General features: G+C 30.3%; 46 protein-coding genes, 1 tRNA gene and 1 riboswitch (1 of these 48 running past the window's edge). Of the genes, 14 read left to right on the forward strand and 33 right to left on the reverse strand.

The annotated features are described in order from the left end of the window. From N1F73_RS00005 to N1F73_RS00015, 3 genes are all read right to left on the reverse strand, one after another. The coding region (locus tag N1F73_RS00005) for a hypothetical protein (RefSeq protein ID WP_396888663.1) at positions 1 to 184 on the reverse strand (184 nt) is incomplete at its 3' end. A gap of 12 nt (positions 185 to 196) precedes the next feature. Next, a complete protein-coding gene (locus N1F73_RS00010) occupies positions 197 to 1,330 on the reverse strand; it encodes a restriction endonuclease subunit S (RefSeq protein ID WP_260359347.1) in 1,134 nt (377 codons plus the stop codon). A 12-nt stretch (positions 1,331 to 1,342) separates the two neighbouring features. Further along, a complete protein-coding gene (locus N1F73_RS00015) occupies positions 1,343 to 1,762 on the reverse strand; it encodes a hypothetical protein (protein ID WP_260359348.1) in 420 nt (139 codons plus the stop codon). Between the two features lie 317 nt (positions 1,763 to 2,079). Between N1F73_RS00015 and pyk the strand changes: the two genes are divergently transcribed. The 10 genes from pyk to N1F73_RS00065 all read left to right on the forward strand — a co-directional run bounded on the left by pyk (position 2,080) and on the right by N1F73_RS00065 (position 16,178). Continuing rightward, the gene (gene pyk / locus N1F73_RS00020; protein WP_260359349.1) at positions 2,080 to 3,516 is read left to right on the forward strand and encodes a pyruvate kinase; all 1,437 of its coding nucleotides are present in this window, start codon (positions 2,080 to 2,082) and stop codon (positions 3,514 to 3,516) included. Beyond that, positions 3,516 to 4,256 carry a thermonuclease family protein gene (locus N1F73_RS00025; protein ID WP_260359350.1) on the forward strand — a complete coding sequence of 247 codons (741 nt, stop codon included), beginning with the start codon at positions 3,516 to 3,518 and terminating at the stop codon, positions 4,254 to 4,256. The genes pyk and N1F73_RS00025 overlap by 1 nt, the downstream gene beginning before the upstream one ends. Beyond that, positions 4,249 to 5,082 carry a DNA-binding protein WhiA gene (whiA, locus tag N1F73_RS00030; protein WP_259290290.1) on the forward strand — a complete coding sequence of 278 codons (834 nt, stop codon included), beginning with the start codon at positions 4,249 to 4,251 and terminating at the stop codon, positions 5,080 to 5,082. The genes N1F73_RS00025 and whiA overlap by 8 nt, the downstream gene beginning before the upstream one ends. A gap of 94 nt (positions 5,083 to 5,176) precedes the next feature. Then, positions 5,177 to 6,091, forward strand: a complete 915-nt coding sequence (locus N1F73_RS00035; protein ID WP_259290291.1) for an ABC transporter permease subunit — start codon at positions 5,177 to 5,179, stop codon at positions 6,089 to 6,091. Beyond that, positions 6,079 to 7,170 (forward strand): ABC transporter permease subunit, encoded by a 1,092-nt coding sequence (locus tag N1F73_RS00040; RefSeq protein WP_260359351.1) that lies wholly within the window; start codon positions 6,079 to 6,081, stop codon positions 7,168 to 7,170. The genes N1F73_RS00035 and N1F73_RS00040 overlap by 13 nt, the downstream gene beginning before the upstream one ends. Next, entirely contained in the window at positions 7,163 to 9,298 is a 2,136-nt protein-coding gene (locus N1F73_RS00045; protein ID WP_260359352.1) for an OppA family ABC transporter substrate-binding lipoprotein, read from the forward strand. Before N1F73_RS00040 ends, N1F73_RS00045 begins: the two co-directional genes overlap by 8 nt. Next, complete coding sequence (locus N1F73_RS00050; RefSeq protein ID WP_260359353.1) at positions 9,298 to 11,187, forward strand: MAG3240 family lipoprotein; 1,890 nt, start codon at positions 9,298 to 9,300, stop codon at positions 11,185 to 11,187. The genes N1F73_RS00045 and N1F73_RS00050 overlap by 1 nt, the downstream gene beginning before the upstream one ends. A 1-nt stretch (position 11,188) precedes the next feature. Further along, positions 11,189 to 11,755 (forward strand): hypothetical protein, encoded by a 567-nt coding sequence (locus tag N1F73_RS00055; RefSeq protein ID WP_260359354.1) that lies wholly within the window; start codon positions 11,189 to 11,191, stop codon positions 11,753 to 11,755. Then, the gene (locus N1F73_RS00060; protein WP_260359355.1) at positions 11,755 to 12,774 is read left to right on the forward strand and encodes a ZIP family metal transporter; all 1,020 of its coding nucleotides are present in this window, start codon (positions 11,755 to 11,757) and stop codon (positions 12,772 to 12,774) included. Before N1F73_RS00055 ends, N1F73_RS00060 begins: the two co-directional genes overlap by 1 nt. Before the next feature lie 110 nt (positions 12,775 to 12,884). Continuing rightward, on the forward strand, positions 12,885 to 16,178 hold the full coding sequence (locus N1F73_RS00065) for an HsdR family type I site-specific deoxyribonuclease (protein ID WP_260359356.1): 3,294 nt from the start codon (positions 12,885 to 12,887) through the stop codon (positions 16,176 to 16,178). Positions 16,179 to 16,204: 26 nt separating this feature from the next. On the opposite strand, the gene N1F73_RS00070 is transcribed toward N1F73_RS00065, so the two are convergent. From N1F73_RS00070 to N1F73_RS00115, 10 genes are all read right to left on the reverse strand, one after another. Beyond that, on the reverse strand, positions 16,205 to 17,128 hold the full coding sequence (locus tag N1F73_RS00070; protein WP_259290298.1) for a site-specific integrase: 924 nt from the start codon (positions 17,126 to 17,128) through the stop codon (positions 16,205 to 16,207). Between the two features lie 139 nt (positions 17,129 to 17,267). Continuing rightward, the gene (locus N1F73_RS00075; RefSeq protein WP_259290299.1) at positions 17,268 to 18,227 is read right to left on the reverse strand and encodes an ABC transporter permease; all 960 of its coding nucleotides are present in this window, start codon (positions 18,225 to 18,227) and stop codon (positions 17,268 to 17,270) included. After that, on the reverse strand, positions 18,227 to 20,158 hold the full coding sequence (locus N1F73_RS00080) for an ABC transporter permease (protein ID WP_259290300.1): 1,932 nt from the start codon (positions 20,156 to 20,158) through the stop codon (positions 18,227 to 18,229). The genes N1F73_RS00075 and N1F73_RS00080 overlap by 1 nt, the downstream gene beginning before the upstream one ends. Then, complete coding sequence (locus N1F73_RS00085) at positions 20,100 to 22,010, reverse strand: ABC transporter ATP-binding protein (protein ID WP_260359358.1); 1,911 nt, start codon at positions 22,008 to 22,010, stop codon at positions 20,100 to 20,102. Before N1F73_RS00085 ends, N1F73_RS00080 begins: the two co-directional genes overlap by 59 nt. Before the next feature lie 2 nt (positions 22,011 to 22,012). Then, a complete protein-coding gene (locus N1F73_RS00090; protein WP_260359359.1) occupies positions 22,013 to 23,308 on the reverse strand; it encodes a BMP family ABC transporter substrate-binding protein in 1,296 nt (431 codons plus the stop codon). Positions 23,309 to 23,580: 272 nt separating this feature from the next. After that, on the reverse strand, positions 23,581 to 23,931 hold the full coding sequence (gene rplT / locus N1F73_RS00095; RefSeq protein ID WP_259290303.1) for a 50S ribosomal protein L20: 351 nt from the start codon (positions 23,929 to 23,931) through the stop codon (positions 23,581 to 23,583). A gap of 32 nt (positions 23,932 to 23,963) precedes the next feature. Beyond that, positions 23,964 to 24,152, reverse strand: coding sequence for a 50S ribosomal protein L35 (gene rpmI / locus N1F73_RS00100; RefSeq protein ID WP_038561632.1), 189 nt, complete (start codon positions 24,150 to 24,152; stop codon positions 23,964 to 23,966). A gap of 15 nt (positions 24,153 to 24,167) precedes the next feature. Then, the gene (gene infC / locus N1F73_RS00105) at positions 24,168 to 24,758 is read right to left on the reverse strand and encodes a translation initiation factor IF-3 (protein WP_260359360.1); all 591 of its coding nucleotides are present in this window, start codon (positions 24,756 to 24,758) and stop codon (positions 24,168 to 24,170) included. A gap of 268 nt (positions 24,759 to 25,026) precedes the next feature. Further along, complete coding sequence (locus N1F73_RS00110; RefSeq protein WP_259290305.1) at positions 25,027 to 25,263, reverse strand: hypothetical protein; 237 nt, start codon at positions 25,261 to 25,263, stop codon at positions 25,027 to 25,029. 11 nt (positions 25,264 to 25,274) lie between these two features. Continuing rightward, positions 25,275 to 26,168, reverse strand: coding sequence for a nucleotidyltransferase (locus N1F73_RS00115; protein ID WP_260359361.1), 894 nt, complete (start codon positions 26,166 to 26,168; stop codon positions 25,275 to 25,277). Between the two features lie 66 nt (positions 26,169 to 26,234). On the opposite strand from N1F73_RS00115, the gene N1F73_RS00120 reads away from it, so the two are divergent. Further along, a tRNA-Leu gene (locus N1F73_RS00120) sits at positions 26,235 to 26,318 on the forward strand. Positions 26,319 to 27,167: 849 nt separating this feature from the next. On the opposite strand, the gene N1F73_RS00125 is transcribed toward N1F73_RS00120, so the two are convergent. The 11 genes from N1F73_RS00125 to hisS all read right to left on the reverse strand — a co-directional run bounded on the left by N1F73_RS00125 (position 27,168) and on the right by hisS (position 44,893). Beyond that, positions 27,168 to 27,875: a DUF3800 domain-containing protein gene (locus N1F73_RS00125; RefSeq protein WP_260359362.1), complete on the reverse strand. Its 708-nt coding sequence runs from the start codon at positions 27,873 to 27,875 to the stop codon at positions 27,168 to 27,170. A 653-nt stretch (positions 27,876 to 28,528) separates the two neighbouring features. Beyond that, positions 28,529 to 31,351, reverse strand: coding sequence for an excinuclease ABC subunit UvrA (uvrA, locus tag N1F73_RS00130; RefSeq protein ID WP_260359363.1), 2,823 nt, complete (start codon positions 31,349 to 31,351; stop codon positions 28,529 to 28,531). 14 nt (positions 31,352 to 31,365) lie between these two features. Continuing rightward, complete coding sequence (gene uvrB / locus N1F73_RS00135) at positions 31,366 to 33,342, reverse strand: excinuclease ABC subunit UvrB (RefSeq protein ID WP_260359364.1); 1,977 nt, start codon at positions 33,340 to 33,342, stop codon at positions 31,366 to 31,368. A gap of 53 nt (positions 33,343 to 33,395) precedes the next feature. Further along, positions 33,396 to 33,629 (reverse strand): DUF2188 domain-containing protein, encoded by a 234-nt coding sequence (locus tag N1F73_RS00140; RefSeq protein ID WP_259290309.1) that lies wholly within the window; start codon positions 33,627 to 33,629, stop codon positions 33,396 to 33,398. 152 nt (positions 33,630 to 33,781) lie between these two features. Beyond that, positions 33,782 to 34,270 (reverse strand): hypothetical protein, encoded by a 489-nt coding sequence (locus N1F73_RS00145; RefSeq protein WP_259290310.1) that lies wholly within the window; start codon positions 34,268 to 34,270, stop codon positions 33,782 to 33,784. After that, a complete protein-coding gene (locus N1F73_RS00150; RefSeq protein WP_260359365.1) occupies positions 34,263 to 36,752 on the reverse strand; it encodes an ATP-binding cassette domain-containing protein in 2,490 nt (829 codons plus the stop codon). The genes N1F73_RS00145 and N1F73_RS00150 overlap by 8 nt, the downstream gene beginning before the upstream one ends. Beyond that, positions 36,736 to 37,839: an ABC transporter ATP-binding protein gene (locus tag N1F73_RS00155; RefSeq protein WP_260359366.1), complete on the reverse strand. Its 1,104-nt coding sequence runs from the start codon at positions 37,837 to 37,839 to the stop codon at positions 36,736 to 36,738. Before N1F73_RS00155 ends, N1F73_RS00150 begins: the two co-directional genes overlap by 17 nt. A gap of 7 nt (positions 37,840 to 37,846) precedes the next feature. Further along, positions 37,847 to 39,109, reverse strand: a complete 1,263-nt coding sequence (locus N1F73_RS00160) for an ABC transporter permease (protein ID WP_260359367.1) — start codon at positions 39,107 to 39,109, stop codon at positions 37,847 to 37,849. Further along, entirely contained in the window at positions 39,102 to 40,154 is a 1,053-nt protein-coding gene (locus N1F73_RS00165; RefSeq protein WP_260359368.1) for an ABC transporter permease, read from the reverse strand. The genes N1F73_RS00160 and N1F73_RS00165 overlap by 8 nt, the downstream gene beginning before the upstream one ends. Next, on the reverse strand, positions 40,154 to 42,979 hold the full coding sequence (locus tag N1F73_RS00170; protein ID WP_260359369.1) for an OppA family ABC transporter substrate-binding lipoprotein: 2,826 nt from the start codon (positions 42,977 to 42,979) through the stop codon (positions 40,154 to 40,156). Before N1F73_RS00170 ends, N1F73_RS00165 begins: the two co-directional genes overlap by 1 nt. A gap of 134 nt (positions 42,980 to 43,113) precedes the next feature. Then, a riboswitch (Lysine riboswitch) is annotated at positions 43,114 to 43,281 on the reverse strand. Between the two features lie 301 nt (positions 43,282 to 43,582). Then, positions 43,583 to 44,893: a histidine--tRNA ligase gene (gene hisS, locus N1F73_RS00175; protein WP_260359370.1), complete on the reverse strand. Its 1,311-nt coding sequence runs from the start codon at positions 44,891 to 44,893 to the stop codon at positions 43,583 to 43,585. 186 nt (positions 44,894 to 45,079) lie between these two features. On the opposite strand from hisS, the gene N1F73_RS00180 reads away from it, so the two are divergent. Further along, positions 45,080 to 46,771, forward strand: coding sequence for an APC family permease (locus N1F73_RS00180; RefSeq protein WP_260359372.1), 1,692 nt, complete (start codon positions 45,080 to 45,082; stop codon positions 46,769 to 46,771). A 104-nt stretch (positions 46,772 to 46,875) separates the two neighbouring features. Next, on the forward strand, positions 46,876 to 47,202 hold the full coding sequence (locus tag N1F73_RS00185) for an HNH endonuclease domain-containing protein (RefSeq protein ID WP_259290319.1): 327 nt from the start codon (positions 46,876 to 46,878) through the stop codon (positions 47,200 to 47,202). A 28-nt stretch (positions 47,203 to 47,230) separates the two neighbouring features. Here N1F73_RS00185 and msrB read toward each other — a convergent pair whose 3' ends face one another. The 4 genes from msrB to N1F73_RS00205 form a co-directional block, all read right to left on the reverse strand. Continuing rightward, positions 47,231 to 48,160: a peptide-methionine (R)-S-oxide reductase MsrB gene (gene msrB, locus N1F73_RS00190; RefSeq protein WP_259290320.1), complete on the reverse strand. Its 930-nt coding sequence runs from the start codon at positions 48,158 to 48,160 to the stop codon at positions 47,231 to 47,233. A 99-nt stretch (positions 48,161 to 48,259) separates the two neighbouring features. After that, positions 48,260 to 49,450, reverse strand: a complete 1,191-nt coding sequence (locus N1F73_RS00195; RefSeq protein ID WP_260359373.1) for a phosphopentomutase — start codon at positions 49,448 to 49,450, stop codon at positions 48,260 to 48,262. 2 nt (positions 49,451 to 49,452) lie between these two features. Continuing rightward, on the reverse strand, positions 49,453 to 50,439 hold the full coding sequence (locus N1F73_RS00200; RefSeq protein ID WP_259290322.1) for a bifunctional oligoribonuclease/PAP phosphatase NrnA: 987 nt from the start codon (positions 50,437 to 50,439) through the stop codon (positions 49,453 to 49,455). Continuing rightward, a complete protein-coding gene (locus tag N1F73_RS00205; protein WP_260359374.1) occupies positions 50,439 to 51,413 on the reverse strand; it encodes a bifunctional oligoribonuclease/PAP phosphatase NrnA in 975 nt (324 codons plus the stop codon). Before N1F73_RS00205 ends, N1F73_RS00200 begins: the two co-directional genes overlap by 1 nt. Before the next feature lie 441 nt (positions 51,414 to 51,854). Between N1F73_RS00205 and N1F73_RS00210 the strand changes: the two genes are divergently transcribed. Then, positions 51,855 to 52,670 (forward strand): TIGR00282 family metallophosphoesterase, encoded by an 816-nt coding sequence (locus N1F73_RS00210; protein ID WP_260359375.1) that lies wholly within the window; start codon positions 51,855 to 51,857, stop codon positions 52,668 to 52,670. Positions 52,671 to 52,720: 50 nt separating this feature from the next. On the opposite strand, the gene N1F73_RS00215 is transcribed toward N1F73_RS00210, so the two are convergent. The 5 genes in view from N1F73_RS00215 to N1F73_RS00235 are tightly spaced (at most 56 nt apart) and all read right to left on the reverse strand, a layout consistent with a single transcriptional unit that may run on beyond the window. Further along, a complete protein-coding gene (locus tag N1F73_RS00215; RefSeq protein ID WP_259290325.1) occupies positions 52,721 to 53,212 on the reverse strand; it encodes a dUTP diphosphatase in 492 nt (163 codons plus the stop codon). 8 nt (positions 53,213 to 53,220) lie between these two features. Beyond that, positions 53,221 to 53,991 carry a Nif3-like dinuclear metal center hexameric protein gene (locus tag N1F73_RS00220; RefSeq protein ID WP_260359376.1) on the reverse strand — a complete coding sequence of 257 codons (771 nt, stop codon included), beginning with the start codon at positions 53,989 to 53,991 and terminating at the stop codon, positions 53,221 to 53,223. Beyond that, positions 53,991 to 55,484: an RNA polymerase sigma factor gene (locus N1F73_RS00225; RefSeq protein ID WP_260359377.1), complete on the reverse strand. Its 1,494-nt coding sequence runs from the start codon at positions 55,482 to 55,484 to the stop codon at positions 53,991 to 53,993. Before N1F73_RS00225 ends, N1F73_RS00220 begins: the two co-directional genes overlap by 1 nt. A gap of 56 nt (positions 55,485 to 55,540) precedes the next feature. After that, a complete protein-coding gene (dnaG, locus tag N1F73_RS00230) occupies positions 55,541 to 57,502 on the reverse strand; it encodes a DNA primase (RefSeq protein WP_260359378.1) in 1,962 nt (653 codons plus the stop codon). Between the two features lie 2 nt (positions 57,503 to 57,504). Continuing rightward, positions 57,505 to 57,671: the end of a glycine--tRNA ligase gene (locus tag N1F73_RS00235; protein ID WP_260359379.1), read on the reverse strand. The gene runs 1,192 nt beyond the window's last position; only the last 167 of its 1,359 coding nucleotides appear in the window; the start codon falls outside the window, past its right edge; the stop codon is at positions 57,505 to 57,507.

Consider the following 57,671-nt stretch of genomic DNA (forward strand, 5'->3'; position numbering starts at 1 on the left):
GATTTTTAAATACATCAATGTAAGAAATATAGTTTGAATTTCCTTTTATGAAGTCTTCTTTTCTTTTACTTTTTAAACCACCATATGTACTCCCCATATCACCTAACTTTTTTTGTTCTCAAGCGTTCGTTGTTTTTTGCGTAATTACAAAATTTTTGGCAGTTTTTTCAACAAATCTACTCACAAAATCAACAAATTAACAGGTTTTTGGCTTACACTGAAGAAGTGATACAACCAAATCAATTTTGTTAAATAGTAAAGAAATTTTATTTTGCTCCCTGATTGATGTTGTATTGTGTTTTAAATCTAAAATTAAATTTTTTGTTAAATTCGACTGAACTCCATTCAACGTTTCTTTTGTTCACTCGTTTTTAATAAATTTTCTGTAAAACTGAAAATAATAAAAGTCTATATTCCAGCCTGGCTTGAATTTTAATGCCATAATTGCTTGACTTATTGCCAAATTAGCCTTATTTATAGCTATTTTACCGACAGAAGCATACATCGCAATTAGTAAATGTTTATCATTTAATAATTTTGCGGATGAATTTTTTATAGCATCTAATGTTATTCTTTTCTTTATTTCAATTAAATATTTTCCATTATTATCCGTAATGTCGGAAATATTTAAAAATGGTATATCACCGTTATAATACTCTTTATTTTGTGTGTGAGGTGTACCACCACTTATTCCATACTCGATTACTTCATGTAACCTTTTTTGTTCTCAAGCGTTTGTTGTTTTTTGCGTAATTTCATAATTTTTTGCAGTTTTTTCAACAAATTTACTCACAAAATCAATTAATTGGTTGATTTTAGGCTTACACTGAAGAAGTGATATATATTGATTTTTAGTTTTTATTAGTTTGAAAACTTTACTCTGCTCATCATTATTAGGCAATAATATTTTGATAAATTGTATTTCTTGTATATAGTGTCTTTTATGTGAAATAGGTTCCATCATTTTTTTATTTAATATTTCTCTGATGAGATACAAATTATTATCTTTGTTTTTGTTTACTAAAATTTTTATAGCGCTTGATTTGAGAACAAAAGGGAAATTTATAAATTTATTAAGCAATGTAAAATCATCAAACAATATACACTCTCCTGCGTAGAAATTCAAAGAATTTGATCATCCTAAAACAGGTGTCTTATTCGCTGTTAAAATAGGTATTTTCCCATTTTCCGAAATATCAACATCTTTTACTATATATTTGTCCGGTCGTAAATAATCTATGATGTCAGCAACCCTTTTTTGTTCTCAAGCGTTCGTTGTTTTTTGCGTAATTACAAAATTTTTGGCAGTTTTTTCAACAAATCTACTCACAAAATCAACAAATTAACAGGTTTTTGGCTTACACTGAAGAAGTGATGAAGCCAATTTTAGTGAATTTAAAATTTTGTATATTTTTAGCATTTCTTCTCAGTTATCGGGACATCTTAAATCATTTTTGAGAAATGATTCATCAGAAACAATTAATGTGTTTTTAGCACCTTTGCTAGTAATTTTTTGCAAGAAATTATTGACCCTATCTTTCTTATTGAAATATCATCTTAAATACATTGAAATGTAGTCATTATTAGGTTTAAAAGTCATATAAAGCGTTGAAATTATGCCTTTTTTGAATTCATTTACTTCTATGATGCCGTAAGGGAATGATTTTAATGGAGATTTTGTATAGACTAATTCAAATACATCAAGTATTTTATACTTCAGCAAAGACTTTCTACTAGCAAACGATCTTCCTAACAATTCCATTTGGTTTGTCACTCCAAATTGTCTAGAAACAGACAAAACATCATTGTGAGTAAATAAATTTTGAATATTCCGTTTATCGCTCTTAATTACAAGTTCATCTAACCTTTTTTGTTCTCAAGCGTTCGTTGTTTTTTAAAAGATAAGCAATAAATTTGATTAAAAATTAAGCTGATAAAAATCAAAAAACAATAATATTCCAGTTTACAAACTAACTATAATAAGGAATATATTCCATTAATTTTAAAAACTATAAAAATATTAAATAGAGAAAAAAAATAAATATTTTAGAATTTGTATATTAAATATAAGGAGAAAATATGAAATTAGATAATCATAAAGAAAAATTAACAATAACATCTGGACCAGCAGTTTTTTCATTAGAAATGATGAAAAATGTAATCAATGCTGGTGCAACCGTAATTAGAGCAAACTTTAGCCACGGTAACATCGAAGAACAAAAGGCAAAATTTGATTTAGCAAGACAAGCCGCTAAGGAAATAGGTGTTAATGTATCATTACTATTAGACACCAAAGGTCCTGAGGTTAGAGTTGGTAAAATGAAAAATGGTGCAGTTGCTATTGCACAAGGTAAAGAATTAAAAATTCTTACAACTCCAGAGGCATACCAAAATTTAGAAGGCGATGACAATCAAGTTAGCGTTCCATACGACATGAGTGCTGACTTAAAAGTCGGAGATAAAGTTCTATTTGATGACGGAAAACTTACTTCAACCGTAACTAAAGTAGTTCCAGGTGAAGTAACAGTTGTGACTGCAAATGCGCATGTGTTAAAAACAAACAAAAGAATTAACTTACCTAATGTAGATTTCTCTCTACCATTTTTGAGCGAAAAAGACATTAATGATGTTAAGTTTGGTGCACAATATGGAGTTGATTATATTGCAGCTTCATTCGTTAATAGTGCTAAAAATGTTAATGACTTAAGACAATTATTAAACGATAATGGTGGTGAAAAAATCCAAATTATCTCTAAGATTGAGAGCCAAATCGGAATCAATAACATCGACGAAATAATCGAAGCGAGTGATGGGATAATGATTGCACGTGGAGATTTAGGTTTAGAAATTCCTTATTACGAAGTTCCTTATTGACAACAACAAATTATTGATAAATGTCGTTCAGTAGGTAAAGTGGTCATTGTCGCAACTCAAATGCTAGACTCTTTAGAAAATAATCCACAACCAACAAGAGCAGAGGTTAGTGACGTTTATTGAGCTACATCATATGGTGCCGACTCAACAATGCTTTCAAATGAAACCGCTGCTGGAAAATACCCAGTGCGTGCCGTTGAAGTTATGCGTACAATTAACCAAAGAGCAGAAAATGATTATTATGCTAGTTCCGCATACTCAAAATGAATCGACGAATTATTAAATAAACTTGATAAAGATAACGAACAAAATATTTTAATCTCAAAAATAGTTAAAGCAGTGCAAAATGGAGATTACAAATACACAGTTATAGTAACCAAAGATGAATCAATATTGAGCAAACTTTCTCAATTTAGATTAAACACTGTTTTTATCGGTGTAATTGCAGACGAAAAAGCACAAACAGCATTCGGAGCCACTTCAGGTGTAAAAATTCCATACGATGCTGCCGATTTATATAAACAAATTTCAAACGACGAATCTAAAATTACCGAAGTTGAGAAATTATTAGAATTTGATAAAGACGATAAATATGTTTTAGTTCTAGAAAATGAACTAAAGTACAAAAAATTTGCTAAATAATGAAATTCGGATATTTTTCTTCTTTATCATTAATTCCTATAATTACAACGCCTACTTTGGTCTCATGTAAAAAAATAGAAACGAATAAAAAAGAATCTGATAACAAAAATTCATCAGTTGTGGTAATGAATCATAAAATTAAATTGCAAGACAATTTACCTTATGAAATTACCGAAAATCAACTTGAAATCGATAAAGCAATAAAAATAGAAAATATCAACAAAATCAATGATGGCGATACTTTTCGCTTCCAAGTAAAACTTGCACACGGAATTACTTATTCATATACCAGTCGCTTTGCCGGTATAGATACTCCCGAAACACACAAATATCAAAACGGGACATTTGTTGATACCGACGGTATTCAATATGAATACGGTAAAAGAGCAGAGCAATTTACGACAAGTATTTTGCAAATGCCAAACATTGAAATATATATTGTGCCGCAAAAGACAAAAACAGGTGACGATCAGATCAGAGATATTTACGGACGAATTATCAGTATTAACTACATCAAAATCAATAATAAATGAATAAATTTGAATACTGAATTAGTGCGTTTAGGCTTTGCCCGAAAAGCATATATTTCTTTAAAACCAAGTAGTACATTTTTTACGACCAACCAAGCTTATTATTACGAATTAAGTTCTGCACAAGAATACGCAATGAATAATAAATTAGGCATATTTGCACAAGATGCAGACTTCGCAAAAATTTACCCGAAAGCAAAACATGAATAACGATAGCTTCACTCAATTAATTAAAAATGAAATTTTCAGTAAAAAGAAAAACAAAAATGAAATTATAGAGTTTTTGCGTGGTTTTATTTTTGCAAATGCAGTTATTGATAATAAGATAAAACTTAAAATAAGTAATCAGGACACACGTCAAAATATTATTAAAATGTTGCGTGTAGTTAAGATTAAAGCCGAATTAAACCAAACTGTTATTTATTTAGATGTCAATGATTTTGACTTAAGCTTTAACTTCCCTATTCCTAATTACTTTTTTGCTGGCGTTTTTGTTGGCGGTGGGACAATAAGTGGTTTAAAACGTTCATCTTATCACTTACAATTGAGTTCAAATTATGAAAAAATAATTGAAGGACTTCAAAAAAAATTGAACGAATATGATTTTGGTTTTCAAAAAATTAAACATAAAAGTAAATACCTAATTTATGTTAAAAAATACGAAAAAATTTCAGATTTTCTTAAAGCTATTGATGCTATTAAATCAATGTTTGCGTTTGAAGATTCACGCATTAAACGAGATTTTGATAACTCTATGAATCGGATAAATAATGTTGATGTTGCCAATATTAAAAAAATAGTGACTTCAAACCAAAAACACATTCAAAATATAAATTACTTAAAACAACACAATTTGGCACAATATTTCAATGAAAACCAGTTAAATTTATTCGAATTGCTCTTACAAAACCCCCAAGAGAGTTTAACTAATTTAGTGATTTTATTCACATCTAATTTTGATGTTAAAATTTCAAAAAGTGGAATTAATCATTGATTAAAAAAACTGGATAAAATTGTCAACGAACACCATCATTAAAATGGTGTTTTTTGTTTGCAATGATAAAAATTACAATAAGTGGTACAATAAATATATAAAACTTAAGATTTATATTAAATCGTAGAATGGGTTTATGAAAATTTTCAATTATTTTAAATATTTAACCAAAAACATATTAATCAATTTTGCAATAATAATAATTGTTGTCTTTTTACTTCATTTCACATTTGCTTCAATGCTAATAAACGACTATAATATTACACAAAGTTTCCAGTATATTGCAAATATTTTAATATTTAAATATGGCACAGTAAAAAGCCAATCCAATGTGGATGTTACTAAGCTTTATTCAACATATTTCGGCAACACAATTTATTTAGTTTCAACTAGTTTTATCATCAGCTTTGTGATTGGTTTTTATTTAGCTTACTTATTAGCCCGTAAAAATAAAGCAATATCGTTAAAATCAATTAATATTGCCATTTTCATTTTTAGTTCAGTACCAATTTTTATTCTTGGCCCGATCGCAATAATTTTCAATAAAACATTGAACTTACCGACTGTTTTTATTGATTTATATATAGGCAATTATTGAGAAACTTTTCTCTCAATAATTACACCTGTTGTTATTTTGTCTTTAGTTGTAATTCCGCTCGTGGTTGGATTTAACTATTCAAGTTTAAAAGAAATAATACAGAGCGAATATTATTCATGAGCAAAGGCTAACGGAGTATCAAATCACAAAATATTTTGGAATGTTGTCTTTAGAAATTGAATCTCTAGCGGCTTACAAAAAATTGTTTTTATATATATTTATCTAGTCACTTACTCAATGATTATTGAAAGATTTTTCTACATACCAGGTCAATCATTTATTTTTCAATATTTAAACAACCCAGACTATTTAAATTTGTTAATGTATTCAATTTTAATGAATATAACTTTAATTTTTTTGATTAAATCAATTACTGATTTAATTGTGTATATTTTAGACATCAAAAAAGTTTATACAATTGTAAGGATAGGAGGTTATAAATGAAAAAAATAAGCAGTTTTAGTTTTAAAAATATTAAACCTCCACGCAATGAAGTTTTAAATATTCAAAGTTCATTTAAGCGATTTTGAAAGAAATTTTTCAGCTCAAAAACCGCAATAATTTCTTTGATCGCTTTATGCTTAATTGTCTTATCGGCGATTATTTCGTTAATTTTTTATCAACAAAGTTATAATCAAGCGATTAATAATTCATACGCTTTAAACACTGAGTTGCCATCGAGCCTAACTGGTTTTAAACTATTAATTCTGCCCGAAAGTGAAGAATTAAATGTTTATCGTGAATTTGCTAAACAATACCCTAAATCAGTATTTATTGAGCGTATCTTTGATGATTCTGACGGATTGATAACATACCTTGTTAAATTTAATGCATATAATTTATTTAACGATAGATGTTTGCACCTATTAGGAACTAATTCGCAAGGTATTGATAACTATGCAAGACTGATATACTCGTTTGCAAATTTAATGTTAATTTCAACAATTTCAGTGTTGATATCAATATTTTTATCAATATTTATTGGCGGTTTTGTTGCTATTTACTTTAAAAAAGAAATTGCAAAAATCTATGACAAAATTTTTACCACATTCGCTCTAATTCCATATCTTTTGTTTGCTTTAATATTATTTTTAGTACTTAAAAACAATTTAATAAATTCGATAATAATTTTCAGTATTATTTCGACAATCGCACTTTCGCTTAACGCATACCAAAAAAGTGTTGAAATTTTACGCAATGAATTTATAAATGCCGAAAAAGCAATTGGCTTTACTCGTTGAAATTTATTTAGCAAAACTCTAATAAAACCTTTAATTTTCAATCAACTAACTCAGGCAATCGAACAAATTGTTTTAATTTTCATATCATACTCAGCCATATCAATTTTTGACATCAACAAAACAGTTTTAACGCTTGGAACAATTATTCTAGAAGCGCTAAATTTATCAGATATAAATCCCGCATACATTATAGTAACTTCACTGATGACAACTTTTTATGTATTCTCTTTAAAATTCATTGCTTTTGAGTTAAATAGTGCGTACATCAATCAAAGGAGTTATTATGAATAAAAAACTAATGTTATCACTAATAACTTGTTCAACCTTACCTGTTGTTGCGGTAGCGTGCTCAAAGACTCATATTGCTAAAAATATATATATTATCGAAAAAAACGAATCGAACCCTAATTACAATGGCTTTGAAAAAGTTAGCGGTGTTTACGGCAAAAGAAAAACTTTGCACGATTCATTAATTGGCAATTATTTACTGCGTTATAAATATATTGGTCAAGTAAATTTCGATTACTTAAATAACTACTTTTTTGCTAATGGTATTAGTGCTAGATTTTTAAAATTTGGTTTGATTAATAAAATTGAAATTACTGACAAAGACAACAATGTTTCAGTATTTGATAGCGACGATGATGACATTTTTAAAAATCCCAAAGATCATCTAAAACGTGATATAAACAGAGGTTATAAAAATTATATTTATACATTGCAATCACAAAATCCGCGCTCAATCAATTCAGCTAATTTTAAACAAAAACTTGGTAAGGCTAAAAATATTAAATTTTTCTTTAAAAATGAACAATATTGGTTTGATAATCTAGGCAAAAAAACAATTCAAAGCATTACCCCAAATGATTTACGCCAATCAATTATTAGTGCTAATTTAAATCAAGAACAGATTCATAATTTAAATTTGTTAGGTTTTGATAATGACTTAGACAATGAAAACAATTTTAATTCGAAATTTGCTCAATTCAATTTAACAAACATCACTAACAGCGATTTATTTTTAAACGAGATTATTGAAAATAAAATGTTTTCAGCCTATAAAGCAAATCATTATGCGGGTGCTTACTTTCTTCAATCAAACGATTTAAAACACACCAAGTATAAAAGTCTAAATAACGACCCTATTGAGTACGTAATTATCAAATACAATCCTGTTGGAAAAACAGATAATCAAACACACAGAATCCATATTTTAAATGAATATGAACAAGGTTTAGTATCAGCGCAGGACATTTCGATTTTTAACGATATTCAGCAAAACGAATTGATTAGAAAATTTAAAGCCAACGATCCTAATGTGAAATTAAACATCATTAGAACTAAAAATAATAGTGCTAATCAATATTTAACATTCAATTTAAATCCCAATCTAGAGGCAATGGATGATTTGTATAAGCTATTAATGTATGGCACGAGAGATAATAAAAAAATCGACTGGAGAAATTTTTATAGCGGTTTAGGTTTTGAGTTTCGAAATAACATTACTCAAATTATTGATAAATTTTCACTTAACTACACAGTCAATAAAACTCAATACTACGATAATTTCATTTCAGCAGAATCTCTAATTTCAAATGCCAAAAATACAAATTATGTACGCATCATAGACGCAATTGATCATCTGAATAAAAACATCTTGTTTTTGGGCGATAAAGTATATGAATATTACTCTGAAGAAAACAAAAATCACTATTATACAAAAGATAGTTATCTAGATATATACGAACAACTTAAAGCTCCTAAATTCGAGCAGATTAAAACTAATATTAAACAAATGCTTGATAAGTTTTATGCAACTTTAAACGCAGCACAAAAAAGCCGAAAAATTCAATTTATTATTCCCTTAGATTTAGAAAAAATAGAAACAAAATTATTGAGTGTATTGAAAAACCTATTCAATAGTATTGATGAGCGTTTAGAGATTAAAATTGTTGATTTAGACGATAATTTAGCCAAAGTATATTACTCAAATTTCAATGCAAATCAGGACAATACTATTGATTATTTAATTGATGTTGTTAAAACTCAAAATACTCTAAGAGCTCTTGACTATATTGACATCAATCGTTTTGTTTACCTAAATAAATTTAAACAATTTATGTTACAAAATTTAAACATAAATAATTTTGGTGATGATTTAGATAAATTAGCCCAAAATTCAGCCGATTTTGAAGCAAAAATTAAAAAAGCTATTTTCAATTTGCATTCACAATACAACTATTTTGATATTATTAAAATTATTAATGAGATTAAAATAGTTTACTCTGTGCCATACAATGTTGCTTTAAATGTTGATTTAGCAAATTTCAGATACGAATTAATTCAACATTGATTTATTAAACCGACACGTGATGATGAATTAATTTATTTCGAAGATATTAAAATAGGAGAGGATTAATGAAAAAACGCTTACTTTTACTTACCCCAGTAATTTCAATACAATTTGTTGCTGCTAGTTGCAGTAATAATTTTAGTATTGAGGTTAACAGTAAAATTGAGTATGGCGTATTTGACAATAATTTATTGAGTTCATATACAAAACAACAACTTGAAATCATTAATCAATATACACCGATTTTAACCTCAAAACAATTTAAAGTTAAATCAAGCGATATAAAATTCGAACAGGATGATATTGTTGTCAAAAACAACAATAAAAGCGAGAAAATAAGCAAATTTATTCCAAACTTTAAATATCTAGAACCGCTTAAACTACATTTTGTAACTAATGGTAATTTTAAATATATTCAAGGAGATCGAAGTGTTGATGATTTAACAAGTTATGATGTTTTATTTCAAAAATATGACTATGTCTTTGACAACGCACAAGCCAATTGACCTGATATATTCAGTATTGTTAAACAAATCGCATCATCAGAGTTGAATGATTCATTGAATATTCTAAATCCCAATTTTATTTCAACAAGATGAATGAGAGCTAAAGCTTGAATCAAAAACGATGAACAAATTAAATACTGAGAGGATTTAATTCTTTTGGAATTGAAGCGCTTTAGTTTTTCTAATTTAACACAGATAGCAAGAGTCAAAATTACACCCGTGAGTTTTATTGAGGGCATAAGAGATGATCAATTTGTCAATGCTCCTATAATTAAAATTGATTTTTTAGATCAAAATAATCAATCTTTATTGAGCAAACAAATACGCGATCAAGAATGAATAATTGGCCTAAAAAACAATCAATATTTATTGAAAAACACTGAACAAAACCGTAATACATACACATCATTGTTCAGAGATTATAATTCAAAAAGCAATTTCAATCATACACTCGATATTGATGATGACGAAATACTATTCAATGAGTATGTTAATGGTTATTTTGGTTCCGAAACATTATTAAAATATACAAACCCACTAGCTTTAACTGATAATCAATACGAGTATTATGTAAACCCTAGCTACAATTTCAATAAGGTTACAGCACGTTCATTTTTATGATTTCTAAATAACGATGAAAAATATTTTAAACTTGAAGTTCCATCTTGAAGACAACATATAGATGCCAAATACGAAATAGTTGATAAAAAAATAGATCATAAATATTTAAACGACACTAACTCATTAATTGAGTTAAAAATTAAAGTCACAACTCAAAAAGGCGAAGTTAAATATTTTAAATGATATTCAATCGACATCAACGCTCACTACCACACATTTGCTAAATACAAAATCAGTCCTGATTTGAACTTTAGAAATCCTTTAACTTACGGTTGAAAAGAAGGCCTGCCAAAAGAACAAAAAAATTCAGTCAATGAAATAATTGACCCAAATGTATTTTTTGAACAAATATTACTGAAATTAATGAGTATTCAAGTGTATCGCATTAGAAATAATTTAACAATTTTTGATAACGTTCCAATGTCCAAATTCGAAGCTCATCGTGTACAAGATCGCAAAGTGATTATTGAAACTTTAAAAAGTTTGTTAGGTTTAGATGTTTTTAAATATTTAATTGGTCAAAATAGCAGCGAAGAAACCTGAGTTGATGATATTAGCGTAGAGTTTGTTGGCTTAGACGATGAAGCAGGTTGTGTTTTGCTTAAAGTAGATTTATTAGATAAAAATAAAAAATCATTACTTAGTTCGCAAAATCAAGAAAAAATTATAAAATGATATGGGTTTAATGGTGTTGATAACACCAAGATTAACAATCAAATAAGTACTTATAATATTGAAGATTTATCTCTTGAATATTTATTAAAAAATAATAATGAAAAATTAGCAGACGTGAATAATATTATCAATTATTTTACGTGAAAGGAATAGTATGAAAAAATGATTAAAATCACTCATACCTGTTCTCTCTTTTACTCCGGTAATTTTAAGCGCCTCGTGTTTATTGGATGGTAGTTACGACAAAGTTCAAGGCCAAATAGATTTTGAACAACTTAACGAACAAAATTTTAAAAACATTAAAGAAGACAGTATACGTATTGAGTGGAAAAACAATAATAGTGAACAATTCATTAACAATATTGTTTTGCCTGAACTAAACGCAATCAAAACGCGAGAACAAGCAGTTAAATTTATAGAAAAATACTTCTTAATTAAGCTAATCGCCAAAAGACCACATCAAGGATGAGACGGCAACGGAAGTTATTCACATATACACGAAGAAGTGATTGGCAATGTGTTTAAAGATCACGAGAAAGTGTTGAAATTTGAAATGTTTGTTGTAAGCAATAATTCTCGCTTTTTAACTTACAATAGCGAGAAAAAACTTATTGAGTTCAAAGCTAAATTTGCATCGCAAAATGCCGAAAAAAACGACAATAAACGTCCATTGTATTATTTTGAATACAATTTTCAAATCAGCACAAAAGGAGCTAGATAATGGATAACTATTTATATAAAGTTTATAACTATTTATCAAATACTGCTCTTTCTGAAACTGGGACTAAGTTTATTTTTGGTTTAATTGTTTCAATATTGCTGCTTTCAATTCCGATTTTGGTAGCTCTATTTGTGCCTTTATTTATAAAGAAACCAAAAAAAGAATTTTCTATTTATTTGTACTCATTTATTACTGGAATGTTTATTATTTTGGGTTCTTTTGGCTATCTACGTGAAGCAATCGAAATAACTAGCCGCGGAAGTGGTTTAAAAGGCAATAATATACCCACAAGCAATATTTATCTATACAACATTTTAATTATTGTCGGTGGATCGCTGCTGGGAATTATTAGTGCTTTTACAATCAAATACATTGTTTATGCCACAATCAAAAGAAAATATAACTTAAAAAATTCAATATTTGTACACACACACGAAGCAGGACATCATCACGGGGAACTAGAACACCAACATACACACGGTGATCACATCTGAAACAACAACGATTTAGCCGAAGTAGAAACTAAGCAATATAAGAAAAAAAACAAATGGACTGCGCTAATTTTATTGTTAGGACACAGAATTCCTGAAGGTTTATTGATTGGAATTAGTTTATTTAACCTAATTCACAATCAAAATGTGAGTGCTGTTTCAATTGCTTTCTTTATTTCATTCGTGATGCACACAATACCTGAAGAAATTGTTTTTTACTACCGTCAAAGGGAAATGGGTATTAAGCCAATTTATGCCGTGTTAAATTCAATTGCAGGTTTGTCCCTAATTATTCCGTTTATATTCATTGGTGTTTTCGGGGCTGAATTTTTAGAAAAAATTCCAGCACTTAAGGCATTCATTATGGCCACAGTTGGTTCAGTAATGGTCTTTACAGCAATGGTTGAATTCTTGCCTGAGTTTTATCACAATAACTTAGAAAAGAAAAAATGATTTATCACACTATTGATGTTCTTTTTAGGAATAATTTTTACAATATTTGTTTTATCATTCCACACACACGGTTAATTCAAACTAGACACCTTAAGTGTCTTTTTTTATATCTCGTTCAATATTAACACTAATTTAATATAAATCAGTATAATTATTTATACATAAAGCAATAATAGGGGGAGAATATGGCAAAATCAAAGACTTTTTTTCAAAGTGAAAAAGAATTTCAAGAAGAATTAGTTAATAAACTTATAAACGAAGGAAAATGAAAAAATTTAAATGACTATGGTCTCGCAGATAAATTTAACAACATTGACGAAGAAGTTATCTGACAAAATTGACGTAAAATTTTAAATATTTTTAATGTTAAATGACTTGGCGATTACCCTTTAACAGACGAAGAGTTCAAAGAAGTTAAAAAACAAGTTTTTTTAGCAACAGCAAAAGTTTCAAAAGCCAACGAGGCTTTAAAAACCGGCTTAATTGCAATAAAACGTCTTGAAAAAAGAAGTAAATATTACGATGAAGTAATATATTTACGCTTCTTCCCAACAGGAGAAGTAAATCCGGCCGAAAATATATATCAAGTTGCAACCGAAGTTACAATACAGCGTGGTTCAGGTTTTAAATCAAAAAAACGCCTTGACCTAGTACTTTTAATTAACGGAATCCCGCTTTATCATATTGAATTAAAACAATATGCCGATAAATTCCAAGATGCTGTTATTCAGATAAAAAATTATCATACCGATAAAATATATGAAGGACTTTTCGGGTTTGTACAAGTGTTAGTTGCTATGGTACCTAATAAAATGTGATATTGACCAAACGCAACTAACTCAACCGAATTTGAGACAAATATCAAAAACGCCATGCATTGAGCAGATTTTGATAACAAAATAGTTAACGACTGAGAGACAATTGCTAGTCAATTTTTAAGCATACCAGCTTCACATAAACTGGTTCAAAATTACTCAATCGGAAATAATGAGGATGATGAGTTAATTTTGCTTCGTAGCTATCAATTTCATGCAGTTGAAAGAATATTATCAAAATTCAGCCGTTCAGGTGAAGGAATCTGAGACGATGTTAAAACTACTGACAGGTCAATAAAAGCAGGGTATGTATGACATACAACAGGTTCAGGTAAGACATTAACAAGTTTTATGACATCTAGATTATTATTAGACCATAAGCATGCCGATCGAGTAATTTTTGTTGTTGATAGAATTTCATTGAATAATCAAACCAAAAATGAATTTAATCGTTTCGAAAATAGAGGAAGTAACGAAGGGAGTTTAGTAAGCGTTCCCAAAAATTCCGCAGACTTATATAAACTACTCAAAAATGACGATAATAAAATTGTTATTACTACAATCAACAAATTAGACAAAATGATTTCCGAAAATAAAGTAAAAACCAATTTTGCAAAATTAAAAGATAAAAGATATGTCTTCATTTTTGATGAGGCACACCGTTCAACATCTGGTTCACAATTAGCGTCAATTACTGAATTTTTTTCTTCATCAGCAATTATAGGTTTTACAGGTACCCCGATATTCGAAAAAAACTCAAAAAACAATTTAACCACGGAAGATATTTTTGGCAAAGATAGAATACACCAATACACTATTTTAGATGGTATTAGGGACAGAAAAGTGCTTAAATTCAATATTGATTATGTAACAATGCCTGAAGTCATTACATTTTACACTTGAATAAAGCAAAATAATAGACTACTTAATTTGCAAAATGAAGATGAGCTGAATCAAAATATTAAGGAATTTGTAAAGAATTACGAAGAAATACGTGAAGGTTTTAACAATTCAACTGATAGCTTGTTTTCTAAAGAATGGCATGATATTGAAGCTATCATGAATATACAATCTAATGATCCAAATTTAATGCTTATCGAAGATAAAATCTTAGATGCGAAATATTATGATAATGTATTTTATAAAAATAGTGTTGCCAAATTTATTCTAAATGATTGATTTAACCGCAGTTCATCGTGCAACTTTAGTGCGTTATTTGCAACTTCAAGTATTGCGGATGCTATTCAATATTACAATATATTCCAAGAGTTAAATCGCACCAGTGATAAAAAATACAAAATCACTACTATTTTTGATGATAGTTTGGATGTTGTTGATGATTTTGAGAAAAATAGTTTCAAAATTGATGCTATTCAAAAAATTGTTAAAAATTATAACGAAGATTTTAAAACAAATTTTAGTCCTGAAACATATAAAGACGGGTTCAAAAATGATGTCTTACAAAGATTAGCACGCAAAGGGATATACAATAATTTAAGATCAAAACGTGGTGTAAATAAAGAGTTAGATGATAAAAAACTAGATATTGTTATTGTTGTATCTCAATTGTTGACTGGTTATGACTCAAAATACATAAACACGGTTTATTTTGACAAGATTGTAAAAATGGAAGGTTTGGTACAAGCCTTCTCGAGAACAAATCGTGTTTTAGACGATGTAAGTTATAAAATTAAAGACTTTGGAAATATTGTTTGTTTTAGAGCTCCGCACAGAATGAAACATAACGTCAAGGAAGCATTCGCCGAGTACGCACACGCAAACGACTGAAGACAATTCCAAACCATTACTGACTCAGAGTTAGTTTTAAGTCAAATAAACACATACAAAAAAATTAAAGCAACTCTTCAAAAAATTTCACGAACAGATGAAAATAACAATATTGAAATATTAATCAGTGATGAAGATGCTGAAAATTTTGAACTATTAAGCGAATTTAGTAATCTAGTTACAAATGTGACGCAGTTAATTTCAAACAAAAATAGCATTAGTATAAGAAATTCTTTATCGAAATTGAAGGACAAAGAAGAATACGAAGAATATCAAAGTTATATGGAGGAGATAAATGATTTAATCCCTAGATTAAAGAGTGCAATCCGAAGTGTTAACATAAATGATATCATTGATAATAACAACAATAAGAAAAATAAACCATTAATGGTAGTTATCGACCTTGACAAAGTTGATTTCATAACTAAAAGTGAAACCATTAACGAGATGTGATTGAAACAGTTAGAGCAACAAATTGCAGATGACGTTGATTTATCATTAATTATCCAGCATTTGAGCGAACATTTCACAAAAGAACAAATTGACGTGTTTATTGCTAATTGAGAAGACATTAGACGTGGTAAGAATTTTATTGATGTACTTAAAAATCACGAAGTCGAACGAGTGAAAGAATACACAAAAAACTTTGGTTTAGATTTTGAAAAAGTATGGAATCTATACACTAGAACTCAAGTTATTGATGAAAATAATGGTTGAGAAGACTTGACAAAAGATTATGTAGCTAGCGCAGAAACTAGAGCTTATTGTAATACTATCGTTAGAAATTATCGCGGGGCAATAAATACACTTAAAGTCAAATTATTAGCACGTGAAGAGTTAGAAAAATTACGTAATTCTAAAAATAACGACTTTTAGTCGCTATTTGTGGGTATTATAAATAATTAAAATAGATTAGATATCGACCGCATAACCAAGTCGATATCTTTATTTTCTAATTCGTTAATAATATGTAAATATATTCTTTCTGTAGTGTTCATGCTTGCGTGGCCTAGGCGTTTAGCGACTGAAGCTATTGACACGCCGGCATAGAGCAATATTGAAGCGTGTGTGTGTCTGAGACCGTGAATTGAAATTACAGGTACATTAGCTTTTTGACAACGTCTTTGTAAAATGTCGTTGATAGTTGAATTAAATATTTTTTTATCGTTAACAAAAATTGGCTTATCTTCTGGCAAATTTCTAATTAGCATTGCAAATTGTGAAGTCGTTAATCAGTCTAATTGTACCTTACGAATTGATGATTTATTTTTTGTGGGAGCAAAGCCGTCATTATCTTTGTAATTTCACGTTTTGGTGATATTTAATAATTGTTTGTTGAAATCAAAATCGTTGGGAGTTAGGGCTAAAGCTTCTGAAAATCTTAAACCTGTTTTTGCAATCAGTAAAATCAATCAATCAAAATTGATTTTTTCTTTAAGATTTAAAGATTTAATCAATAATTGCAATTCAAATTGACTTAAAAATTTTGGTTTTTTATTTTTTGACGGCATTCTCCCTTTTATCACTACTTTACGGGTAGGATCAACCCGCAATAGACCATCATCAAAGGCGTCTAAAAGACAACTTTTAAGATGATGGTGAAAATCCATTGTCGTTTGGCGCTCGTGATGTTCGGCGTACTCATTTAGTATTTTTTGGTATGAAATTCTATCTAATTCACTTAATTTTAATTGGGGACATATTTTAATTAGCCAGTCAAGTGTTGTTAAATATTTGTTAAAACTTATCTTTCTAATTGAACCTTTTTTATATATATCAATTCAATTTTGAAAGTATCTGTAAAATGTTATATCATTTTTTTTCATAATTTCCTTCCTCTACCCACGTAAAATATCATACATTATGCATTTAAATGGTTTAAGTTTACATTGCAAAGTGGCAATATAAAAATGAGCCCGTGTGAGCTCATTTAGATTTTAAATAATTATTAAATGCGTATTAGTTCTAACGAACTGATTTGTCATATGCGATACCTGATGCGGCAGGCGCATGTGATTTTTTTCCAGTGATCATAACAATCAATAACGATAGCATGTATGGAATAACTTGTAATAATGATTGATATGGTTTTAATTCTGGCACGAACGCACCTGAAGAAGATGAAATCGCATACAAGAATGAGAATAAGAATGAAGCACCACAAACGATGAAAATGTTTCATTGACCCATAATCATAATTGCTAGGGCTAAATATCCATATCCTCTAACGTCACCGTTAAATGAAGCACCTAAAGTTTGTGAGAATATTGAACCCGCAACTCCGGCGATAGCTCCTGAAATGGCAATTCCTTGTCATTTGTATTTATTAACGTTAATACCTGCAACGTCAGCGGCTTGAGGGTTTTCCCCAATACTTCTAAATCTCAATCCTCATTTAGTTTTATATAGAGCGAATGCTGAAACAGCAATAATCGCAATAGTGATAACCATTTTTCATGAAATTATCTCAACTCTTTGAGAATCAAGAACTTCGATAACATATCTTAGTTCTTGAATATTGTTAGCTGGTTTTTTATTACCATTACCAAAAATGTCTAACAAAATAATTGCAATACCGAATGCTAGTAGGTTAATAGCAAAACCTGAAATAGTGTGTTCACTTTTTAGTTTGATAGTTGCAAAACCATGCAACATCGCAAAGGCAGCGGCCACGCCCATTGCCATTATTGTAGCCGGTATTTGTCAAAGACCATTACGGCCAATAACACTAGTTTCACCAAATATTTTGTTAATGATATCACTAAATACTAAGTAAGAAACTGCACCGATAACCATCATCCCGTTAATACCGATATTTACGATACCAACTTTTTCACTAAATAATCCACTAATTCCACCAAGTGTGAATATACAGAAGAAAAGAATTAGTCAACCATAAGTATCAACTACTAATTTTAATGACATTATTTTCCTCCTTTATTAGTTCTATAATCTTTTAACATTGCGAATCTTTGTTCGATAATGTTATTGTAAATTGCTTGGAATTTAGCTTTAATAGATTTTTCTGATGCAATTTTTTCTTGTTTTAGATTGAATTTTCTTGTTGAACCTAGTCTACTCATTTCAAGATTCATTTTTTGTTTTTGGTTGTTAATGTATTCGAAGTTTTCGATAGTTTCTTTCTCTGAATTTTTGTAGTTCATTGCAGAAGAAAGATATTTATCAGTCATTTTTTCAATTTCAACTTTAATTTGTTTAACACGTTTTTTGTTTGAAATTTCACCTTTAGCAAGTTCAACTGCCGGAACAGATAATGAATTAATTGATTCTTTAACCGAACCAAAGCTTGCTGCTTCTTGTTTTTGGAAAGCAACTAAATCCTTGATTTCTTTTTTGTATTGTGAAATCAATTCGTGATTTTTAGCAAGTTTTGCGTTGTGCAATAAAACTTGTAAATCGTAAACTTTGTTTGCATTGATAATACCAATTTTTGCGCGTTCAGTCAAGATATTGTTTAATAACAGATTTTTCTGATATTTTTCTTCTAATTTTTGCAACTTAGCTAACATTTTTTCATAATTTTGATCGTCAACATTATATTCAATTCTGTGCAATGCTAAATTGTATCTATTAGTTAGAGATATACGTTTTCTTTCTAGCATATTCAATTTGTAATTTGCTAGGTAACGTGGATCTTTTATCAAAGCAATTCCGCGCGAAATTGAACGTAAAGGTTTGAAATTACTAAACATCACAGAAGTTGCTGCAAGATATAGAATCATTGATGTAATAACTTGAAGGTCTTCCGGTTTTAAATATAATGGGTCAAGTTGAATAGTGTATTGCGATGAATACAATGCTGTATAGAATAATGATGAAAATACAATACCAATTGGTGAGTTAAGTGCTAATAAACTAATTGCAATCGATTCAAAACCAATAACTAGTGGTTCAGTGATACGGTTGAAAGCAACACTTGGAGCAATAACATATTGATAAAATCCTGCAATACTTGCAATCATTGCTGAAAAAGCAAGAATTAGCATTGTTAGCATTTTATCGTTAACACCCATGTATTTACCGTTAGTTTTAGCAACCCCTTGCATTCTAATTTTGTATCCTAAACTTGTGAAGTTGAAGATAAAGGCAATTGCGATTACTAATGCAATCAAACTTATAATCCCGCCAATCACAAAAGCATTTTTAACGGCTGATGAAATAACGGCAAAACCTGGTTTAACCCCTGTGTTAGTGTCATCGAAATAAGCATTAATTTGTTCAGGTTTTAATTCAGGTCAAATAATTGAAGCTGATTTTTGTTGGAATAAAATCATTGAAATTCCAACTATTATTCAGTTAACCATAATTGTTGAAATAACTTCATGCACATTTAGATGTGCTTTAAGTGCTCCTGAAATTAAACCAACAATAAAAGCAAATAACATTGAGAAAATTAGTGCTACAAATAAAACTCATAATGGTATTTCTTTGCTTGAGTTGTAAGCCATTTTGATGAAAATACCAAACGAAGTAGCTCCCGAGATCATCATTTGTCCAGGAATACCAATATTGAATAATCCTGCTTTAAAACTTAAAGCACAGGCCAATGATGAAAACCCAAAGACTAAAAAGAAGTTAACAATGTATTCTTTATTATTTGAGTTCAAACTATCAATTACAGCATTTACAATTTGAAATGGGTTAATTACATAACCATCAAAAATTGCTTTTTTAAGAAATATATAAACGAATGAAAGAACTATCCCGAAGAAAAGCGCTCAAAGAGATGATGCAACTTTACGACCGGTTGACTTAGTCTTATCCATTTTTATAAAATTACTCATCTTTTGACTGAATGTTCGCAAAGAATCACTCAAATTGTGTTTTGTCTTCATTTGTTTCCTCCTTTCTGTTTAATTTGAAATTATCATAAATTTCTTTAAATGATTTTTTAGCATGTGAAATTTCTGCTTTTTTATTCAATGCTACTTGTAAACGTTCACGACGAGCTTTTTTATAGTTCTCGCTTAATTCAGCAATAGCTTCTTTACCTGCGTCTTTTGAACGTTTAGCAATAAATAAACTTGATTTAATTGATGTCTCTTTCAACAATGCTTCTTCTAGCAATTTACTATATTTTTTCTCAATTATATTGATATAACTTTCTTTTGAATCTTCTATATCCATTGGGTTATATCATGTTTGGTTATCTTCAGAAGATGAGGATGACATGAATTTACCTATTTGTTCACGAGTTGTTGTTCTTGCGTCTTTAATTGACAAAATTCTACCTTCGTTAATTACTGCGATAGTATCAGCTAACGCTAAAACTTCATCAAGCTCGTAAGAAATTAGTAAAATCGCTTTTCCTTTTTTCTTTTCTTCTAAAATTTGACTATGAATGTTTGTAATAGCACCAATATCCATACCACGTGTAGGTTGGACAATTATGATGAAATCGTGTTCAAACATCATTTCACGACCAACAATAAATTTTTGTTGGTTTCCACCAGATAGTGAACGCGCAATACTTTTAGCACCTTGTGAACTACGAACGTCAAATTTTTCAATAATTTCCTCAGTGAAATTACGAATTTGTTTGTTCTTGAACACACCACCGGTTTGGAAATGTGGGTCTCATAATCTTCTAATTACTGAGTTTTCTTCAATAGTGAAGTCAAGGATTACACCATGATGGTGTCTATCCGCTGGAATGTACGCCACGTGGTTTTTACTACGATTTCATGCGCTCATTTTGGTTATATCTTTAACTTGATATTCATTAGTTTTCTTATCAAGTACTTTTAGATGTACAGAACCTTTAGTTGGTTGCTCCAATCCACCAACTACATATTCTAATTCCTCTTGACCATTTCCTGAAACCCCTGCAATTGCAAAAATTTCACCAGCATGAATATCAAAAGAAATATTTTTTAAATTTTTGTGTAACTTGTGTGTAGTTACATTTTTCATTGAAAATACAACATCTTTTTTCTCTGCTACAGAATCGTTTTTGATTTCAACAACTTCATTACCAACCATAGCTTTGATTATTTGGTCTAATGTTGTATCTTTCATCACAAAATTACCCGCTACTTTTCCAAGTCTCAATACCGTTGCGGTATCAGCGACTTGTTCAATCTCTTTAAGTTTGTGTGAAATGAATATTATTGTCTTGCCTGCTTTTTTGAATATTTGGAATGATTCTAATAACCCTTGAATTTCTTCATCGGTTAATACGGCAGTTGGTTCGTCAAAAACCAAAATATCGTTTCCCCGGTAAAGCATTTTCATAATCTCAACTTTTTGTTGAGTTGAGACTGTGGCATCACCTGATTTTTGGAATAAATCGAAGTGTAGGTTATAAGTATTTTGAAGAGCTTTTATTTTTTTGATAGCAACGTTTCTATTCAAAACGCCTGCTGCGGATGTTCACTCTTCTCCAAGGATTATGTTATCAAGATTAGTATATACGTCTACTAATTTAAAGTGTTGGTGCACCATACCGATACCTAATGCATTGGCATCGTTTGGTCCAGAAAAAAGCACCTTGTTGCCGTTGATTAGGATCTCTCCACTTGTTTGTTCATATAAACCAAACAAAATTGACATCAAGGTACTTTTACCAGCCCCGTTTTCACCGATTAATGCGTGAATTGTTCCTTTGCGTACTGCAAATGAAACATCGTCATTAGCGATTATTCCGGGAAATTTTTTAGTAACGTTTCTAAATTCAACTGCGTTCACTATTATGCTTTATATAGTGCTTTGGCAAGAGCATTCATACGTTCTTGAAGATTTGTGATTTCTGGGCCTTCTTTTGTAACTTTTGATGAGTATAGTCAAGCTTTATCTTCGTCATTTAGAGATTTAGCAACTTTTTTACCTTCATCTAGAGCTTCTTGTGCTTGTTTACCTCTTTCACCTTGGATGTATGTTTTCGAAACATCTACTCAGTTTTCATTAAATCCACCGTAGATTATACCGTCGGTTACATTAATTTCAAATCCACCTAATTGATCTTTAGTTTTTTTGTTCAATGCAATAGAACCAACTAAGTCGTATGTTGATTGTCCTAAATTTTTAAGAATTGAAGTAAAGAATGCTGATTTACCAGATGGAGCAGCTAAAGCTTGGTCGGTGTCAACCCCAATAATGTATTTTCCTTTAAATGAATCTCTTTTCATCACTAAATATGTCGCTTGTCCAGCAACAGGTAAAATTAATTTAGGGTTTGTAGCTAGGACATTGTTAATAGCGGTATCCATTATTGGCGAGTTTGTATCAAAACCTGTATTTAAGTCAACAGTGTTTTGTGTTGAGTGAACTTTTTTGTTTTCGTCTGTTTGTTTATTGTTTCAGTAAAGTACACCTTTCATGAAACCTTCGTTAAAGTCAGTAACACCTTCGAAGACACCACCTCCAAATTGTGCAAATGTTCTATCGGCTGCATTAGCTTCTTCTGATAGGAATTTAGCAGCAGCATATCCAGCAGCAAAAGCAGATTCTCTAGTTTTGAATTCTTGGAATACACCGTGTCCACCTAAAGCAGTTACATAGTCAGCACCAAGAATAGTTACACCTAAATTTGCCATTCTTTCAGCATTATTACCTTCTTTGATAAATGAATCAATTTGGTCTGAGTGTAAGAAACCTGGCATAATTCAAATTTTGTATCCACTGTTTAGTGCTTGTGTATAAGCGTTCTTATAGTTTCCACCAGTAACTTCTAGAACATTGTAGTTTTTTCTACTAATTTTGTTCTGTGTAGTAAAGTTTAATAACCCTTCTCATGCTGATTGGTTAAATGATTTGTCATTGATATCTCCACCGTCATTGATCATAACGATTTTTGGAAGATTTGCTTTTTCACTTTCAGTTGCAACTAAATTATCGCTTTTAATTACGTTAACAACTGAGACTTTTGGTGATTTAGGGTGATCATATACACCTTTATTGCTTTGGCAAGCCGCAGCGATCATAGGTACTGAAGCTAGAGCAGAAAATACTCCCGCACCCATTAAAAATAATTTATTCTTTTTCATGTTTATTTAAAAACCTCCTAATAATACGCAATACACAAATATTACGAGATATAGCACGAGAACTATACCTAATTTAATTATAATAAATTTATAGTTTTTATGACTTTGATAACTCAATATGTTATGGAATAGTTTCCGTATAAAAAAAATACAAAAAAAGCGTGTTTTTACTGAAAAAACACTTTAAATAATTGATAAACCAGTTTTTTTAAAAAAATTGAATTTTAACAAAAAACAAATTTACAAAATTTTTTGCTTTTTTGTGTTATTAATTATTTACCGTCTTTTGAAATTTTGATTAAGTCAGAAAATACTTTAGGTTCATTGATTGCTAATTCAGATAGCATTTTTCTATTAATTGAAACGTTAGCTTTTTTAAGACCATTAATGAATAATGAGTATGATAATCCTTCTGCTCTAGTAGCAGCGTTGATACGTGCTATTCATAGTTTTCTGAAATTACGTTTAACTTGTTTACGGTCTCTGAATGCGTATGTTCATGATTTAACAACTGCTTGTTTAGCAACTTTGTAACCTATTGATTTGTGTCCAAAATATCCTTTAGCTAGTTTTAGTCATTTTTTTCTTCTAGCTCTTGTAACTGTTCCGCCTTTAACTCTCATAGTTTTCCTCTTTTCTTAATTAAATATAGTTATTAAAATAAGCCTTTGAATCTTTTGATGTCAGATGCGTGCATTTGAACAGATTTACGTGCTTGACGTTTTTGTTTTGTTGATTTATTTTGGGCTAAGTGTGAACGGTAAGCTTGTTCTCTTAAAACTTTTCCTGTACCTGTAATTTTGATACGTTTTTTAAGAGCACTTTTTGTCTTCATTTTAGGCATATTTACTCCTTGTGACTATTCTTCGTCATCTGATGATGATTCAGAATCGTCTTCTTGTTGTGTAGCAATTTTATCTACTATATTATTTTCTTTTTTGTATTTAGCAACTTTTGTTTTATTTGGTTGCAAATACATGTCAAGAAATCTATTATTCACAAGTGCAGCTTCTTTAGCGATATCAGCAATATCTTCTAATAAAGCAAGGAAACGATTAATTGTGTCGTAACCAAGTTCTGGACGCGCCATTTCACGGCCACGATATTTAAGACTAACTTTTAGCCTGTCACCATCAAGTAAAAATTCTCTTGCTTTACGTGCTTTAACTTGTAAATCATGATCACCGATCATTACAGTCAATCTAATTTGACGATTTTGAATAATAGTTTGTTTCTCTTTAGCAGCTTTTTGTTTTTTCTTACGGTCGTATTTAAATTTGCCATAATCTAAGATTCGAGCAATTGGTTTTGGTTCAACACTAATTAGCACTAAGTCCATACTGTACTCACGTGCTATTTGAATTGCTTCTTTGGTTGGTTTAACACCAATTTTTTCGCCTGCTGGGCCAATTAAAAAGACTTTTGCAAATGGAATATTTGAATTAATCATATGTTCCGCTGCTGGTTTTTTATTTCTAGTATTTGTTGGTTGTATAATAACTCCTTTATAATAGATAAATTTAAATTAATAAGTGTTTCCACTTCTCAACTACATATAAAATAAATTTTAATTGTAGCTAGAACCCAAGACTATATGGTCATCAGGTGAGATTAAATCTACTTTCTGCAATTAAATATTGCCTATTAATTTTATCATATAGTCTAGAAAACAAAATTATTTTATAACCTAAAAACTTTGATTTACTTTTGGCGTATTTTTAGATAACAAATGTAACTAAAATTCTATTATTTTGTGAAACTATTTCATAAGAAAATTCGTCTTTATGCTCATCTAAATATTTAATGATTAAATTTCATAAATTTTGATTTTCCTCGTCAATAAAAACTAACTCGGCATTATTTAAACCTAATTCTCATATTTCATCAAGCTCTCTTTCCATAGCGTTAATTGTTTTTTTATAATCATTTTGACTTGTTAGAATTATTTGTTTCATTTTTCACTCCTTTATTTTCATTTTTTACATAGTATTCAGGCGTAGATTCTTTTAATCCTTGAAGCTGTGTATCGTTTGGAAACACACGCTTGAATAAAATCATCATAATTTGTGTGATGAATATTTTTTAAAAAAAGATTTTCGATACCTTCGCTAACTAATTTAATTCGTTTTATTTTTTCTAGTGGTGTTGATAGTAAAATTTTTTTAAATTTAAAATAGGTTTTTTCAATAAAGCGACCTTTTTTAATTCGCATTGGTGTGTATTTTGAAATGTCTTCATTATTTTTAATTTTTTTTCGCAATAGAGAAGCAGATGCGTAATTTTCATAAGTTTGCTCCGAATGAAATTCAATATTGCGTTTGATTGAATAAATTTGAATATCGAGATTGTTATTAACTATCGTTTTGACATATTCAAAACCTAAAATATCATTAGGTAAATCATAGCTAGAGCCACTCAATTCACTTAGTGCTAAAGAAAAAGCTTTAGGATATGCCATTTTCTCTTTTTTGATATATTTACGAATAGTTTTATTGAAATCATCGCTGTTTTTATTTAAAAACTGAGCTAAATATAACATTTGCTTGACATCGTCACTTTCAGAACCAAAAACAATTTTATTCACACCTGCTTGATGCAATTTCATTACTGCGTGATAAGCAAATATGTGGGCTGCTTGAACAGTTTCGTCAAAACTTAATTTAATCACTTTATTGACTCCATATTTTTTAGCGATTCGTTTTCGGCTAAAAAAACTAGCAATAGTAAATTCACCACGCTGCGAAAATTTATCGCTCATCACGACAATAATTTTTTCACCAGGAAAATTTTGCTTAACTCAATTAATTTGACGTATATGACCATTATGGAATGGGTTATATTCAGCTACTATTCCTACCATCAATCTCCTAAAATTAATTATTTGTTTATTATATTCTAAAAATCAATTATAATTATTAAGAAATTTGCCCAAGTGGTGGAATGGTAGACACCGTAGACTCAAAATCTACTGGAGAAATCCGTGCAGGTTCAAGTCCTGTCTTGGGTACCATATGTATTTGCTCCACAACGCCTTATGGCGTTTTTTTATTTTCTTTAATGAAAACCGACACAACAAAAGTTGCGCCGGTTTTTTTGATTACTTGCTATATATGCAATATTTATAAACTAGAATAGCAAAAGGCACTATACAGCGCTATTTCTAACTATTCAACTCAATCTCTTTATTCAAGCGTTCGTTGTTTTTAGATAATTTCGGCATTTATAGTATTTTTTTCAATAAATTTACTCATAAAACCAATGAATAAGTTTGTTTTTGCTCTATAGTGTATAAAAAAACGATAGGCAGTAAAGATAAGGCCAAAAAAAGCATCAAGTACATTATATTTAGCACTCCGATATAAAAAACGATTTTCAAAACCTATGTATAAACTCTTTAAAAACAACAGAATATTTGCAATTAATTTATATAACGCGGTACACAAATTAGAAGATAAAAACTACGATTTAAATCCGCTAATACAACATACTTATGAAGTAAGTATTGAAATCTATAAGGAAATTCAAAAATTTTTTGAGGAAATAAAAAGAATGGCCTATCTTATCTAACCATTCCTAATACCTATTAAATTTTGGTTGAATTAAAAGGAGTCAACCTAGTAAATAATATCAAAAATATAGTCCAAATAAAAAACAAAAGTTCTTATTTATAAAATTCAAAAGAAGCGGAACTTTTGTTCTCTATTTCATTATTTTGTTTTCGCTAATACAACAGAAATTAATTTCAGATTAATTTAGCCTTGTTAATGGTATCAATGTTTGAAACACAGCTTAAGCCTTTCATTTATGAACTTTTTATTTTTATCTTAGTTTGTTGTGATTATTTTTCTTTTTAATACTCTTAAGGTAAATTTATTATGAATAATTCATTATGTTTTTTTAAATATTCAGAACGACTTTTTTCATCTTTTTTGTTTCATAAATAAAATAAATTATTAGCTAAAAAATCACTGGCTCTGATTAAATAATTGCTTTTTGAATCTAAGTATTTTAACTCTATGTTTTTTGCATTCGGTATTATTCCCGGTCTAAAGTTTGAAAAGTTTTCATCATATTTACCAAATTTTAATTCTTTTCTTATTGATTGACATAAGTCGTACCAGCCAGATGTGGAAGTGGGTCTTTGATCTAGAAAAAAATTAATAGCGTTTATTTTATCTAATGAAATTAAATTTTTACGCTCTAAAAATAATAAAAATTCTTTTACTCCACGAGAGTATGCATAATCTTGAAAGGATTGTTTATGAAATTTGCTATCCATAATCCTATCATAGACTTTCTTTAAATCAATTACAATACCAAACTTGTAGTATTTGTTCATTGTATTTAATAATCTTCTCTTATATTTCGGTGGTGTTAAATATGCTTTTAATTCAGTTTTATTGTCCATTTTTAAATTTGTTTTAATATTAATTTCTACATCTCTATATTTTAATTCCGCGTTTATGCGCTCTTCTTTACTAAAAATTAATATTCCTGCCAATATATAATATTTGTTATTTTTAGAATCAAAAACACCAGATTCATCAGTGAAAATTTGTAAATTCATATAAATTCCTTATTTCAGTTATAAAACATATTAGAAAAAAAGACTGCAATTAGCAGTCTCCCTACATTGTTGACGCTAACACATAGCGCTTAAACGGTTGTTCTACCAATATAGTACACAGTGTCATCGTGACCTGTAACTATATAATACCATTTTTTTGCGTTAAAATTCAATTAATTTTAAATAAATATTTAGTGTATGAGATGGTTACTAATAAATAAGCATATCGCCAAGTGAAACCAGTTATGATTGCAATTTTGAAATATTGTATGACACGATCGGGCTAAGATAATAATATTTTTAGTAGAAAAGTATCAGATATATTAATTTTTGCCTTTTCAGAATTAGGTTATTTTGAACCCATATTGTCTAATGTAAAAAAATTGTTTAGATAGGTATCTTTATTAAAAACACAAAATGATATTATTTTGATTTGCATTAATTGTAACGGTAGGAATTGGGTTGAAATTAATTTAGCCTTGTTAATGGTGTCAATGTTTGAAATATATCTTGAACTCTTTTTGTCTTCATTGATACTTTGACTATAAAGTTTAATGATTTATTCACAATAGTTAAATATTGATATAGATTATTTAATAAAAACAAGAGAAGCATTAACACATCGGTGCTAACACTTCTCACTACAATAAGTATTATGATAAATATTTCTTTAAGTATTGTCCTGTATAACTGCCCTCCACATTAGCAACTTGCTCGGGAGTTCCACTAGCAACAACTTTGCCGCCGTTGACACCGCCCTCTGGTCCTAAATCGATGATGTAATCGGCACATTTTATAACGTCAAGGTTATGTTCAATAACCACCACTGTGTCACCATTATCAACAATTTTATTTAAAACTGATAAAAGTTTATTGACATCGTGTGGGTGTAATCCGGTTGTTGGCTCGTCTAATACATACACGGTTTTACCGGTTGCTTTTTTATGCAAGTATGTGGCCAATTTAACTCTTTGTGCTTCACCGCCGCTCAGTGTGGTGGATGATTGACCTAGTTTAATGTAACCTAAACCTATTGATTTAATAACTGCTAATTTTTCCTTAATTTTTGGTCTAGCCGCAAAGAAATCATACGCTTCATCAACGCTCATATTTAAAACGTCAGAAATGTTTTTGTTTTTGTATTTTACTTCCAATGTTTCTTTTGTGTAACGTTTGCCATCGCATTGATCACAGACAATATAAACATCGGGTAAAAAGTGCATTTCAATTTTAATTACTCCATCGCCGGTACATTTTTCACATCTACCGCCAGGAACATTGAAACTAAAATTAGATTTCGTAAGTGCTCTTGCTTGTGCTTCGGTTGTCGAAGCGAATAAATCACGGATATCATCAAAAACCGAAATGTGTGTTGCAGGGGTAGAACGTGGCGTTCTGCCGATAGGACTTTGCGAAATTGGTATCACTTTATCAATCGCATTGATATTTTGAATAGAAGAAAATTTCCCTATTTTTTCAGTATTTTTATTGACAACTCTTTGTATTCCTTTAACAAAAATTTCATTAACTAATGTACTTTTACCACTGCCACTTATGCCTGTGACGGCAATAAATTTGCCAAGTGGAAACTTAACATCAATATTTTTTAAATTATTTTCTTTAGCACCTTTGACAGTAACAACTTGTCCATTGCCTGAACGTCTAGACTTTGGTAATTCAATCTTTAATTCACCGCTTAAGTATTTTCCAGTCAATGAATCTTTAGTTTGCATAATATCCTGCATTGTACCTTGAGCAACAATATTACCACCCTCGGCACCTGCTAATGGTCCAATATCGACTATATGTTCTGCAGCTCTAATTGTGTCTTCATCGTGTTCAACAACAATCAGTGTATTGCCAATTTCCACCATATTTTTTAGTGTGGCGATCAAACGATCATTATCTCTTTGATGCAAGCCAATTGAAGGTTCGTCCAAAACATATAAAACACCAGTTAAATTTGACCCAATTTGCGTTGCAAGTTTAATTCTTTGGCTTTCACCACCCGAAAGTGTTTCAGCATTCCTGTTTAGACTCAGATAGTTCAATCCTACATTTTGTAAAAAGCTCAATCTATTAATTAATTCAGTAAGAATTAATGAAGAAATATGTGAATCATTCTCGTTTAAATTAATATTTTCGATAGTGTTTAATGCTTCTTCAATTGATAATCGTGCATAATCATCAATATTTTTGCCATCAATTTGGACTGCTAAAGCATATTTATTCAATCTTGAGTTATTACATTTTGAACACGGATATGAACCCATATATTTTTTTGTATAGTCACGGATAGTTTGTGAGCTAGTTTCCATATATTTACGCTCAACAATATCTAATATACCTTCTATACGTTTACTACGACGAATCCGGTTGCCAGATGCAGAAATTAAAACATATTCAATTTCTTCATCTGAACCATATTTAATTCTCTTTATATCAAATGGTGAAAGATCTTCGATAGGAATGCTTTTATCAATACCATAGTGGTTTAATAAAACTTCAAATTCTTGTCATTCTAAGTTTTGTGTGTTTACTGTGTTTTCGAATATTTTTATTCCACCATTGTTTATACTTCTTCAAGGTTCTGGCACTAGTGCCTCAAAACTTGCTCGCAAATCTACACCAAGACCTTTACATTGCTCACAAGCACCAGCGGGTGAGTTGAATGAAAATAAACGTGGCTCGATTTTAGGCATTTCAAAATCTTTATACATACACGAGTGCAGTTTTGAAAAAGTTTTAATTTCGCCTTCGTCACTTTCCACTTTAATTAAACCTTTACTGTATTCGGCGGCTACTGAAATAGCCTCCGCTAAACGAGCAGACTCATCCACAACATTTACACGATCGACAACTATGTCTATTGTGTGTTTACTATTTTTATCCAAAATGATTTCATCATCTAAATTTCTTAATTGTCCATCAACTTTTACTCGAATAAAACCATCTTTACGCAACTTATCAATTAAGTTTAAATGTGTCCCTTTTTCATTGTCTACAATTGGCGACAAAATCAATATTTTGCCACTGGTTTTCATTGAGTTTAAAGAGTCAATAATATCTTTGTTAGTTTGTGATTTGATTGGAATTTTGTGTTGCGGACAATAAGGAACACCAATACGAGCAAACAATAAACGTAAATAATCATAAATTTCCGTGACAGTGCCCACTGTCGAACGTGGATTATTATGTGTTGTTTTTTGCTCAATTGCAATCGATGGACTCAAACCATCAATGGCATCTACATCGGGTTTATTGCTTCCCCCTAAAAATTGGCGAGCATAATTACTCAAACTATCTACATATCTACGACGGCCTTCTTCGTAAATCGTATTAAACGCCAATGATGACTTACCCGAACCTGATAAACCGGTAAAAACTATTAATTTATTTTTAGGCAAAACTAGATTAACATTTTTTAAATTATTTTCTCTAGCACCTTTTATTGTAATTTGTTCTTTTGTTGACATTTTTCCCCTTTTTGTTATTGTTTTGTTTCGAATTCAATAATTAAATCACGAATTTCTATTGCCTTTTCGTAATCTAAATTTTTCGCTGCTTCATTCATTTTAGCATTCAATTCTTCCAGCAATTGTGCTTTCTCTTTTTTGCCGACTTTATTCTTACTTAAATAAAAGCTGATTTGTTCGTCTTTAGCATCATCAAGCAGGGCGTCTGGTATTGCTTTAATAATTGTTTGCGGAGTGATATTATGTTTTAAATTATAAGCAATTTGCAACTCTCTTTTTTCTTTATTGTCAGCAATTGTTGCCTTCATACTGCGTGAAATAGTGTCGCCATAAAACAACACCCTACCGTTAGCATTACGGGCTGCACGACCTGAAATTTGGATCAATGATTTTGTATCACGTAAAAAACCTTCTTTATCAGCATCTAAAACTACAATCAAACTAACTTCAGGTAAGTCAATACCCTCACGTAACAAGTTAATTCCAATGACAGTATCATAAATACCTTTACGTAATTTCAATAGAATTCTATTGCGTTCAAATGCAGTGTGTTCTGAATGAATAAAGGCAATTTTTTCGTTTTTTTCTAAATAAAAACGTGTCAATTCTTCTGCTAAACGTTTAGTTGTGGTCAATATCAAAGTTCGTTCGTTTTTTTGTTTTTGTTTTTGCAATTCATCATAGATGTCTTCAACTTGATTTTTCGAACTTCTTACTTCAATAACTGGGTCTAATAAACCTGTTGGCCGCACGAATAAGCGAGTTAAGTTGCCCTTTGTTTTTTCTAATTCATAAGATTCAGGCGTAGCGGAGATAAAAATTGTTTGGAAATCAAAACCGTTTTCGTATTCGTCAAAACGTAATGGTCGATTATCAAGTGCCGATGGCAGTCTAAAACCATAATTAACTAAATTTTCTTTACGTGAGCGATCCCCGTGATACATAGCACGTAATTGAGGAATCATCATATGACTTTCATCAATAATTAATAGCGGATTTTTACCCGCAAAATAATCTAACAATGTATAAGGTCTTTCACCTGGCTTTCTGCGGTCAAAAAATCGTGAGTAGTTTTCAATGCCCGAACATACACCAAATTCACGTAATGAGTCCATATCTTTAGTTGTACGTTCGTCAATTCTTTGTGCTTCCAGTAGTTTATTATTTTTTGAAAAATATTCTATTCGCTTTTCTAATTCTTCGCCTATTTCTTCAACAACTTTTTTTACTAATTCATTGCCGACTGTATATGCGTCACCGGGGAAAATTCGGAATTGTTTATGAGTTTGAATTACTGTTTTGGTCAATGGATTTACTGTTGAAATTTTTTCGATTTCATCATCTCAAAAATCGACTCTAATCATAAACTCATCACTGTGTGCGGGTCTAATAAAGACTGTATCGCCTTTTGAACTAAAAGTCCCTAGATCTTGATCGACTTCATTACGCTTATAGTTTTTTTGAATAAGTTTTTTAAAAAAATCGCTTCTTTTATAGATATCACCAACCGCAATGTAGAAAATTTGCTCATTATAATCATTAGGATTTAAGGCACCATAAATGGCCGAGACAGATGCAACAACGATTGTGTTATTTTCAGTCAATAACGAGTTAAATGTTGACATTCGCATTGCCTCAATTTCACGGTTAGTTTGCGAGTTTTTTTCAATGTATGAGTCACTAGAAGGTATATAGGCTTCAGGGCGATAATAGTCGAAATAAGACACAAAATATTCAACATTATTATTCGGAAAAAATGACTTTAATTCGCTATAAAGTTGCGAGGCTAATGTTTTATTATGAGAAAGGACTAAAACAGGACGATCAAAATTAGCAATCACATTAGCGATAGTGAATGTTTTTCCACTACCAGTAACTCCTTTTAAAACTTGAAATTTTTTGCCAGAGTTGATGTTGTCAACCAATTCCGCAATAGCTTTAGGTTGGTCGCCTGCTGGGCTATAATTTGAAACCAATTTGTAATTAGACATATTGCTCTCCTTTACTTACGAAAATAAATAAAAATATAGTAGACACTATATTTCTATTTCTTTTTCTTATTACTAATACTATCTCTTACTTGTCCAGTTTTACGATGAATAATTACTGAACCATTACGTTTTTTAGTTAGTTCATTTGAGTAAGCAATAGCTTCTTTTTGAGTGTCAAATAATTTAGTTGGTCTAGTGTTGCCAACACCTTTAACTTGTCATTTTCCGTTGTATGGAGTAACATGATAAACAGTCGCTAGTTTGTCTTTTTTTATTTCTTCAGCCATAATTTCCTTTCCTTTGTATATATATAATTTTATAAAAAATGCAATAAAACCATTGAAAATAGTTCAAAAAATCAATAAATGCTTATGTTTTTCGTCAACAAATCTATTTATTAATTTTTTGCGTAAAAAATAGGTCAATAAAGACCTAAATTTTACGCAAAGATAAGAATAATTGCAATCACAAGACTTATGATTCCTAAGGCAACTAGTATTCAGTAAATAAGATTATTTTTTTTGGTTAAATTCGCTGTTTCTTGCCGTTGTTGCAACTCTTTTAATTCTTCATTCAGTACTTTTAATTCAATTCTTTCTTCGCTTGATATTGAGTTATTCGTATTGATTTTAGAAATGCGTCTTAATAATTTTGATTTAGTTTTATTTTGGTGAATTTTAGTTATCCCTGAACCTAAACCAGAACGAACTGAAATTAAAATTACACCGTAAGCCAAGTATCACACACCCATACCCATCAGTGAATCACTGGCAATGTATTGAGCTTGGTTTTGAGTATTGGCATATCTTTTATTAAGTACTAAATAAGTAATGGCACCAGCCAAAATAGCCACACCAATCAGTAAAATAACAAAGAAATGTATTAATCGTTTAAGAGTAAATGAGTCTTTAAAATATTGTTTAATCATTGTTTAAATATGCTCACTTAAATGCGTGCTTATTCGCTTCCAATTTGTTGGCTTGAGAATTAGCATTAATTTTATTTGCTTTTAAGTTTAATGGTTTAGCTCATTGTGATGTTTGTTCGTATGTTCCATAAACAAAATGCTCGTCTTCAACTTGATATAGTTCAGGAACATTTGGATATTCTTGCCCTTTGAAATAATCAAGTTCAAAACTAATATTTTCAAATTTCTCATTAGCGTTAGAAATTTTCGGAATTGCTTTAAATAGGTTAATTGTGTATGGATGCACTGGTTTTTCATACACTTTTTGTGTTGAACCAGATTCCACAATTTTTCCGTAGTGCATAATTTCAACACGATCAGCAATGTATTCAATCATTGAAAGGTCGTGAGCAATAAAGATCATTCCGATATTCTTTTTCTCACATAAGTCTTTTAATAAGTTGACAACTTGTGCCTGAATTGAAATATCCAGTGAAGCAATCGGTTCATCGGCAACGATAACTTTAGGTTGGGTAATTAAAGCACGAGCAATAACAATTCTTTGGCGTTGTCCACCACTAAATTCGTGTGGATAACGATATGCGAATTGTTTCAATAAACCAACATCTTCCAGTGATTTGTAAATAGTTGTTTTTATCAATAAGTTTTTGATCAATATTTTAGCAATTATATTACCCGAAATAAATTTCATGAATTTAACAGAATTGAAATCTACTGCCCGAGAATTGTTGATTCCTAATAGGATCTTAATTGCATTAACATCTTTATTTAAGTATTTAGCTTCAATTTGGAACGATTTTAATGTTAAAAGTTTATTTTTTACTTTTGAAATGTATAAATTGGTCATTTTGTTGTGTTCAAACAGCTTCATTTTCAATGAATTTGTTTCTGGAGATTTGGCTTTTTTTGCTTCTTTATAAGCTTGCTTGATTTCTAAACCTTTTTGTTTTAGATATTGAATAAATTGTTTATGAGCATTATCAATACCAGTATTAGTTAAGTCTTGCAAACCTTTTAAGAATTTGTATTCTTCATTAGCTTGTTCGATTTTTAAGTCTAATTCAGCTATACGTTCTTTGTGTTTGATTATATATTCATCAATCATTTCTTGATTGAATTTTTTTGCTTTTTCGTACGCTAATCTCGCTTGTTCAATATCTTCTTTAGAAGCATATTTTTTATTTGACGAGCTCATTGTTGAGTTTTGTTTAATTTTTGTTTCTAATTCATTGATTTTTGTGTGATAATCATTGATATTTTTTGCGTTCAATGCAATAAAATCATCAAAATTAAAGTTGAACTTTTCTTCAATAACATTAGTAATTTCTTTTTTAATTTTAGGAGAATATTCAATGTTTGATAGATGGTCAGAGAAGAAATTTTTGGTATATTCTTGTAACTTAGCAATCGCTGCACGAGCTTCTGAATAATGAAGATATCTTAATTGATGCTTCATTAATTTAGTTACTTTATTCATTTTTTTACTTAGAAGCTCGTTTTTAATATTATGAGTATATGTATTCAGTTTTGTTGAAATTATTTTTGAATTACGGTATATTTTTGCATCTTTTTTAAATTCAACAATAAAGTTATTGAATGTGTTAACATTTGTTGCTTTTTCATCCTTTTTGTTTTTGATGATATCTTTAATTTCACGCTGTCAAACCTTGATTTTTTGTGCTGAATTATATTGTCTTAAAGTCATTTTTGACAGTTTAATTGTTTTAAAATAATGATCTCTAGCTGCTTTTAATTCGCTTTCGTCAATATCCAAATTCATATTTCTAAAATCACTTTGTTTTTCGAAATAAAAATTCATCAATTCATCAGTGTTTTGATACAAATTATTAACTATTAAACTTTCCATATTTTGTTTTTCTTCTAAATATGAAAAGTACGAGTTGAAGTTATCTTCAGCAGAAAGATTATCATCTATTTTTCATTCTTTAACTTTTTCTGCTCATGAGTGGAAAAAGTCATGGGCTAAGGTATTAATTGATAATAAATTTTGTAGTCGTAATTGTTTGTATTTTTCTTGGAACGAATAAAAGTAATTTTCTTTGATTTCAACTCAATCTTTAAAAATATCTTTAATTTGATTTTTAATAATTCCGTTAACAATTAAAGGTTCTTTTAAAGTTGAATAAATATTTTTTTGTCCATTTAACGAAGCGTGCGGATCTTGAAAAATCATTTGAATGTTTTTACGTAAGAATTTAGTTTGCGCTCGTGAAATTCTTTTGCCACTGATAACTTTGCCATCCAACATGACAAAACCATTAAAATCATCGTAAAGACGCAATAATGAACGCCCTACTGTCGTTTTACCTGAACCAGATTCACCAATTAAACCAACAATTTCACCTTCATGTAAATTAAAGCTGACATTATTTACCGCTTTATTGATTACATTACCGTTGGTAAAATATTTTTTTAAACCTTGTATTTCTAAAATTTGTTTAGAATTACTTTTCTTCATCATTTTCAAATACCTTTCTAAAACTGTCAATTCTTAATTGTAAATCTTGAGGTAATTCAACCTTAGGTGCATCGGGGTGCAATAATCATGTTGCTGCTGCGTGGCATTTTGAAACAGGCAACATTGGTGGTTCTTTGTAAAAATCAATTTCAAGTGCATAATCATTACGTGGAGCAAATGGATCGCCTAACGGTAAATTCGCCATATCTGGTGGAGTTCCTTTAATCGAATATAGACGATGTTGTTTGTTTTCTGGAATCGCAGAAATCAGTGCTCATGTGTAAGGGTGACGTGGATCAGTGAAAATATCTTTTCTACTGCCCCGTTCAACTATTCTTCCTGCATACATAACGTAAATGTAATCACAGAACTTAGCAACAACACTAATGTTGTGGCTAATTAAAATAATTGAAATATTCATTGTTTGCCGTATTCTTTCGAATAATGCCAACACTGATGCTTGCACCGTTGGGTCTAGGGCAGTAGTTGGTTCATCAGCAATAATTAATTTTGGTTTTAGAGCAACAACCATTGTTATAACAACTCTTTGTTTCATACCACCCGACAATGTGTGAGGGTAAGAATCAAAAACTGCTTCGGCGTTTCTAATGCCAAATTCATCCAGCAAGGAAACTAAATAGTTTCTTTTTTGTAAATATGTTTTTCCTTCTCATTCTTTGTTTAGATTTAAAGCATCTAACAGTTGTTTTCCAATTTTACGAGTAGGATTAAGAGAGGTCAGTGGATCTTGTGGAATATAGCCAATATATGATCCCCTGATTGCTTGTCATTGTGAATTTTTTTTGATTTTTGTTAAATCTAGGTCATCAATTTGCATTTTATCAGCTGCAAATTGAGCCCCTTCATTAACATTAATTAGAGATTTTGAAGTTACTGATTTGCCTGACCCAGACTCACCAACTAGTCCAATAATTTCACCACGTTTAATTTTAAGATCTAAGCCACGAACAATTCGAATAAAATTTTTGCGACCGTTTTTAAAATCAACTCTTAAATTTTCTACTTCCAATAGTGTATCGTCTGCTAAGGGAGTAGTTTTAATTGAGTTTAAAATATTTTCTTTGTTCATGAATCTCCTATCTTTTGACTTTTATGACTTTAGGGTCAAGGGCATCGTGTAACCCAATTGCGGTGAATTGTAAACTAATTGAAATTCCTAATAAAATTAAGGCAGGTAATATTAATAATCAAACATTTCCTTTTGAAGCTTCTAGGTTGTCAAGCATAAATTTACCTAAATTAGCTGAATCATTGTCTTTGAAAAATCCTAAGAATGCTAATGAAGCAATTGATAGAATTACTGAAGGAATTCTTCTTACATAACTCATTGCAATTTTTCCCAAAATTGCTGGTAAAGCATGTAAAAATATTTGTCTTGTTTCACTAGCACCAATACTTTTGGCAGCCATGATATATTCTTCATCTTTAACAGTGATGATAAATAATCTAGTAACGCCGATTGGTCCAGTTCAACCAACGAATAATAAACCACCAATCAATACTCATGGGTTTGTTCCCCAAATTGTAACAAATAGTAATAATCAAATAATTGAAGGCGGCGATGTGAAAATCTCAATTAAACGCATCATAAATGTGTCTAGTCATTTACCAGCGTTAAAACCTAAATAAGCTCCAACAAAGACACCAATAATGATTTCGACAGTTGCCACAAAGAATGCGACTCAAAGTGATTCTAAAGTTCCTTTTCAAACACTAGTTCAAATATCGGCCCCTAAAGCATTAGTTCCTAAAAATGTTTTTAATTTAGGAATTGAAGCAATAATGCCGGCAATATCTGCCGTTGCTAGGGAAGGACGACCATGTTCTTTAGTATATTCGATTAATTTTGATTGTAACTGTGCTCCGTCAAAATATAAATAAGCATTATATTTAACAACTTTACCCGGGATTATAAAATGAGAATTAGCTGCATAAGGACTTAAATATTTATAGTATTCAAAATTAGGGTTTTGTCATTTTTGTAAGTTACGTATAACCCCAATATCAGTTGTTTCTTTAAACGGGTCAAATATTGGTGGCAATGACTGAAAGTTTGCAACTTTTTGGTCATTTGGTAAATTTGCGTCAATTGGTTTAACTGCTGGATATTGTGAAAATGTTGTAACAAATACTGAAGTAAGAATAATTGCAATAAAGACAATGAAAGCAATTACAACTACAGGATTGGTAAAAAATCTTTTAATTATTTCTAGCAATAATACCTTGGGTTTACCACCAATATTGTTGCTAATTTTTTCGTCTTTAGACAACTTTAATTTAGAGATTAAATCAGCACTAATTCTATATTTTTGATTGAATTCTGTTGAATTTTTACTCATTTTTCTCTCCTTTCAGTTGTGCTTGATATTCTAATTTACGTAATTTGTGAGCTCGGAAAATCATTGATAAAGTAATTCCGCTGCTTGCTTGGTATTTAATTCTTGGGTCGATTAACGGATAGGAAATATCCACAATAATTTGAGTAAATAAACCTAGCGCCGTGAAGAAAAAGACGTTAAACATGACAACATTTATTTCTCCGGCTGGGAATGAGTTAGCAATAATAGTTGCCGATCCAGGGATAAATCAGAATTTTTCAACAATAATCGAACCTGATAAAAGAATTAAATAAGAAGGAATAATGATAGTTGCTAACGGAATTGAAATATTTCTGAAAACATATTTTCTAAATATTTCACCATCACCTAAACCTTTGGTTTTGGCGATTAAAACATAATTTGAAGTTAGCACAGTTACAACTTGATTACGTGCGTATAATGTGTAACCTGCTAAAGAACCCAGACTAACTACAGTGATTGCTGGAATAATAGATTTAATAGTTGCCAGTCATCCTCCACCGATTTCGTTAGGAGAGATGAATCTAATATCAAAGCCTACTTTTTGGAATATATTTAGGGCAATAGGTGCAAGAATAAAACTTGGAACCGCAATAAAAACAAAGACAAAACCATTAATTACGTTGTCAACTCACGTTCCTCGTTTATATCCACCAATAATACCAATAATTACTCCCAATGAAGAAGAAATAATAAACGAAGGCAATGAAACTAGCATACTTCAACCTAATGGTTCGAAGAATAATTGTGGAATGGTTTTGAAACCACCACTTTGAATATAAATTGGTCCAAAATTACCTTGGAAGAAATTTTTAAAATATGTACCAATTTTTACAATAATCGGAATCGAATTATATTCTTCCGATTTTGCGAGTAGTATTTCTCTTTTGTGTTGATCGTTTTCACTAATTAAAGCTATTTCAAAAGGGTTTTTTATAAATAAAACGATTAAGGTATACGAAAATATTAGAACTATAAATAATGTAAGAATGGCCAGAGCCATTCTTTTTGATAGATATTTAAACATTATTTATCAGTGTTTTGAAGTACTTTCGTATCACTATATCATTCTTCTTCTGCACCAACAAATGGAAATACATAGTTAGGGTTAATTAACACTGGACTAAAACCTTCTAATGAAATTAATTTTGATCTACCAACTGAATTTCCGATAAACAATACCAACTCTTTTGCTAGGTCTATATTTTGTTGATTTGTCAATGTTTTTGTGTATGTTGTAAAGAATCTCGATGTCAATGTTGTAAGATCAACATCAGTGTCTTTGATATCTGTATTTTCAACTAATTTTTGAGTAGCTTCATCATATTTATAATGTGATAATGAGTTTGATATTTTATCTAATTCAGATAAAGTTAGATTTCTAAATTTGTCTAAGCCAATTGATAATGTAAAGACATTATTGTTTAGTTGTTCTTGGACTCATTTGTTAAATTCTTGACTTAATTTGAATATAGCAGGGAAAGCAGCTTTAAATTTATTTTGGTTATCTTTTGCGCTTTGGCTAGCGTCTTGCGGTAATTCTTGACCTAGCATTATTGATGGGATTGCAAAGTTGTATAAGTTCGCTAATCCATCAACACCTGAACCCATTGAGTTAACATCATAACCTCAACCACCGATTTTATATGGCGATCTACCGTACACGTGTTGATTGTAGAATAGTGCGGCTTGTTCGGCAGTGTAAATTGTTGTAGTTAATTCTAAACGAGGGTCTAATTCTTTGAATAAATCAGGTAATTGATTGTAAATTAGTTGCATTTTTTGTGGGGATCAGTTAACGTATCTGAATGTAAGTTGTCATTTAACTTTTTCGTCAGCACCTACATTGTTTGCGTCTAAGAATTTTTTCATTTCAGCTTTAATTTTTTCAAATTCTGGTGATTTTAGTTTATCTAAATCACTACCAGCTATCAATCAATTATCAGCAAATTCTTGTGGTGTTGTGTAATTAGCTTTAGTGTAGTTACTGTTTAAATATGATATAGAGTTAACATCTTGGTAAACATCACGTAATGTTTTAGTTTGTGAATTAATTTGGTCACTTCCACCAATGTTTGCATCGGGCGCAAGACCGGCAATATACATTTTTGATTTTCCGTCAGTAACAAATGATGCGACATGGTCATAGTTAACAGCGGCACTAATTAGAGATCTGAATATTACACCGTTACCTGAGAACAAGTTGTAAATATCGTCACCTTTGAATTGTGATTTAACCATTTCTTCAACAGTTTTGCCATATACTAATCTCGAAAAAGTATCATTATATGAAATTGAATCGACAATTGCTTTTAGAGTTGTAGGGTTGTTTAAAGAATCACTTTCAATATCAGTTACTGCTGGAAGTAAATTTCATCCTTGAGTTGATAAAATTGATGATTTATTTAAAGATTGCGAATAATTAACACCAAAATTTTGTGGCGCTTTAATAACTTCTGTTTGTTGGGCTGTTGGAATGGTTGAGTATGATAGTCTTGAAATTCTACCTCTTTTAAAGTCGTCTCAAAGAACAGCTGAGAATTGTTGATCATCACCTTGACCTTTGTATCTTAAAACAAACTGTTTTACGGCAGTTGGTGAATTAACTCATTCTTGATCAACATAGTGTTTATTTTGTAGTCATTTTTCTTCTTGGGTCGATTTATCATATCCACCATAGTAGAATGCACCTGCGTATAGATTATATTTGTCATTTATACCGTATCAGTACACACCAGCTTTTGAAAGAATATTGTCACGTGGAATTGCACTAATTTTTTCCATTGAAAATGTTGCTGCATTTTCTGTTGAAAATGGTTCTAGAGTAGGTAAACCATCTTTGGCTTTATCGGCAATATATTGACTTGGAGCAGCAGCAAAATCTTGGCTAGTAGCAAGGTTTTCAATTAAATCACTAAAATCGGCCGAATCTTTTCCTGATAGTTTGTGGAAAGTAAGTTTTCCATCTTGAACAGTTTCATTTTCATTATCTAATTTATTGGCGTCAACTTCGAATAGTCCGTATAGATACAAGTTAGGATATCTCATTTGCTCGCTGAAATAATTAGAACCAGAACTTAAAATTCCAGTTATTAATTGGTCCAATTCTGTAACATTTACATCAGTTCCATTAGCAACTTTTTTACGTTCGGCAACTCCTAAAAGTCTAGTTCTCATTCATGAAATGTAGAAGTCATTTGCCACAACATTATATTTGGTTTCATTACCGTTATTGTCAACTCATTTAACATTATCTTTGATTTCAAATTGCAATTTTGTTGATTTAGCTAAAGTATCGAAGAATTTTTTAGAGTTAATACTACGGTCATCATTTGAAAAACCTTGATATACAGCAAAACTATAATTACCATTTGTTGGTTGTTCAGTCAATACCGCATCATCTTTGTCAAATTCAACTACTTCTCCGTCAACAGTTGTAACAATAATTTTTGAAGCTAATTCAAGTTTATATCTTCAAACTGATGGGTTTTTAATTTGATAAGATACCGCACCGGTGTTAGGGTCAGCTGTCTCTAAAATTTCTGCTTTACCAGTTGTAGATTTTCTAATTAATAAGGCTGCATTTTGGTCTTCCGGTTGTTGTTGTCATGAACCATATGCATTAGATGAATCTTGAGAAAATTCTCTTGGGATATATGTCGAGTTCACTCCACTACGAATTACACCTTGTTTTACATATTCGCTATCTGTGGCTACACCTTGAGTGTTTTGAACTCCATTTGTACCATTATTTTGGTTGCCAGTATTACCACAAGCAACAACTGCTAACGGCGTCGCAAGAGTCGTAGTTAATGGTAATAATCATAATTTTGATTTTAATTTAAATTTCACGTTTCCTCTCATTCTCAATAAGAATATTGAATTTATTATTATTTCATTGTACGTTATGTTTTATTGCTTTTTAAAAATAAAAATGTAAGACCTTAGCCCCAGTCTCACAAAATAATAAAACTATTTATTACAATGTAGACTATAGCGCCAATGGAAAATTCCAAAGAACAACAAACTGTTATGAATTGTTGCCATCATAATATTGTGCCCAATATTACAATTCGGCCTTCTTATCCTTTCACCAGTTTCTTCGCATACCTGCTCGACTAATTACTTTTATAGAAGGCTCCTCTATAGTATCTTATCTAAAAAAGCAGGTTTTTTCCTATATACCTGCTTGGATTTAAATTTTTAAATTTCACTCAGGTATTAACTAAAAATAGAAATAGTTCAAATTGCTATTTCATTCATAAAGTAAATACGTTTTACTGAGTAATTTCTTAACATAACACGTTTATTATAAACATATTTCCTTAAAAACAAAAACTTTTTAAACTTTTAGCTTTTTATTGTGAAAAAATATGAAAGTCATTCCAACGGCATTTAAAATAAATAAAAACATCATAGTTAAACTACGATGTCAACATTAATAAAAGTAAATAATTAATCAATCAAAAGTTCTAAATCTTCAATCGCTTTAAGACCGTTTTCGGCTAGAAAATCTAATAAATCAACAAAACCTTCTTCGCTTAAATTAAAGTAAATTTTATCTTCGTTTTGAATATTTTTGACCAAGATTAACTCATCATTATCAAATTTATCATTGAAAATAACAAATTTGGAATTTAATTTTTTGGCTTTATCGAATATTTTTTTGCTCTTAGATATCTCTTTTAAAAATTCAATTTTCACGCCGTAATTTCTCAATTCGTTCGCTAGTGTGAATAATTCTGTTCGCATTTTTTCGTCAGTTGAAGCAACTACGATGTCAACAACTTCAACATCATCTTGGGTAATTTCTAATTCTTCATCCATAATGATTTGTGCCACACGATCAACTCCAAAACCTCAACCACTAGCTCCTAATTTCGGTCCGTCTAATTCTTTAATTAGATTAGAATATCTTCCACCGCCGATTAGTGTTGATTGTGCTCCGGCACTTTGTGCAGTAGAAACAAACTCATAAACTGTCTCATCGTAGTAGTCTAAACCTCTAACAAGTGAATAATCAACTTGGTAATTAACGCCGCTTTGGTCTAAAATTTTCAATAATTGATTGAATTGTTGATTGCTTTTGTCAGAAAGGTAATTTTTGATTTTTGGTGCTTTTTTAACGAAATCTTTTTGCGAGTCAACTTTATCATCTAGAATACGCAATACATTGTTTTCAATTCTTTCTTGTGAGTCAATACTCAATTGATCTTTGTATTGTAAAAAATACTCTTTCAGATCTGCTTGATATTTTTGTCTCGATTCAAAGTCACCAATTGAATTAATTTTTAAAATAAAACTTAAACCTAATGTTTGCAAAATTGAGTGGGCTAGCACAATCAACTCTGCATCAACATACGGATTTGTCTCTCCTATTACTTCGACTCCGGCTTGGTAAAACTGTCTTTGACGACCTTTTTGTGGTTGTTCATATCGAAACATTTGGCCAAAATAACCAAATTTAGGAGTTTTTAAAGTTGCATATCATTTATTTTCAATTAGTGCTCTAACAAAACCGGCAGTCCCTTCAGGACGTAAAGCTATTTCACGATCACCTTTATCTTTGAACTCATACATTTCTTTTTTAACAATATCACTGCCCGCAACTGAACGTTTATATAGTTGCGAATATTCAATTATAGGTGTATCGATTAAGCTAAAATTAAAACTTCTAATCGTTTTGGTAAAAATATTACGAATAAATTCTTGTAAATTCATTTCGGCTGGCGATAGATCTCTGGTGCCTTTAATCTTATTTATCATAATTACCTCATTTCATATGTAATAAATTCTATTATACTCTATAAATTTAGATTTTTTTGCGTATTTTACAACGTTCTTTTTGACATATTGCTTTAAAAATTAGGCGTATTAGTAAAATATGCGTAATTAATAAATACAATGTTGCTTAATTGAATGTGTTATAATTTCTTTTCATTAGGAGGATACATGAAACACGACAAGCAATCAGAGAGTTTTAAAAACTTACCGAGGAAAAAGAAAATCGGTTTCTTCTCCTCGATGTTGATTGTAATGGGAAGTTCCATTGGTGCCGGTATCTTTTTTAAATCAGATGAAGTTTTAAGAAATTCCCGAGGAAATTTAATTTTATCAATCGTTTGTTGAATTTTAGCTGCTTTTGCAGTTATTTCAATGGCTATTGCTTTAGCAGAAGTTGCTAGCGTAAAAAAAGATAATATGTCTTTAGTGGGGTGAAATCAAATTTTTAATTCAAGATGAGTTTACAACGCTTCAAAGAATTTTATGATTTATTTAACTTTGCCACTTACTTTTTTCTACATGCCCGTTTATACAATTCAGGTTTTACAAGACGGAATTGGTGCAATAACAGACAAGCCGGCCCTCACTTTTGGGACCAGTCATGACTGACTAATTTGATTACTAATCACAACTTTGATGGGACTTTATTTATTGCTTGTGCCTGGATTGGTATCTAAAATTGGTAACATTCATAACACTATAGTTTTAGCAATAAAATTTATTCCGCTAGTGTTTATCATTGTTGTTGGTTTCATATTAGCTTTTAACGGCAAAGGCGGTGTTGACACAGTCAAAATAACAACTTTCAATACGAACTACTCAATAAAACTGGGTGATAGTTTCATTCAGTATTCAGCATCTGCTGGTTTTATTGGTGTATTTTTATCAATTGGAGCTATCTTTTTTGCCTATGATGGTTTCTATATTGCAGCGGGAATGCAGTCAGAAATGAAAAAACCAGAAAAAACCACTTTAGCTCTTTCGTTAGGACTGATTATTATCACAATTCTTTATATTGCTATTGCAGTGGCAATGTCAATCAATGGTGGTTCATTTTCAAACATGCGAAACTATATCCAGAATTTATTCGGTTTAAAACCTGGAAAAATAATTTTTGGAGCAATCAATATTGCTATTGCGATTGGTGTATTTGGCGTAATCAATGCCTTTTCTATGTGAATGCCACGTTTTATTGAAACACTAATTAAAAAAGGCGAAATGCCATTATGAAACAAATTTATTCATAAATTAAATCCGCATCGTCCTACTATTGGTGTTATTTATTCAATAATTATTGGGGTGGGAGCAAATATAATTTTTACTTTAATTGGTTCTTTATTGTATATTCCCACAAATTCAAACTACCTAAAATATAGTAATGATTCATTATTGAGCATGGCTAGACTCTATTCCTTTACTGATTTAATTGCTAATTGAATTACTGTTTTTAGTTTTGTTTTTATTGCTTTAGCGATCATTGGTGCTATAAAAAATAGAAAGACAGGCAAAATAGCAATCAAAAATCCGAAAAAGAATTTCTTATTTTTCGGTTATATAACAGTAATATTTGTTTCACTTGCAATGCTAGCTCAAATTCTAGTACCAATTATTGATTTAATTACTACTTTTAAATTTGATGTTCAATATTATGCAACAGTGCAAAAAGTATCAATAGAAGTTGCTAAACATGAATTTACTAGTTTAATTGTCGGACGAGCAATGTTAGTTGTCGTTTTAGTAATATTTCATGTCTTGGTATTTGTGGTTTCGCCAATTGAAGATATTATTCATAAAAAACAATATGGTTCTGTTGAAAAATACAATCAATACCGCAGTAAAATGTTGTCAAAATATGAATAATGTCGATAAATTTACTCACACATATTGATTATTTTCGGAAAGGAAAGCTATTTTCTTTTATTTTTTTTTTTTTTTTACAATAGATATTGGAAAGGAGGTAATTAATGTTAAAAAGAGAACAAGTTTGATTGAACTATTTTGGAAATGCTTCATCAGGATATGATTATGCTGGTCGCCAAATTTTTCGCAATCGAAATGACTGAAATATTGAACACGTAAACCCATTGAGAAGCGATGCATACTCAAATTTAATACCAGCTCATAAGGAATCTAATTCTGCAAAAGCAAATAACAGCTCTTGAAATGACAATGGTTATAATTTTCAATTTTTTGGTCAAGATGGTGATTATAAATATGGAATTAAAAGAAAAAAAGTTGGTCAAGGCAATGATTCTTGAAAAATTGTTACACCAAAATACTTTAAAAAATAGACACAAGAAAATTTAGTGTCTATTTTTATTATTTAACGAATTTTTTAAATTCGCTGTAACCTCTTTCGTCCATTTGTTCGAGCGGAATAAATTCTAAAGCAGCGCCGTTAATGCAATATCTCATGCCACCCATATCTTTAGGTCCATCGTTGAACACATGTCCTAAATGGTTATTGCCTTCGCCTGAACGAACCTCAATTCGCAGCATTCTGTGCGAAGTGTCATCTAAATAATGAACGCTTTCTTTTTCAATCGGTTTCGAGAATGAAGGTCATCCACAGCCAGAATCAAATTTATCATCAGAAGAAAATAAAGCCTCGCCTGTGATTTTTTCTACATAGATACCTTTTCTATATTCATTATTTAAAGAAGATGTGTGTGGATACTCCGTTGCTGATTTTTTCAAAACATCATAACTTAACTGGTCTAGTTTTAGTTCATTTCTGACTTGTTTAATAATTTTATTTTCATGTTCATTTAATTTGTAGTCAACGTTTAAATTAACATGACAATATCCGTTAGGATTTTTTTCTAAATAGTCTTGGTGGTAATCTTCAGCATTTATAAAATGTCTTAGTTTCTCTAACTCAACATAGAATTTTGAGTATTTATCCTTTAAATACTCAAATAATTTAGCGATAATTTTATGATCATTCTCATTTTCAAAATAAACACCAGTACGATATTGAGTACCAATATCGTTACCTTGTTTATTCAGTGATTGTGGGTCAATTAATCTAAATAAATGCATCACTAATTCCTCAACTGACACTTTTTCGTCATCATAATCTACCTTAACTGTTTCTGCGTGCATTGAAGATTTTAATTCACGGTAGTTAGCTTTGTCATTTAAGCCGTTTGCATAACCTGATACAGAATCCAAAACTCCATTCACTCTTGCAAAATAGGCTTCAACGCCTCAAAAACATCCGCCGGCCAAATAAATAGTCTTTTTCATTTTCCTCCTTATTTTTTTAACAAGATTATTGTATATGAAAAAATTATCAAAAAAGCTAAAAAATAAATAAAAAAGTCGAACAAATCGACTTTTTAGAATTTAAACAAGTTGTTCGAAGATGTCATCACCTGTTTCGGCTACAATCTCAACATTTCAGTTACGTGCAACAATATTACCACTTGTCCCTAAACCTTCAACATCTTTTAGAACTTTTGGTGATTTAAACGATTTTGAAAAAATTGTTAAAGGTAACATTTCTCTTGTGTGGTTAAATCCTGGATATAATGGGTCATTACCGTGATCTGAAGTCATGATTAATAAGTCATCTTCTTTCATTGTATTCATTAAAACACCAATTTTTGTGTCTAATAAAGCAATATTTGACGCATAACCATCAACATCTCTTCTGTGTCCGTAATGTGAGTCAAATTGAACTAAGTTAGTGAATACGAATGTATCTTTTGTGTCTTTTTTAGCTTCATCAATAGTAATATCCATTGCGTGTGCGTCGCCATCTGAGTGAATAGCTCTTGAAATACCTTGGCCAACAAAAATATCATTAATTTTACCAACAGCAACTACATCAACACCAACTTTTTGCAATTGATTTAGAATCAATTCACGTGGTTTGTTAGCATAGTCGTGTCTGTTGAATGTTCTTTTGTATTTGCCATTTTCATCGGTAATGAAAGGACGAACAATAATTCTTCCTACGTTTCATTCAGGTTTTGATGAACAAATTTCTCTTGCGGCTTTTCCGTAACGGTATAAATTGTCTAAGCCAATTCATTCTTCATGTGCTGCAATTTGCAATACTGAGTCCATTGAAGTATAAACAATAATTGCACCTGTTTCTTTTTGTTCTTGTGCAAATTCATCAATAATTTCAGTACCAGATCCACTACGGTTGCAAATAATTTTACGTCCGTCAAATGCTTTAGATAATTCATCAATTAAATCTTGAGGGAAACCATTTTCAGTAAATGTTGGGAATGGAACTAATGTTTTAATTCCCATCATTTCTCAGTGACCAGCTAAAGTATCTTTAGCGTTTGAAACTTCTTGCACTCTAGTCATGTATGCTTTTGGTTTTTGAACATGGTAGTTACCTTCTAATGTTGTGATATTTCCAATTCCCAATTTTTTTCAATTGTCAATATAGAACATAGCACTTTTAGAGGCAGAAAGAATTGTATTTGCTCCATTGTCTCCAAATGCTTTTTGATCACGGTCTGATCCAATACCTAAACCGTCTGTTACGATCATAAAAATACGATTAAATTTTGCCATAATTACTCCTTATTTTCTCTTTGTCAACGTTCAACTTCGGCATTACATTCAGCAATAACTTTGTCGACATCAGCAAATGTTTTAATAATTGCTCCCGAAGCACGGTCGTGGCCACCGCCACCAAATTTTAGGGCCACATTTCTTACGATAGGACCATTTGAACGAAATTCAACCCTGATGTTGCCGTTTGCTTCTTCGTTAAATGAAACTCAAATTGGAAAACCTTTAATATTGCCGACCATGTTAGGACGAGCCATATCATTTGGTGTTTTACCCAATTCAATAGTTGTTTTGTAATCAACTTGAATATAAGCAACTTGCCCAACGGTTTTTAACGAAGACATTAATGTGTTTTGTGCTTTTAAATCTTCAAGTGAAGTTTGAGCTAGTCCTAGAAAAACTTTTTCGGCTCTTAGGTTGTTTTTGTATAAAAACGCTGCTAATTCGTGTGTTCGAGAACTAGTATCCGAAAATTGGAATCTTCCCGAGTCAGTTACAATACCTAAGAAAATAAAATTGGCAGCTCTTTCTGTTATTTTCCATTTTTTTTGATAAGCAAGTTCAGCTATCATTTCTGCCGCCGCAATACGGTTTTCTTCTAATCAAACTGTGACTTTATCCAAATCATCCTCGTTTGGGTGATGGTCGATTCTTAAAGTTTCAGCAAATAAATTTTTGTCTAAAACTTCACGGTTATATATTCTTTCTTTTTGGTTGGCATCTACAACAACGCCTAAAGACTTAGCTAAAATTTCGTCTGATGGAATTTCGTCAAAATCTAAATTTAAAAAGTTAGAAAATAAACCATTTGATTCACCGATTGCATAAACTTTTTTATTTGGGTAATTTACTCGCAATAATTCTCTTAAACCAAATTGACTACCTAAGCAGTCTCCGTCAGGTCTGATGTGATGAAAAATCACTATTGAGTCATATTGTTCTAATTTCTCGGCAGCAATTTGTCATGTTCCAGTATCGGACATTTTCATTATTTTGCCTCCCATTTGGCTATTGCGTCATTTAAGTGTTTTAAGACATCTTTTACTTCATCAAATGATGAAATATTGCATCCGGCAGCATTCGCATGACCACCACCGTTGTATAAATTAGCAACTTCGTTAACTAGTGGACCATTTGAACGTAAACGACAACGTACGCTTCCGTCAGATTGTTCGACAAAAAATGCTCAACATGAATTATCATCAATATTAGCTAACTCATTAACGAAAATTGCAGCTTTTAACTCGTCAAATCCGAATTCTTCTTGAACTTGTCTGTTAGCAATGAAATATAATACTCTACCGTCTTTTTGGAAGTGTGAAAGAATGTGACCAATATATTTAATATCTTTTAAACTTCTTTTGCCTAATTCTTTGTGTAATTTTCATGATTCAACATTACCTTGTTCTTCAAGAAAGGCAGCTAGCTTGAATGTTCTAGCAGATGTGTCTTGGTATAAAAATCTCCCTGAATCAGTTACTATTCCTAAAAATGTGTGTTTAGCAGCTTTTTGACTTAATTTTCAGTTTGCATCATAAGCAATATGTGCAACTTGTTCAGCGGAAGCGACATAATGTTCATCAACAAATAAGTAGTCATATTCAACATCACTGCCGTTAGGGTGATGATCGATTCTTAATTTAGCACTAAATTTATCGCCTAGCAATAAATCACCATGCACAATACGATCTGAACTAGAAGCATCAACAACAATAGCTAATGAATCACTAAAATCAATTGTTTCTAGTGGATCGAACTTGTAGTCCATAAAATCATATGTACCGACATTATCGCCAGGTGTATAAACTTTTTTATCTGGAAAATTATCTCTAATCATTTGGGCTAGTCCGTGTTGTGACCCTAGACAGTCACCGTCTGGACGAGTATGATGAAAAATAACAATATTTTTGTATTTTGGATTCTTGATTGCGTCGATAGCAACCTGTGTGTTTCCTATTTTCATATATCTCCTTTAAAAATAAAATTAGTATTTAAATTATACATTAAACGCATTTTTGGTTTCGTCTATGACATGAATAATTTCAAAAAATAAGAAAACAATATTATTCAATAATTATTGAATTACTAAATGCAAGAAGTATAGCTAAATCACATTTTTGATCAATATTTTTATTGAAAATTTAACAAAAAAGCAAGCAAATAAGACATCGTATTGTCATATTTGCTTACTCAAAGAATTATCTTAAAAATTATTTTTTTAAGAGCCACTAATATAATTAACTCGTAATTAAAACTAACTAAAATTAAGGTAATTATCGCCTGGTTTTATGTTTCACTGTATTTTAGATGCTCATTTTGGTTGATTAAAATGACTTTATTTTGATATTGATATTTAGGAACGCAAAACTTTGTGGTACACTAATATTGTAGATTTGAGGTTTAAATGCCAAATAAAAAAATAAATATTTTATTTATTGGAGATATTTTCGGTCAACCTGGTATTGATACTGTAAAAAAATATATCAATGATTTAAAGAAAGAACATAATATTGATGTTGTAATCGCTCAGTGCGAAAACGTATCTGATCGAAAAGGTTTTACTGAATATGATTATATTCAACTCAAGAAAATAGGGGTTGATGTTTGCACTTTAGGAAATCATGTTTGAGCTAGAGATAGTATTTTCGATATTATCAATAACAACGATGTTGTTAGACCACTAAACATCTCTAATTCTTATCCTGGTCATGGAAGTGCAATTATTCAAGTCAATGACACAACATTGCGTGTAAGTTCTCTTATGGGTATAACTTTTAATAGATTATTGTCTCCGTGAAAAGATGAATTTGCCGATAATTTCTTTGATGCTATTGACGATGTTATTAAATATTCAGTAAAAACAGATTTTCATTTTATAGATTTTCACGCCGAAACAACAAGTGAAAAAGCAATATTAGGTTTATATTTAGATGGTGTTGTTGACGCAGTTTGTGGAACACATACTCATGTGCAAACTAACGATGCGAGAGTTTTACCTAAAGGAACATGTTTTATTACAGATGCAGGTATGGTGGGCCCACATAATTCGGCAATTGGTGCTAACTTCCAAGAAGTTTATGAACATATGCGCTATGCTGCACATGCTAAATTTAGGGTGTCAGAAAATAACACACAATTCAACGGAGTTGTTCTCGAACTTAACACAATAGATAAACAAAATAATAAAATTAAACCAATTTGTATTTATCCTGAAAATTAATAGAGCAATTGCTCTATTTTTTTAAAAAAAGCCCCTTGAAAGGGCTTAAATTAATAATGATTTTTAATTCGGTCAAAGTTTTTTTTATTTTTAATTTCGTATCATTTAAAAATGTCTTCTTCCGTGTAGTTAAGTAATTTTGCACAACCTAATGAAAGAGACAATAATTCACTAATTATCTCTTTAGAGATATTACCTTTATTAATTGAGGCAATTCTAAATATTTCTAAAATTTGATCAGTGGGGAATTTAGAAACAATTTTAGGTTCAATTATTGGATTAACACCTACTTTATAAGCGTATGAACCCAAGAAATGTAAAACATCAGCAAATTCTTCAAGAGCAGCATCATGATTGATATTTTTATGTTTTTTTCAGTATTTAAAAGATTGAATTTCGTTAGCAAATTCTGAAAACTCTACCAAGACAGCCAATAATCATTTTGCTTGTCACTCTTCATCAGTGATCGCATCTAAATCATCACGCGAAATTATTGCTTGGTCTAGCTCTTTTTGCATTTTAAATATATTTGTAAAATCCATCATTGCTCCTAAATGTTTTTGTATGGTTCTTTAAAAATGTATGTGTGTACATTTAAGTCTGGAAAATTTTGTTCCAGTTTTGCGGCAATATCAAATACAAAAACTTGTTCGTCTAAATGCGAGACTTCTAAAATTTTAATTTTGTGTTGTTGATATAACACTCATTCATTTCACTTGACATCACTCAATATTACTAACTCAGTGTTGTTTTGACTCAATTCATACGCTAGGGTTGCGGGTCCTGAACCAGATAAAATGGCAACATTTTTTAGTTTAGTATTTAAATCGTCAGTATTAGTGCGCATCGAATGTAAATTCATTTTCTCAATAAATAATGACTTTAATTCATTGATCGAAATTGATTCTTTAACTATACACGGATATGGATTATTAGGGTTATAAATCGAAGGAGTTAAATTTAATCTTAATGCAATTTGGTGTGAAGTTCCGTTCACATTATTGTCATAATTTGTGTGTAATGCGAGTACATTTATACGTTTTTTCTTCAATATTGCCAATATTTCACGTTTATAAGGGGCGGCAATAAATTCATCTTGTCAGGTCTGAGCGAATTTAAATGGATGATGTAAAACAATTAAATTTGCATCTTTGTCAATTGCTAATTGTAATACTTCCCAAGTTAAATCAATTGCAGTAACAACACCTTTTATTTTTTCGCTCAAGTTAAATTTAACACTAAATCCAGCGGGGTCTCAAACCTCAGCAGCATCTAAAGGATAATGTTGCAGTAGAAAATTACTTACTTTACGAATTTGCATTATTTAAAAAAGTCCTTTAGATATTTACCTTTACGTGTGCAGTTTTTCAATTTTCTTAAAATTTTGTTTTCAATTTGGCGAATACGTTCTTTAGAAACGCCTCTATCTTTAGCCAATTCTTCTAGCGGTGTAACTTTATATTTTTCACCATTTTCGTCAATTCCGACACCATAACGTTTGCAGATAAGAACATATTCGTCTCTGTCTAATGCTTCTGATAATGTTTCATTTAGCATATCTACCAATTCTTCTTGCGAAGCAAAGTCAATTGGGTTTACAACACTATCGTCTTTAACAAAATCAGAGAATGCTGAATCATTTTCTTTCCCGATTTGTTTATCAAGCGAAATAGGGTCAATATTTATTTTACGAATATATCTAACTTTTTCAGCTGTATAACCTTGACCAAATTTTGCTGCAATTTCCTCGTCAGTTGGTTCTGTTCCGTTTTCTTGGTGTAATTCACGCTCGATTTTGGTAATTTTATTGATGGTTTCAACCATATGAACTGGAACACGAATAGTACGTGCTTGATCAGCAACTGCTCTAGTTATCGCTTGACGAATTCATCAAGTAGCATATGTTGAGAATTTGAAACCTTTACCAACATTATATTTTGTAACTGCCTTAACAATTCCTGAGTTACCTTCTGAAATTAAATCAATAAAACTTAAACCACGATTTTTATATTTTTTTGCATTGTTTATAACTAAACGTAGATTTCTTTTGATTAATTTATCCTTAGCTCTTTTACCTCTAAAACCACCTTTTTCCATTTCTAAGGCTAATTTTTCTTCTTCAGCTTTAGTTAGAAGTTTTCCATATTTACCAATTCAACGCATATATCATTTAACTATATCATTAGTTTCAGTCAATTTATTACGAAGTTGGCTTGTTGATGTCAGGGTATCATCAGATAAATCAATATCCATATCATCATATGATTGAATTTTAAAATCATCATCTGTTAAATTTTTGGTTGACTTATTATCTTTTTTGACATTTTTTGTTTCTTTTTTAATAATTATTTCATCTTCGTCTTCTTCGGCATAGCTAGAGTCATCCGAATATTCATAATCATCGTTGAAACTAAATTCTTCAGTGTAGTCATCGTCAAATTCCTTGATGTCAATTGAACTCTTGATATCTTCGTCTTCGTCATCAAATTCTTCAACAATAACATCGGCTTTTTTAAAGTTTTCACCTTTATCATCTTCTGATGATTTATCACTATCTTCATTGCCGTTTTCATCAATTTCATCGATAATATCGTCTTTTGTAATATCGTCTTCGTCACCTTCGTCAACTTCGTCTGAAATTAACCCTGCTTCATGAAGATTTTCAAGCATTTCATCCATTAATTCGTCAGGAATTTCAACTTTAATTTCGTCTAGATATTCAAAAATATCAGATTGTGATAATTGTTTAGTTGCGGTTGTTTTCGCATGTTTTTCAATTAATTTAATAACTGTTTTTAAATCGTGGTTTTCCATTTTTTCTCCTTTATGTGAAAAATTAATTTTTAAAATCGCTTCGGATTAAAACAATTTTAATTAGGTTTTTCGCCTTTTTTTACAGTGCTTTTATTGATTTTTTCGATAAAATCACTGTCATTGATTTTATTTATTTCTTTAATGTTGTCGGCAAACACATTTAAAAATTGAGTGCCACTATTATTATTGAAAAATAAATCAGCATTTTCAGCAATATACTCTTTGTAATCGTTGTTGTTTTCACGTATAGCTTTGACTAATAAATCAGTAAAATCTTCTTTGAATTCCTGTGTATATGTAGGATATTTTTCTAAGTCCATTTTAAACGAATGATAATCGTGTTCAAACAGGCCATCATGTGTGCTTTTTTGCTTTATGTAATCTTTTTTCTCTTCGCTCAGGTTTGAATTTAACGAAGTAGAGAGCATGTCGTAAATTTCTCCTTGAATCTCGCCCTTTGGTGTGCCCGTGGTTTTAAAGCCACCATTTTTTTCAACATGCATAACATAGAGTTTAATTAAATCTGGATGGTCGATAATAACGTAAAACAATCGATCTATAAAACTAGGTAAAGGTTTATCTTGATTGATAATGTATTGATTATTAGCTATATTAGGAACTAAATTCAAATCTTCAGTCGGTGTCAAATTTTGATAATAATCATCAATATCACCGATATCACTTATTGAAGCAAAATCATTTATATTATCAAAATTATTGTTTATATTTTCTTCGTAAACATTAGAGTTTTTAGAATTTTTAAATACTGGTTTAAATTTAAATTCTTCATTAAATTTATCTGCATAATAATTTATTATTGATAAGTCGCTATACTGAACATATTCGCTAAAATCATTGACAAATGCCTTGATATTATTTAATGAATTATCGCCGTAAGAAATCAAGGTATATTTTGTTTTATAGTAATCATAAATAAAATCTAAAGCCGCTGGTGCAGATTTGATCATTGTATTTAAATGATCTTTACCAAATTTATTGTAAATTTCATCAGGGTCTAAGTTTGAATGATTTTGAACAATATTAACTTCGATGCCGTGCGATAAGAGAAATTTTGCCGATTTTAACGTTGCTTTTTGTCCTGCATCATCGCCATCTAAAAAGATAATTATTTTTTTATTTTGAACAAGCTTTAAATGTTTTGGAGTTAGTGCTGTTCCCATTAGAGCTACAGCATTATTTATATTGCTTTTGGCGAGGGCAATAACATCAAAAAAACCTTCAGCAATAATTAAAGTATTGTCGTCCAAATATTTTTTTGCTTGGTGATAGTTATATAAAATTTCTGACTTTTTAAAAATCGATGATTCACGACTGTTGATATATTTAGGTTTAACATCTTTAGCTAAACTACGAGCACTAAAACCAACTACATTACCGTTGTTGTCTCTAATTGCAAACATTATTCGGTCTCTAAATGTTAAATTTTGCGTATCAAGATTAAATAATCCAGCTTTAACAAAATCATCAATATTTTTTTTAATTTCTGCATCGTAAAGATATTTGAAGTGATCTTCGTTTGAATAGCCGATGTCAAATCTTTTCAATAAATCATCATTAAGATCACGACTTACAAAAAAGTTTTTTAAAGTTGAATTTTTAAGTTTTGTAAATTCAACTCTGTAAAATGCGTTTGTTCTTTCTAATAATTCAATAATTCTTAGTTCATTTTCGTCAAAATTCGAAACAGGTTGATTAAATAAATTATTATCATAGCCAATACCATGCTCATCGGCAATAATTTTCATCGCTTCAAAATAATTAATTTTTTTGTATTTAGCAACAAAATTAATAACATTGCCACCCACAAGACACACAAAACATTTAAAAATTTGTTTGGCTGGAGTTATATACATTGACGGAGATGAATCATCGTGAAAAGGACATAAACAAACATAACTTTGACCTTTCTTAGACAAAGTTATGTATTTACTGATTTCATCCGCAATATCAATATTGTTTACTATGAAATTATTTAAGTCTGTTTGATTTTTATTCATATTTAAATGTGTAATAAAATTTCATCAATTTTGATTCTTTTTTGCTCCATTGTATCACGATCACGCAAGGTAACCATATTATCTTCTAAAGTATCAAAATCGATAGTTAAACAAGAAGGAGTACCGATAGCATCTTGACGACGGTATCTTTTACCAATTGATGCGGTTT

The sequence above is a fragment of the Mycoplasma sp. HS2188 genome, assembly GCF_025209835.1.
Taxonomy (GTDB): Bacteria; Bacillota_I; Bacilli_A; order Mycoplasmatales; family Metamycoplasmataceae; genus Mycoplasmopsis.